A 56,553-nucleotide genomic window follows, 5' to 3' on the forward strand; every position below is an offset into this window, starting at 1 on the left:
ATGCGGTCATCTGCGAGCCCCTGCGAACGCCGGTCGGCGGATTCGGGGGCTCGCTGCGCGACGTCCCCGCCCAGGAGCTGGCCGCCACGGTCATCCGGGCACTGATGGAGCGCACCGGGCTGCCGCCGGAGTCGGTCGACGACGTGCTGCTCGGGCACTGCTACCCGACCATGGACGCCCCGGCCATCGGCCGCGTCGCCGCCCTGGACGCCGGTCTCCCGGTGACGGCCTCCGGTCTGCAGATCGACCGCCGCTGCGGTTCGGGGCTGCAGGCCGTCGTCTACGCCGCGATGCAGGTGCAGTCCGGCGCCTCCGACGTCGTCCTGGCCGGTGGCGCGGAGTCCATGAGCAACGCGCCCTTCTACTCCACGGCCATGCGCTGGGGCGTCAAGGCCGGCCCCGGCGTCCTCCTGCAGGACGGCCTGGCGCGCGGCCGGGTCACCGCGGGCGGCCAGAACCACCCGGTGCCCGGCGGCATGCTCGAGACGGCGGAGAACCTGCGCCGCGAGTACAAGATCTCCCGCGAGGCGCAGGACGAGTACGCGGTCCGCAGCCACCAGCGCGCCGCCGCCGCCACCGAGGCCGGCCGGTTCGCCGACGAGATCGTCCCGGTGACGGTGAAGCAGCGGAAGAGCGAGGTCGTGGTCGACCGCGACGAGCACATCCGCCCCGACTCCAGCGTCGAGACCCTCGCCAAGCTGCGCCCGATCATGGGTCGCGACGACGACCAGGCCACGGTCACCGCCGGCAACGCGTCCGGCCAGAACGACGGCGCGGCGATCGCGATCGTCACCACTCCGGAGAAGGCCGCCGAGCTGGGCCTGCGCCCGCTGGCCCGCCTGGTCTCGTGGGGCGTGGGCGGCGTGCCGCCGAAGACCATGGGCATCGGCCCGGTCCCGGCCACCGCCAAGGCGCTCGACCTCGCCGGCATCACGCTCGCCGACGTCGACCTCATCGAGCTCAACGAGGCCTTCGCCAGCCAGGTCCTCGCCGTCGCCCAGGAGTGGGGCTTCACCGACTCCGACTGGGACCGCACCAACGTCAACGGCTCCGGCATCTCGCTGGGCCACCCGGTCGGCGCCACCGGCGGCCGCATCCTCGCCACGCTGCTGCGCGAGATGGACCGTCGCGAGGCCCGCTACGGCCTGGAGACGATGTGCATCGGTGGCGGTCAGGGCCTGGCGGCTCTCTTCGAGCGGGTGGCCTCCTGATGGCCCGCGTCGCGATCGTGACCGGTGCCGCCCGCGGCATCGGGGCCGCCACCGCGCTGCGGCTGGCCTCCGACGGCTTCGCCGTCGCCGTCGTCGACCTGAAGGAGGACGACGCCCGCGGCACCGTGCAGGCGATCGAGGCCGCCGGCGGCCGGGGTCTCGCCGTCGGTGCCGACGTCGGCGACGCCGACCAGGTGCAGGCCGCCGTCGACCGGATCGCCGCCGAGCTCGGCCCGCCGGTCGTGCTGGTGAACAACGCCGGCGTCACCCGCGACAACATGCTGTTCAAGATGAGCGACGCCGACTGGGACGTGGTCATGCACGTGCACCTGCGCGGCTCGTTCCTCATGACGCGGGCGGCGCAGAAGCACATGATCGAGGCGAAGTTCGGCCGGATCGTGAACCTGTCGTCGACCTCGGCGCTGGGCAACCGCGGCCAGGCCAACTACGCCACGGCGAAGGCCGGCCTGCAGGGGTTCACGAAGACCCTGGCGATCGAGCTGGGCAAGTTCGGGGTGACCGCGAACGCGATCGCGCCGGGCTTCATCCAGACCGAGATGACCAAGGCCACGGCCGAGCGCATCGGCGAGGACTGGGAGTCCTACGTGGCCAAGCGCGCCGCGGCGATCCCCGTCGCGCGCGCCGGTGTCCCCGAGGACATCGCGCACCTGGTCTCGTTCTTCGTGAGCGAGGGCGCCGGCTTCATCTCCGGTCAGGTCGTCTACGCCGCCGGCGGCCCCCGAAACTGAAGAAGACGGATCAACTGCTGGGATCGCGGTCGGGATACCGCGCGCGGGCGAGGGCGTAGACCCCGAACGCGGCGAACCCGACCGCGGTCCCGGCCAGCAGCCAGGGTCCGGCGGAGACCCCGGCGATGGCGGTCATGGCGCCGTCCAGGCCGGTGGCGTCGGTGACGTCGGAGGAACCCGCCGCCCGCCACAGCAGCACGCCGACCAGGCCGAACGCGATGCCCTTGGCGAGGTAGCCGACCCGGCCGATGCCCTCGATCAGCGGCTCCCAGCGGTCGGGGGCGGCGGGCAGGTCGATGTCCTTCATGAAGCCGCCGGTGATCCCGCGGGCCAGCGTGTAGAGCCCGACCGCGACGACGCCGGCCGCGGCGACGTACACCGCCAGGCTGCCTCCGGGGATCTCCAGCACCTCCTCGGTGAGCTCGGGCAGCCGCTCGTCGGCCTCGTACTCCAGACCGAAGGCGAACAGCAGCGCGGTGATCCCGAGGAAGCCGTACACCCCGCCCTTGACCAGGCACTTCGCGCAGACGACGGCGGTGCGGCGCCGGCGGGTGGAGTCGAGCAGCCCGCGCCACCAGAGCAGGATCTCCGCGGCCTGCCAGAGGCCGAGGCAGATCAGGCCGAGCCCGATGGCCCAGAGCAGGGCGCGCCCGCCGGGACCCTGGCCGACGGTCTGCAGCGCACCGGTCTGGTCGGCGTCCGCGCCACGGAGGCCCAGCGCCATCCGGGCGGCCAGGAACGCGATGAGCAGGTGCATCGCCCCGTAGGCGACGAGGCCGACGCGGGCCAGGTGGGTGAGCACCGGGTGGTCGGTGACCTCCCGGGCCCGGTCGACGGCGGAGCGCACCCGTTCCAGCAGGGAGCGGGCGGCGGGCACGCCGCCTAGGTCCGCTCGGGATAGCGGGCGCGGACGAAGCAGAACGCCCCGAACGCGGCGATGCCCAGCGCGACCAGCGTGAGCAGGAACGGGCCGGCCGGCGCCTGCAGCACCGTGTGCAGGGCGCCGTCGAGCCCGGAGGCCTTGGCCGGGTCGAAGGTGACCGCCGCCCAGACGAGCAGGCCGCCGACGAGCGCGAGCGCCACGCCCTTGCCGGGGAAGCCGACCTGCCCGAGACGGGTGACCAGCCGGGTGGCGGCCGGCGGGCAGTCGCTGAGGTCGATCTCCTTGAGGAAGCGCTTCGTGACGCCCTTGTGGACGTGGTAGGCGCCGACCCCGATGAGGACCAGCCCGGCGATCCCGACCAGCCAGCGACCGGCCGGCCAGCCGAAGACGCCGGCGGTGGTCTGCTGCTGCGAGGAGCTGCTGTTCTGACCGCCGCCGGTGGCGAACCGGATCGCGAGCACCGCCAGCGCGAGGTAGATGACCGCCTTGACGACCGCCCTGCCGCTCTTGCGCACGGCCTTCGTCCGGGCCTTGCCGGAGGCCGACCAGCCGGACCGCCAGCGCAGCACCTCGGCGGCCTGCCAGACGGCGAGCGCGAGCAGTCCGAGTGCCAGCACCCACAGCAGCGGCTTGCCCAGCGGCTGCTGCGCGAGGGTGGCCAGCGCGCCGGACTGGTCGGCCTGCTGCCCGCCCCCACCCCAGGCCAGCTGGAGCGCCAGCCAGGCGATGAGGAGGTGCACCAGCCCGTAGGCGATCAACCCGATGCGGGCGAGGTGCTCCAGCGCATCGCTGTTGCCGGCCTGCCCTGCCACACCCCCTGCTGACCGCACGCTCATGGTTCCTCCTGGCTCGGGGGGTGAAGATGATCAGCGTGGCACGGACCACGGTCCGGTGCCTCCCCGGTCACTGCCTCGGGTGAGGGACACTGGGCCCGTGGCGAACGCAACCGGAATCCTGTCGGCGACCACCGCGGGGATGGCGACCCCCGCCGTGGCCCGGCGCACCTGGCCCCGCTGGGCGGCGCTCGGTGTCGCGCTGATCGCGATCGCCGTCCTGGCGGTCGCCTGGGACGCCGCCGGAGCGCGGCTGCTGGTCGGGGCGCTCGGCGTCGTCCTCGCCGTCCGCGGCCTGTCGCTGGTCCGGGGCGCGGGGGTGGGCGAGGGCGAGCTCGCCGGCCGGGCGCGCCCGATGGGCGCCGTCGCCCTCGCCGCGGGGATCGCCGGCCTGGTCGTGGCGCTGAGCTCCGCCGCTCTCAGCGCCACCGTGCTGCTCGTCGGAGTGCCGCTGGCGCTGCTGGGAGCCTCCGCCGGTCTGCTCGCCCGGGGCGGGACCGCGCGCCGCGGTGGGCAGGCGCTGCTCGTCTGGTCCCTGCTGGTGACGGCGCTCCTGGTCGTCACCGGGCTGGCCCAGGACTGGAACCGCGCCGCGGACCTCGCCACCGTCGTCGCCGCGCTCGGCGTCGCGGTGCTCGCACTGCCGCTGCTGATCGGCGCGGCCAACCTGCGCACCCTGGGCGCCCAGCCGGACCCCGCCCCGGTGCGCTCCGGCTGCGGTGGCTGCGCCTGCGGCGCCGGCGGTTGCGGCTCCTGACCCAGGCATAGGCCGCGGGCCCTGGGGAAGGGTTCGCGGGTGAGCGGACACGTCTTCGTCGTCGGCGCGGACCTCACCCGGTTGTCGTGCGACGACGTCCTGGTGCCCACCGACCGGTCGCTGCGGGTGGCGCGCAGCTGGCGGTCCCTGCTGCCGTCGGAGCTGATCACCGAGGAGCGCGAGGAGGGTGACTGCGTCGGCCTGTCGTGGGCCGCGGACGAGCGGGTGCTCGAGGTCCCCACGAGCGGTGCCCGGCGCGCCTGGCTGGTCGACACGGTCGACGATCGCGGCCGCGGGCTGCCCTGGCTGCTCGACGGCGCCCGGCAGGCGCTGGACGCCGTCGCCCGACGCGAGGTGACGAAGCCGGTGCACGGCCGGGCCCGGCGGCTGGTCGGGTTGCCGGCGCTGGGCACCGGGTGGGGCGGCGCGGCGGGGGAGCGGGGTGCGCTGCTGCGGGAACTGCTGCCGGTGCTGCGGACGGCGGCGCGGGAGCACGGCTTCGACGTCGCGCTGGTGCTGCGGGGTCCGAGCGACCTGGCCGCCGCCCAGCGGGTGCGGCGCGGGGAGGACGGCGGCTGGGACCTGCCGGGGCACCTGCGCGAGCTGGCCGAGGAGATGGGGGAGCGGGCGCGCCGGGGGCAGCTAGCGCTGTTCATCGGCGCCGGGGTGAGCGCCGCGGCCGGGCTGCCCACCTGGGAGCAGCTGGTCGACGAGCTGGCCGCCCGCTCCGGGTTGGACGACGGCCTGCGCGAGGGGCTCTCGCGGCTCCCGGCGCAGGACTCGGCGGCGCTGCTGGCGCGGGAGCTGGGCACGGAGAAGCTGGAGGCGTTCGTCGAGGAGCGGTTCGGTCCTGGGCCCTACGCGTTGGCGCACGCACTGATCGCCGACCTGCCGGTGCAGGAGTTCGTGACCACCAACTACGACCCGCTGGTGGAACTCGCGGCGAGCGACATCGGCCGGCAGGTGCGGGTGCTGCCCTTCGACGAGGCGGAGCCCGGGGCGCCGTGGCTGCTCAAGCTGCACGGCGACGCCGCGCATCCGGAGAGCGTCGTGCTGACCCGCGAGGAGTACCTGCAGTTCGGCAACACCGGGGCGGCGCTGGCCGGGGTGCTGCACTCGCTGCTGCTCACCCGGCACGTGCTGTTCGTCGGGACGTCGATGCTGGACGACGACCTGATCCGCATCGCCCACCAGGTGCGCACCGCGCTGCAGATCCAGGGCTCGGGCACGGCGCGGCGCACCGGCACGGTCCTGGCGTTGCGGGAGGACGCCGCCCGCGCGCGGCTGTGGGAGCGCGACGTGGAGACCGTGGCGATGGGCCCCGCCGGCTCCTCCGAGGTCGAGGCGGCCCGGCGGCTGGAGGTGCTGCTGGACCTGATCGGCTGCCTGTCCACGCCCCCGACCGGCTACCTGCTCGACCCGGCCTACCGCGGCATGCTCGACGAGGAGGAGCGCGCGCTCGCCGAGGCGCTGGGACGGGTCGCCGCGAGCCTGCCCGCGGACACGTCGAGCGACGCCGGAGCGGAGGTGGCCGCCCTGCTGCGCCGGCTGGGGCACGGCGGCACCGCGTCCGACGGTGATCCCGCGCCGGTCGACGACGTGCCCGTGGACACCGCCACGCGGGACCGCGACGACCGCCCGCAGGAGCAGCGGCCCGGCTGATCGGGATTGCCCGTTCGGACCGCTGGGCACGGCAGCGTCCATGCCACGTCTGGAGAACGGCCTGAAGCTGCTGGCGAAGGGCTATGCCTGGCTGCCCGACGAGCGCCGCCGCACCGGGCAGCGCTCGGTCGGCGTGCGGCTGGGCGGGCTGCCGGCGGTCGGCATCGAGGGGCCCGACGCCGCGCGGTTCCTCTACGACGAGGACCACGTCCGCCGCTCCAAGGCCATTCCGGAGCCGGTGCAGGCCACGCTGTTCGGCAAGGGGGCGGTGCACACCCTCGACGGCGAGATGCACCGGGTGCGCAAGGCCATGTTCGTCGCGCTGCTGATGCGCGAGGACGGGATCGCCTCGCTGGTGCAGCGAACGACGGCGGCCTGGGACGCGGCGGTGCCGGAGTGGTCGCGTCGTCCCGAGATCGTCCTGTTCGACGAGGCGGCGCGGGTGCTGGCCGGTTCGGTGGCGCGCTGGACCGGCGTCCCGGTGCGCGACGACGAGGTGCCCGACCTCGCCCGTGACCTGGTCTCGATGGTCGACGGCTTCGCGTCCGGCGGGCCGCGGCACATCCGGGCGCGCCTGGCCCGCCGTCGCCGGGAGAAGTGGCTGGGCCAGCTGGTCCAGGACGTGCGCAGCGGTGCCACGAAGGTCGAGGAGGGGACGGCGGTCGACGTCGTCTCCCGGCACCGGGACGCCGACGGCACGCAGCTGCCCTCCCGCGTGGCCGCGGTCGAGCTGCTCAACATCATCCGGCCGACGACGGCGGTCGCCTGGTTCATGGCCTTCTCGGGGCACGCGCTGATCCGCTGGCCGGCGAACCGGGAGAAGCTGGCGAGCGGGGACCCGGCGTTCGCCGAGGCGTGGGCGCACGAGGTGCGGCGGTTCTACCCGTTCGCGCCGTTCATCGGCGGGCGGGCGCCGCAGCGACTGGAGTACGACGGCCAGACGATCCCGAAGAACGCGATGGTGCTGCTGGACCTGTACGGGCAGAACCACGACCCGGCGCTCTGGGACACCCCGTACGTCTTCCGCCCCGAGCGCTTCCTCGACCGGGAGATCGGCGAGTTCGAGCTGGTGCCGCAGGGCGGCGGCGACCCGCGCACGAACCACCGCTGCCCGGGCGAGCAGATCACCGTGGCGCTGCTGTCCGCGCTGGCGGTCCGGCTGGCCCGGCTCCAGATCGAGGTGCCGGAGCAGGACCTGGAGATCGCGCTGCACCGCATTCCGGCCAGGCCGAGGAGCGGCGTCGTGCTCCGGGTCAGCGGCACCGCATGACTGCCATGCTGGGGCGGTGACGAGCCGCCGCCGCTCCCGGTACCGGCACGGCGGGCCCCGCGTGCCCGAGCCGCGCGAGGGACCGCCGACGGTGGTGTCGCTGGAGTGGGACTACATGTACCCGTCGATCATCGCCGACCGCTCACCCGGCGTGCTCGGCACCGACCTGCTCGACCCGGCCGAGCTTCGCCTCTCCGCGGAGCTCGTCGCGCGGCTGGAGGCGTGGACGGACCGGCAGGAGTCGCTGTCCGGCGCCTGGATCCGTGACGACCCACCGGTGACCGAGGCCGAGCAGCACCTCGGGGAGCAGCAGCAGCGGGAGCTGCTGACGCTGGCCTACGACGTGCAGCGAGAGCTGGGCCCCGACGTCGAGGTGCTGCTGGACGGCCACCCGCTGAAGGGGCGGCACCGCGCCTGGTGGCCGACCATCAACGGGGATCCAGACCCTTGAGCTCCGGCGGCAGCTCTCCGGCGTGCACGACCCCGAGTCGCTGGGTGGCGCGGGTGAGCGCGACGTAGAGGTCGTTGTGGCCGCGCACGCCCTCGGCGATGATGCCGACGGGATCCCCGACCAGCACCGAGTCGAACTCCAGCCCCTTGCTGCCCTCGGGTGTGATCACCACGGCGCCGTCGGTGAGGTCGCCGTCGACCGAGGCGCTCGGCACGATCGCCCGCACGACGGCGGTGACCTCGTCCAGCCGGCTGAACGGGACGATGACGGCGAGGGTGCCCTGGGCGGCGTCGAACTCCGCGGCGGCCTCGGCGATCGCCGACGGCAGGTTCGCCGCGGGCACCTGCCACGACCACGGCAGCTCGCCGGTGGAACGCACCGACTCCGAGGGAGCGGTGACGGCGCCACCCGCGATCAGCACCTCGGCGGCGACGGCCATGATCTCGGCCGGCGTCCGGTAGTTGACGGTCAGCTCCTCCAGGCGCCACGAGCTGCCCAGGTGCGGCTCGAGCACCTCCTGCCAGCTGCTCGCGCCGGCGAGGGTGGAGGTCTGGGCGACGTCGCCGACCAGGGTCATCGACCGGGTCGGGATCCGGCGCAGCAGGACCCGCCAGGCCATGGAGGAGAGCTCCTGCGCCTCGTCGACGATCACGTGCCCGTAGGTCCAGGTGCGGTCGTCCGCGGCGCGCTGGGCGGTGGAGCGGGTGTCGCGCTCCTCGTGCCGGCCGGCCAGCCCCTCGGCGTCGAGCAGGTCGCCCGCGGAGAGCTCCTCGGACTCGTCCTCGGTCTCCCAGTCGGTGGAGCGGGACCCGTGCAGCAGGTCGAGGGTCTCCTGGGCGTGCCGGAGACTGCGCTGCCGCTCCCGCTGCTCGCGGTTCCGCTCGGCGGAGTCGTCGACGCCGAGCAGCTCGTCGGCCTCCTCCAGCAGCGGCACGTCGGCCGGCGTCCAGGGGGAGTTGGCCGGGCGCACCAGCAGCTCGCGGTCGGCCTCGGACCAGCCCTTGGTGGCCGATTCCAGCCGCCGCCGGTTCGAGAAGAGCTCGCCGATCAGCCGCTCGGCGGTCAGCCGCGGCCAGAGCCGGTCGGCCAGCGCGTGCACGGCGGGCTCGGCGGCGACCTCCCGGCGAAGCGCCGCGACGTCGTCCTCACCGAGCAGGTTCGCCCCGCCCATGACGTTCTCGCCGAGCTTGTCGGCGTACTTGCGGGCCACGAGATCGATGACCGCGCGCACGGCGGCCGGCCGCGCCTCGTTGTGCATCCGGGACATCCCGCGCGCCCGGCTGCGGACCTTGGCGGCGTCGCCCTTGGCGAAGCGGACGACGACGCCGTCGATGTCGAGGGTCACCGGCCTGTCGAGCACGGCCTGCCGGTCGCGGACAGCGGTGGTGACCACGCGGACCATCGCGGCCCGACCCTTGATCTCGGCGACCTTCGGCGCCTCCTGGGCGTGCGCCTCGAGGCCGGGCCGCAGCCCGCCGAGGTCGGTGAGCACCACGCCGGTCTCGCCGAGGGAGGGCAGCACGTCGGCGATGTAGCTCAGGAACGTGGGGGAGGGCCCGACGATGAGCAGGCCGCTGCGGGCCAGCCGCTCGCGGTGCGTGTAGAGCAGGTAGGCGGCCCGGTGCAGGGCGACGGCGGTCTTGCCGGTGCCGGGCCCACCCTGGACCACCAGGACGCCGCGGTGGTCGGCGCGGATGATCCGGTCCTGCTCGGCCTGGATGGTGCGGACGATGTCGCTCATCCGGCCGGTGCGGGTGGCGTTCAGGGCCGCCAGCAGCACCGACTCGCCGGCCAGGCCCGAGCGCTGGGCAAGGTCGGGGTCGGAGAGGTCGAGGGTCTCGTCGGTGACCTGGACGACGGTGCGGCCGCGGGTCTTCAGGTGCCGGCGACGCCGGACGCCGAGGTCGTGCAGCGGCGTCGCGGTGTAGAACGGCTGGGCCGCCGGGGCGCGCCAGTCGATCAGCAGCGGCTCCTCGCGGCTGTCCTCGGCGTTGAGCCCGATCCGGCCGATGTAGCGGGCGACGTCGCTGTCGTGCCGGTCGAGGCGGCCGAAGCAGAGGCCGTGGTCGGCGGCGTCGAGGGCGACGATCCGCTGGGAGTGCAGCTCGACGGCGGCCTCGCGCTCACCGATCGCCTGCGGGTTGTGCGGAACGAGGGCAAGCGCGTCGGCGAGCCGGCCCACCGTGCGGGCGCGGACCTCGTCCAGCCGGCGGTACAGGTCGCCGACGTAGCGCTGCTCGGCTCCCAGCTCGGGGTCGGTCCCGTCCGGGTCTCGCACTGTCGACAACGGCCATCGCTTTCATGAGTCCCGGGTGGAGCGCGCCGGTTCCGGGGCGTGCTGCGCTCCTGCGGCGCAACCGCCCATCCTGCGCCCATCTTCCCGGTCGTGTCATGCGCGACGCAGGTGGTCCCGGCCACCTCAGCGGGGCACGACCAGCGCCTCGGCGAGCTCGCGGGGCCGGCTGAGCGCCGCGCAGTGACCACCGGGAACCTCCTCGGCCCGCAGCCCGAGCCGCTCGGCGGCCACCCGGCGCTGGAAGTCCAGCGGGAACAGCCGGTCGTCGCGGCCGGCGAGCACCCGGGTGGGCACGTCGGGCCAGGTAGCGAGGGGCCAGGGGTCCTCGAGCGGGCGCCCGGACTGGCCGAACGGTTGCGCCATCTCCTCCGCGACGACGTCGTCGGGCACGTCGTGGAAGTAGACGGCGGAGTCGTCCGCCTCGCCGGCCAGCCCGAGCTGCGCCCAGTAGGCGGCCTGGGCGGCGTCCTGGCCGGTCGCCGTCCACCAGTCCCCGCCGGTCTCGCCCGGACGCGGGATCATCGCGTTGACCAGCACGATCGCCTCCACCGGCCGCCGCCGGCAGACCAGAGGTGCGGTGAGACCTCCCATCGACTGTCCGACCACCGTGACCGGTCCTCGTCCGTCCACCGCTCGGGCCACGGCGTCGGCGTAGGCCTCCAGCCCGGCGGCGTCGTCGTCCGACGGCAGGTCCACGGCCACGGCCGAGTGCCCGTGGCGCTCCAGCTCGGGGACCACGCGGCGCCAGAACCGGGCCTGCCCGCCGGCCCCGGGGATCAGTACGAAGGTCGTCACAGGGGAGAGGACCGCCCGCGGGTACGGAACTCATCGGCCGCCTCGCCGATCGGACCGGCTCCGAAAGGCAACTCCGGCGTCACCGCGTGGACATCTCCGGCTCCTACCGTTCCGGATGTACCGGCCACCGTGGGGAGTCAGCCATGAGCACAGCCACCAAGGAACGGACCACCTGGGTCTGCGACAACTGCACGCAGGAGGTGTCCGCCGCGCGCAAGCGCTGCCGCGGGTGCGGCACGTCGCGCTACTGACGCGTCAGACCGCCGGCGGGGCGCCGCGCAGCCGCACCACGGCGGAGCGGTAGCGGCTCCCGCCGTAGAGCCGCCACGCCAGCCGCGTCGAGCGGCGGAGCCCACCGAGTAGCCGGGCACGGTCACCGGCGCAGCAGTCCTCCAGGGCGAGTCCGAGGACGAGCAGCCGCTGGCGGGCGGAGAGATCGCACCGCACGGTGCGGCCGATCGCCGTCCACTCCTCGTCGCTCAGGTGTGCGTCGAGGAGGGGGAGCACGCCCGCCTCCTCCTCGGCGGTCTGCGCGGCCACGTCCTGGGCGAGTGTCCGGCAGAGGACGGCGAAGGAGTTCCGGGCCGCGGCGCTGCCGGCGACCTCCCACTGGCGTGCGGCGGTGTCGAGGTCCCGGAGCCGGGCGTCGATGCGCGAGCACGACAGCGTCCAGGCGCCGATCGCGTCCTCCGCAGCGGCCCGCGCCTCGTCGGGGACGGCGCGCAGCAGGGCCGGCCACAGAGCTCCTCGCTCGACGGCGTGGTGGTGCAGCAGCACGCGCGCGATCAGCCCGGCGTGGCAGGTGAGCGTGCCGGTGCGCGCGCACTCGCCGTCCGGTGCCCACGTGGCGACGTCGGCCAGGGTCGCCAGCTCCCGGCGGACCAGGCGGTGGACCACCCGCTCCCACCCGGCGGCGCGCCCTTCCGCGGCGGTGGCGAGCTCGTCGTCGACCGGGCGGCGGGGCCGCGGGACGGTGTCCGTGCTGAGCGTGGCGGCGGTCATGAGGCACCTCGTTCGGCGTCCGGTGCGAGCTGCTCGGGGAGCGGGATGCGGCGCAGGCTAGGCCCGGCGCCGGTCGGCGGTCAGCCCGTTCGAGGACGGATCCGGCCCGGTTTCCGGCGCGTGCGGCGGTCCGCGGCACGCCGTCGCACGGGCGTGACCGTCGGTGATCCGACGGCGCGAGCGACGCGGGTACCGAATCGTGTCCGGGGTCGTTCCGGAGAGCGGCGACAGGCGCGGGCCGGTCCACTACGGTCGGCCGCGTGGCTGGCGTCGGGACGCGGAACAAGGTGTGCGTCACCGGTGTGCCCGGTGGGCGGCCCATGGTCTTCGCGCACGGCTTCGGCTGCGACCAGACCATGTGGCGGCTGGTGGCTCCCGAGTTCGAGCGCGACCACACGGTGGTGCTGTTCGACCACGTGGGCTCGGGCAGATCGGACCTGTCGGCCTACGACCCGGAGAAGTACGGCTCTCTCGAGGGCTATGCCGGCGACATCGTGGAGATCTGCCGGGAGCTGGAGCTCTGCGACGTCGTCCTGGTCGCGCACTCGGTGGCCTCGATGATGGCGGTGCTCGCCTTCGCCCAGGCGCCGGAGCTGTTCGGGGCGCTGGTCCTGATCGGGCCCAGCCCGCGCTACGTCGACGACGGCGACTACGTGGGCGGGTTCAGCCGCACCGACATCGCCGGCCTCCTCGACGCCCTCGACAGCAACCACCTGGGCTGGTCGGCGGACATGGCCCCGGTGATCATGGGCAACCGCGACCGGCCCGAACTGGCCGAGGAGCTGACCAACAGCTTCTGCCGCACCGCGCCCGACATCGCCCGCCAGTTCGCCCGGGTGACCTTCCTGTCGGACAACCGGGCGGACCTGCCCGGCGTCGCCGTCCCGACGCTGATCCTCCAGTGCAGCGCGGACGCGATCGCGCCGGACGCGGTGGGGGAGTACGTGCACCGGAACATCCCCGGCAGCGAACTGGTGCGGCTGTCCGCGACCGGGCACGTGCCGCAGCTCTCCGCACCGGAGGAGACGACCGCCGCGATCCGGGCCTTCCTCGACCGGTGAGGAGGGGCCGATGAGCGACGGCGACGCGGTGGACCCCTCGGCTCAGCTGGACCGGTTGCTGGAGGACGACCCGGCCGACCTCTACGAGAACGCGCCGATGGGCTATCTCTCGACCCTTCCCGACGGCCGGATCGTGAAGGTGAACAAGACGTTCTGCGCCTGGACCGGGCGGCTTCCCGAGGACCTGCTCGACCAGCGCTTCCAGGACCTGCTCAGCGTCGGGGGCAGGGTCTTCCACGAGACGCACCTGGTGCCGCTGCTGCGCATGCAGGGGGCGGTGCGGGAGATCGCGATCGACGTCCAGCGCCTGGACGGATCGTTGCTGCCCTGCCTGCTGAACGCCGTGGAGCTGCGCGGACCCGACGGCAGGCCGCAGCTGGTGCGGGCGACGTTGTTCGAGGCGACGGCGCGGCGGCGCTACGAGCGGGAGCTGCTGGCCGCGCAGCGTCTGGCCGAGGAGTCCGAGGCGAGGTCGCGGACCGTGCAGAAGGTCGTGTTCGACCTGGCCGCGGCGGGCACCGAGGAGGACGTCGCCACGGTGATCGTGGCGCGCGGCCGGGACGCGCTCAAGGCGCGGGGCGCGGCGCTGGTCCTGGTCCAGGGCGAGCCGGCCGGCCCGGTGCTGCCGGCGCTGCGGCCCATCCACTGGGAAGGGGTGTCGCGAGAGCTGCTGCGCCGGTTGCGGGAGGCAGCGGGCAGCCGGCTGGCGCTGGAGCTCGCGCAGGGAGTGCGCTCGATCGTGCTCGACGAGCGGCTGGGGGAGGACCAGCCGGGGCTGGCCGTGGCGATGGCGGAGACCGGGCTGACCGAGCTGGTGATCGTGCCGGTCTCGGCGGACAGCAAGCGGCTGGGCGTCCTGGTGCTGGCGCTCGGCGACGCGGCGCCCGGCCAGCTGATCAGCCTCGTGGAGCCGGGTCAGCGGCGCGAGTTGCCCGCCACGGAGATCGACCTGCTCTACACGCTGGGCCGGCAGGCCGGGCAGGCGCTCGAGCGGGTGCGCCTGCACGAGGAGACGGTGCGCCAGGCGGAGCGGCTGTCGTTCCTGCTCGACGCCGCGCGGCTCATGGCCGACTCCGTCGACGTCGACGACATGGTGACGCGGTTGGCCGACCTCTCCGTCGCGCGGCTGGCCGACATCTGCGTGATCGACCTGGTGACCGAGCACGGGACGTCCCGCATGGCCGCCCGGCACCGGGATCCGGAGCGGCAGCCGCTGCTGGAGGGGTTGCGCGACCAGTTGGCGGCACAGGCTCCGAACCATCCCGGGCGACGGGCACTGGCAGAGGGGCGGACGCAGTGGGTGCGCGACGTCGACGAGTCCGGGCTGGCGTCGATGACGCTCGACGGCGCCCAGCGGTCGGCGGTGCACCGGCTCGAGCTGAGCAGCGTGGTGAGCGTGCCCATGGCGATCGACGGGCGGCGGCTCGGCGTCCTCACGTTCGCCGCCGACCGGAACCGCACCCCGTTCACGCCCGCCGACGTGGAGGTGGTCGAGCAGCTGGCGCTGCAGATGTCGCAGGTCGTGGACAAGGCGCAGCGGTTCGAGCTCGAGTCCCGGACGTCGCACACGCTGCAGGAGAGCCTGCTGCCCACGGATCCGCCGCCCATCCCTGGCCTGCGGACGGCGGTGCGGTACGTCGCGGCGACCCAGGGTGTCTCCGTGGGCGGTGACTTCTACGACGTCGTCCTGCTGCCCGGGGGTCTGGTGGGCCTGTCGGTGGGCGACGTCGTGGGGCACGACATCACCGCGGCGGCGACGATGGGTCAGCTGCGCAGCGTCTCGCGGGCGATGGCTGCTGACGGGCCCACGGCCAGCGAGCTCATCGAGCGGCTGCAGGACAGCTGGTCGCTGCTGGGGGTGCAGCGAATGGCGACGGCGCTGTTCGGCACGCTGGACCCGGTGTCCGGTGCGCTGCGGGTGGCGTCGGCCGGCCATCTGCCGCCGCTGGTGTGCGCGAACGGGACGGCGTCCTTCCTGCCGGTGCGGCCGACGCGGATGCTCGGTGCGCCGCGGGCCGACCAGCCGGCGGAGGAGTGGGTGGGTGAGCTGCCGGTCGGCGCGACGCTGCTGCTCTACACCGACGGGCTGGTGGAGAGCCGGGACGTCGACATCGACGCCGGGATGGACCGGCTGCTCGAGGTGGCGGCGCGGGCGTGCTCGGCCGACTCGGACCCCGACGCGCTGTGCGACCGGCTGCTGGCGGAGATGGCGGGGGAGCACCGGCCCGATGACATCGCGCTGCTCGCCCTGACCCGCCTCTGAGCGTTTCCGCCTTCCCGGCGGGGCCGTTCGGGGGCACCATGGAGGCGACCCCGGCAGGAGGCCGCCATGGATTCCTCTGCGCGCGCGAACCCCGTTGCGGACGCGATCGACGGTGCGACGGGTGACTGGTCGATGTCGGGCGACGCGATGCGCTGGTCGCCCGAGCTGGTGGACCGGACGCCGGCCTCCGGTGAGCTGGGCGGTCTGGATTCCGGCGCGGGCGTCGGGGCGGCGCTCGGGCTCGACGTCCTCGGGGTGCGCCGGCTGGTGACCGATGCGCTGACGTCGCTCGGCTCGGTCGCCACCGACGTCGTCACCGAGCTGCGGGCGCTCACCCGCGGCCCGTCGTCGGAGGAGGATGACCCCGAGCGCTGCGTTCCCGGGGGAGAGGCGTGACATATGCCCAAGGCCTTTGCGGCCTCGATGTGCGCGCTGTGCGGTCATCGCCCTTCGAGCAGGCTCGGCGAGCATGTCTGGCCGAGGTGGTACTTGGAGAAGTACCCCGGAGGTCCCGGGCCGTACGGCTGGTTCCTCAATGGCGAACCGCTGCTCCGGCGCGACGGGGCGACACCCGTGCGCGAGCAAGAGCTGACGCGTGTTCGTCTGCCCGCCTGCGAGGAGTGCAACTCGGAGCTCAATCGACGCTTCGAGGAGCCGGCGAAGGAAACGCTTCGAGGTCTCTTCGGCACACCGACGCCGCCTGCGCTGACCGCGGCCGAGACGACAGCCGTCGCGCTGTGGTTCCTCAAGACGTGGTTACTGCTGCCGCACCCGCGCGTGTACTACGCCAACACGATCATCGATCGGATCCACCGCGACATGCGCTGGCCCGAGCCGGCTCCGCCTGACTTCTACCGCTGGACGGTGACCGGTGGCTCCCCGCCGGAGGGCCTGTCCTTGTGGATCTACCGGGCCCGCTCCGAGACAGAGGACCTGAGCTGGCGGAACGGACGCCGCTTGGTGCTTCCGACGGTCCGTCAGGACGGCCGCACCATGCGGTTCGCATCGCACGAGGTGACCCTCCACGGGCTGACGGTGACCCTCGCCGTGCATCCCGGGTGGCCGATCGACCATCCCCTCGAGGCCGACGGCAGGGCAGTCCGTCTCTGGCCCCGGCTCGTCACGGATGCTCTCGACCTGTCGGGATTCCCGTTGGTTCCCCGCGAGGACTCGATCGCCTGGTCGCGCGGCCTCAGGGTGGACCTGGCACCGGGAGCGCTGGGAAGCGGACGGCTGCCGCCGCTCTCGCTCGATCCGATGCCGGCGCTCTCGCTCATGTCAAGCGGCCTGGTCCTCGGTGCAGCTGCGACCTCGGGTCGCTAGCTGAGACGGGGCCGCTGCGCGGCGGTGACTGCTGGGCGGGTAGAACCGACACAGCAGGCCACATCGATGTGGGGAGACGCATGAGCAACTCGTTGACGCTGGCGCCCGCGCCGCGGTCCGACGCCGCCGAGCAGGTGCGGGCGGAGGTGCGCGAGTTCCTCGCCGCCGAGCTGGCCGCGGGCACGTTCCGGACGCACGTGGACACCTGGCTGTCCGGCGTCGACCCGGAGTTCTCGCGGAAGCTGGGGGAGCGCGGCTGGCTCGGCATGACGTGGCCCAAAAAGTACGGGGGCCACGAGCGGACGGCGATGGAGCGCTACGCCGTCACCGAGGAGCTGCTCGCCGCCGGGGCGCCGGTCGCCGCGCACTGGATCGCCGACCGGCAGTCCGGGCCGAACCTGCTGCGCTACGGCACCGAGAAGCAGCGCGAGGAGATCCTGCCGCGCATCGCCCGGGGCGAGTGCTACTTCGTCATCGGGATGAGCGAGCCCGACTCGGGCTCCGACCTCGCCTCGATCCGCACGAAGGCAACCCGCAACGAGTCCGGCGACTGGGTGGTCAACGGCGCCAAGGTGTGGACGTCGAACGCGCACGAGTCGCACTACGGGATCGTGCTGGTGCGCACCTCGCCTGCCGACCCCGCCAGCCGGCACGCGGGACTGTCGCAGCTGCTGATCGACCTGTCGCTGCCGGGCATCACGGTGAACCCGATCCGGATCCTCGACGGCGGGCACCACTTCAACGAGGTCGTGTTCGAGGACGTCGTCGTCCCCGGCGACATGCTGCTCGGCACCGAGGGCGACGGCTGGCACCAGGTGACCGCGGAGCTCGCCTTCGAGCGGTCCGGGCCGGAGCGGTTCCTGTCGACCTATCCGCTGCTCGCCGAGTTCGGACGTCGAGTCGCCGACACCGGCGACTCCGCGCAGCTGGTTGCGCTGGGCCGGCTCTCGGCGCGGGCGCTGGCGCTGCGGCAGATGTCGCTGCGGATCGCGGCGGCACTGGACCGGGGCGAGCTGCCGAACATCCCGGCGGCGCTGGTCAAGGACGTGGGGACGACGTTCGAGGCGGACGTCATCGACGAGGTGCGGCGGGTGGTCGACGTGACGCCGTCGCTGGACTCTCCGGACCCGCTGGCGCGTGCGCTGGCGGAGGCGCAGCTGCACCAGCCGGGCTTCACGCTGCGGGGCGGGACGAACGAGATCCTTCGCGGGATCGTGGCGCGTGGATTGGGGCTCCGCTGATGGCGTCGGACCAGGACCTGGTGGTCGAGACCGTCCGGGACATCCTCACCGGCTTCGAGCCGTTCGTGCTGACGGCCGAGCGGCGCTGGGACTCCGGACTGTGGTCGGCGCTGGCCGACGCCGGACTCACCGGTGTCGGTCTGCCCGAGTCGGCGGGCGGCTCCGGTGGCGAGCTGGCCGACGCGGTGGCGATCGTGCGCACGCTCGCGGCGGGGTCGGCTGCCGTGCCGGTGGCGGAGCAGCTGCTGGTGGCCGGTCCTGCGGTGATCGCTGCCGGTCTGCCGCTGCCGCCGGTCGAGGAGCCGCTGACCTTCGCCGTCGCCGACGCGGTGACGGCGTCGCCCGCGGGGGAGGCGTTCACCCTCAGCGGGACGGCGTCGGACGTGCCGTGGGCAGGCGCTGCGCGGCACGCGGCGCTGCTGCTGCCGGGGCCGGCGTTGGCGCTGGTTGACCTGTCCGGTGTCGCGGCCGGTGCCGCGTTCAACCTCGCGGGGGAGCCGCGGGGCTCGCTTGCGCTGGACGGCGTCCCCGCGCTGGTGCAGCCGCTCACCGAGGGACAGGCCTCCGAGCTGCGGGCGGGTTATGCGCTCGCGCGGTCGGTGCAGCTGGCCGCGGCGCTGGAGCGGGTGCTCGACTGGACCGTGCAGTACGCCGGTGAGCGGCACCAGTTCGGCCGGCCGCTGGGCAAGTTCCAGGCGATCCAGATGGAGCTGGCCGAGATGGCCGGCGAGGTCGTGGCGGTGACGGCGGTGGTCGACGCCGCCGTGCAGGCGCTGGCGCATGACTCGGCCGACGTGGTGCTGGCCGCCGCTGCGGCGAAGGTGCGCGCCGGTGCGGCCGTCGAGGTCGTTGCGCGGCTGGCGCACCAGGTGCACGGCGCCATCGGGTTCACCCAGGAGCACAAGTTGCACCACCTGACGCGGCGGCTCTGGTCGTGGCGCGACGAGGCCGGCAGCGAGCTCGTGTGGTCGAAGGTGCTGGCGAAGGGGCTGCTGGCCGACGGGGGCGACGGGCTGTGGCCGGCGCTGACCCGGGTGGTCTGATCCGGGTCAGCTGGTGAGGGCGGCCCGCAGCACCTCGTGCACGTGGGTGTTCGGGTAGGAGCCGGCCAGCTGCTCGCTGCCCGGGCCCTCCGCGGTGACCGGCGTCGGAACGCCGGTGTGCGACGTCGTCGTCCAGTCGAGCACGAACGTCTTGTCGGAGCCGGCGACGGCGAACGGGCCGTCCTCGCCGGATTCGGTCGCCCCGGAGCCGGGTCCGTCGGGGGAGGTGCCGCCGGGGCCGCTCTCGTCCTCGGCGTCGACGTCCTCGATGGTGAGGCCGCCGCACTCGTGGTCACCGGTGACGACGAGCAGGGTGTCGGGGTGCTCGGCGACGTAGTCGCGGGCGACGGCCACCGCGGCGTCGAGCGAGCGCATCGCCTCGAGCATGCGGACGCCGTTGTTGGCGTGGCTCATCTCGTCGACAGCTTCCTCCTCGATGACGAGCAGAAAGCCGTCCTCGTCGCGGGAGAGCACGTCGAGCGCCTTGGCGGTCATGTCGGCGAGCGGGACGGCGGGGTCGAACTCGTCGCCCTGGCCCTCGGCGCGCTGCTGGAACATCTCCTGGTTGGCGAAGAGGCCGAGGAGCTTGTCGCCGTCGGCGGTCTCGAGCTCGGCGCCGTTCCGGACATACTCGTAGCCCTGCTGCTGGGCCTGGGTGATCAGGTCGCCGGAAGTGCCGCGGCTGCCCTCGTCCGGGTCGTCCGCCGGGGCGTCGGGGTAGGCGCCGGGGGAGCCGGCGGGCAGCCACCAGTCCTCACCGCCGCCGAGGATCACGCTCGGCTTCGTGTCCGCGAGGTACTGGCCGGCGATGTCGGCCTGCTCGGAGCGGGTGGGGCTGCTGCTGAAGAAGGCGGCCGGGGTGGCGTCGGTGACCTGGGCGGTGGTGACGAGTCCGGTGGCCCGGCCTGCGGCGGCTGCCTCGGCCCCGAGCGTGGGCAGCGGGTTGCCCTCGGTGTCGACGCTGATGGCGCCGTTGTAGGTCTTCTCGCCGATGGTCCAGGCGCTCGCGCCCGCCGCCGAGTCGGTGACCGTCTCCTCAGGGTCGTGCGGGTCGGTGGACTGCAGGCCGGTGACCGGCAGCGAGTCCATCGCCAGCCGGCCGTCGAACCCCTCCTGGTCGAGGCGGGCGGCCTCGCGGTGTGTGGCGGCCATGCCGTCGCCGTTGATGAAGATGACGCTGCGGGCGGTAGGGGGCGTCCCTTCGGCGGTTCGGTTCGGGGTCGTCTCCTCGCCGCCGTCCAGGGCTCGGCCGGCGAGTGCGCCACTGCCGGCTGCGAGGAGGACGACGGCGCCGACGGCGCCGACGGCGAGCAGCCTGCCGCGCCGGGGTGGGGGCGTGGTGGACATCGGTCCTCCTGCGTGCTCGGACATCGGGGGCGGATCGACTGAACCAGAGGCGGGCCGCGCTGCCGTCGACCCGCGGCTGCGGTGTGTCGTCGTGCACGGAACGCATGACCGGTCGGAGGACCGGGCAGCGGCGGAACGAGGGCCGACCGCCGGCCCGGAGGAGGGACGTCGTGCGACGACACCGCAGGAAGCTGGCCGCACTCGGGCTCGCGATCGGAATCGGCCTGACCGGTTGTGCCGGCGAGGGCGGGGACAGCGATTCCGGTGAGGACAACCCCGGCGTCTCGGAGAACGAGAACGAGCCCGACGAGAACGAGGGCGGCTCGAACGACGACGACGGCTCGGGGAACTCCGGCGAGAACGAGAACGAGCAGGACGAGAACGAGAACGAGCCGGACGAGGACGAGCCCGATGAGAACGAGAACGAGAACGAGCAGGACGAGGACGACGACGGCAGCTGAGCCGCCGCCGTCGTCCCTGTCTCAGACGGTCTCGGGTACGCGGAGCTGCGCCAGGACGAGCTCGAAGGTGGCGACCTCCACGAGCTCGGCCCCCATGGCGCGGGTGAAGCCCTGCCGGAGTTCGGTGGCCTGGTCGAGCGCGGCGTGCATGGCGTCGCGGCTGTCGTAGGTGACGGCGGTGGTGCTTCGTCCGTCGTCGTGGTTGGTCATCATGCTGACCGCGCAGAAGCCGGGCAGGTCCTCGAGGCGCGGAACGATGCTCATGCCGAAGGCGTCGACCATGCCGTCGAGGTGCTGGGGGCGGTTCCGCAGCCAGGTGACGCGGCTGCAGGCGCCGGGGTGGGTGGGGTGCAGCCGGTGCAGGACGTCGATGGTCCATGCATCGACGGTGGCCGGGCCGCCGAGGATGTCGGCTGCGCGGGCACGCATCGCCTTCACTTCGGCGGCGCTCCGCTGGAGGGCGGCGGTGTCCTCCCAGGCGCTGGTGATGATGCACCGGCCGGATTGCCGGTCAGCGAGCATCGACAGGCCGATGAAGCCGTCCATGCCCATGACGGCGGGCAGCACCCTGTCGCTGACGTAGTGGATGCCCTTGTCCAGGTTCTGCGGATTGCCCTGGACGGTCGTGGAGCGCGCGCGCATACCGAGTCCCCCTCGCGAACGGGCGAGCCACGGGCGACGTCGCCGCTGACATGACTGTCCTCGCCCGCCGACGATTTGGGAACTCGATCGGTCGCAGGAGTCAGCTCAGCAGCGCATCGGATCCGGCGGGGCCTGCTCGTGGAGCCACGGTGGGTCAGGCTCGGCGTCGTAGCACCAGCCCGGCGGAGAAGTGGTGCGCTCGACGCCGGTGGGCGTGCGGACAATCAGGCGGCCGTCGTCGAGGAGTTCGAAGTGCCAGCCTCGGGCGAACGTCTTGAGGCGGTGGTGCCTGCGGCACAAGCAGCAGAGGTTCTCGCAGGACGTCGCGCCGCCGTCGGCGTGTGCGATGACGTGGTCGATGTCGAGTCGGCCGGGGCGGCGTCGGCAGCCGGGCATGCGGCAGTGGCGGTCGCGGACCTCCAGGTACCGCTGCTGTTCGGCGGTGGGCCGATAGGCGGAGGTGGCGCGCGGGGAGCGGAGGCCTGGCCCGCTGCACGCACAGCGACCGGCGCCGCGGGCGAGTTCGCGAGGGCTGGCTACCGCGATCAGGCGCCCGGTCGCGGGGTCGCCGATGGCCACGTGCACGGATCCGCCGGCCGGACCCTCCCCGACGCCGAGGAAGTCCAGCTGCTCGAGGAGCTGGCGGCATTCGGCGGCGGTGACGACCTCGCCGGCGATCTCGGCCGCTGGCTGGGGAGCGCCGGTCGCGGTCGCATCGCGGAGCGAGGACAGCGGGGCGTGGATGACGAGTCTTGCGGTCACCGACGGCCGGGAGGTGTCCCACGGCCGCAGGATGAGGTCGCGCGCGACGGCGGCGCGGATGACGCCCATGGGGCGGGTGTCGCCGTCGGCGCGCAGCATCTGGGCGTACTGGTCGATCGTGTCGACGCAGGCGGCAGAGTCGGCCAGAGGGAGGTCGATGACCACTTGTCCGAGTCCGTCACCGGTGGGGCGATGGGTGACGTTGGCGTGCCGGGCGGCTTCTTCCCGTCGCTTGTCCAGTGCCTCTGCGTCGAGCTTGGCGATGAGTCGGCGCACGCGCTGGCGCAGCAGGGGCACGGTGAGCTTCTCGGCGGATGGGAGCACCTGCTGCTCGATCTCGTCGATGACGGCCTGTTTCACCGGGGCGAGCAGTTCGACGAGCGCGCGCATCTTCCGGACGTCGATCAGGCCGTCGTACAGCGCGTTCCAGGTACCGCGGAGCTTCGTCGTCAGCACGATCGATTCGGCGGCGAGGTTCTCGGCTTCGATCTCGGTGCAGTTGCGGAGCATCGCCAGCTCGGGCACGAAGGTCTCGGAGACCGCCGCGAGAGCTGGGCGCTTGCGCAGTCGTGAGTCGTGGCCCGGGCCGCCCCTCGTGCCGAACTCGGCGTCCCGCTGGATGTGCCGGCGGCGGGCGAGGGCGGCGACCGAGGCGGCCAGCTCGGCTGCGTAGCGGGCGGCGCGGGCATCGGCGGCCCAGATGTCGGCGACGAGTTCGATGTCGCCGGCGGAGGGCTCCAGATCCTCGAGCGTGACGAGCAGCGGCTCGCCCTCGCTCGGGAGCTGGTCGAAGTCCATATCCGCAGGCTAGAGGCGGGGTACGACAGTTTCCGACATCAGTCGAACGGGTCGGTGAGCTCTGTTCGGGCCTGGAGGACGTCGAAGGTGACCGGTGGGCCGTCGGTGGTTGTGGTGCCGGGGACGTCGGCGGGTGCGCTGCCGTTGACGGTGAAGGTCGCGCCCCAGGTGACCGTCAGGTAGGCGGTGTAGCTGCCGGAGCGGTAGTCGTGCTCGATCGTCTGGTCGGGATAGGGCTGGCCGGGGTCGGTGGTGACGATCTGGCCGGTGGTGTCGCCGGTGTGCCAGGTGAATTGCTGGGCGGTGGCTTCGATGGTGACGGTGAAGCCGCGGATGTCGACGGTGAACGTCTGGGCCGTCGGCGAGTCGGTGTAGAAGATGACCGGCAGTCCTGCGAGGCCGTCGCCGGGTGGCTGGTGCTGGGTGGTCAGTGTCGGCAGCGGAAGGCGCTGGAAGAAGCTGAAGACCTCGGCTCCGGACGGCGGTGGGTTGAGGTCGGTGACGTCGAGGCAGGCCCCGGGTTCGTTGATGCTGACCCAGTTCCCTGCGAGGTCGCCGGGTCGAGCCCCTTGGGGGACATCGACGCCCACTGCACTGCCATCGAGCTGGACGAGCGGTCGGCGCTGGACGATGTAGAACGCGATTACGCGGCCTGGAACTTGAGGGCACTCGCGAAAGTCGACCGCTGAACATGCGCCGGTGGCCTCATCCGACAGCATGCATGGGGTTCGTAGGCGCCAGGCGAATGTCGCTTGCTCTTCTGCCGGCGCGCCAACGAGGGCGCCTACTCGGGCGTCCCTGCCGTGGATGCCAACCTCTCCGTCGCTCAACTCGGTGTCTGGACAGAACGCGTACTCACAGGCGGCGTGGGCCGGCGGCGCCGCTACGACGATCAGCCCCGCGAGGCCGAGGAGAACGCTGAGGACCGCGTAGACCTGCCTCATCCCAGATCGAGCGCCTCGACTAGCCAGGAATCGACCTCGGCGGAGTACGCGAGCGTGATTCCGGAAATGATGTTGGCGATTTCAGGTAAACCGTCATCGATGGGCTGCCCCTCGGCGTCGACGCGCTTCACCGCCGCCTGTCGAAGTCCAAAGCCCACCGTCGCCTCGTCTCCGTCCAAGCGTGGCTCGGTGACATCGTTCAGGGACAACTCGCCGCCGACATATCGGGCTGCTGCTGCGGCCGTCTCGTCGTACGTCCGCGCGATGCGAAGGCATCCCTGACAGTCGGGTCCGAGGGCCCTGATCGGTTGACCGTCCAACAGCTCGCGCTGCCGATTAAGCAGCTCTACGTAGTACCGCAGGAACGCCTCTGCACCCGCCGCGTCCTTGGTGCGGGCCTCGTCGGGGACCGGGAAGTCCTTCGGCCCGAGCGGCGGGAGCGAGTCGGTGGTCTCGGCGGCGGCCGTCGGCACGGTGTCGCTGGCTTCCTGCTTCTCCGAGCACCCGCTCAGGACCACCCCCGCCACGACGGCGACGAGCACGGTGCGACGCAGTCCCCGAAGATCACGCACCGCGGCAGACTACGCAGGACCGGGCAGCATCCGTTCCGGATCTGTGGACGGGGGCGGCGTCACCGCCGGAACGGGTGAACCCATCGAGTCGCTCGAGAGCACTACTGCGAATCAGTCGAAGGGGTTGGTGAGCTCTGTTCGGGCTTGGAGGACGTCGAAGGTGACCGGTGGGCCGTCGGTGGTTGTGGTGCCGGGGACATCGGCGGGTGCACTGCCGTCGACGGTGAAGGTCGCGCCCCAGGTGACCGTCAGGTAGGCGGTGTAGCTGCCGGAGCGGTAGTCGTGCTCGATGGTGTGGTCGGGGTAGGGCTGGCCGGGGTCGGTGGTGACGATCTGGCCGGTGGCGTCGCCGGTGTGCCAGGTGAATTGCTGGGCGGTGGCTTCGATGGTGACGGTGAAGCCGCGGATGTCGACGGTGAAGGTCTGGGTGGTGGGGGAGTCGGTGTAGAAGATGACCGGCAGTCCTGCGAGGCCGTCGCCGGGTGGCTGGTGCTGGGTGACCAGCGTGGGCAGCGGGAGCTGCTGGAAATAGCTGAACACCTCCTCAGGCGACGGCGCAGGGTTGAGCTCGGTGATGTCGAAGCACCCTTGATCCGCGCGTCCCCAGAACCCGACGGGGTCCCCAGGTCGGAGCCCGGGACCCACCAGTGTTTCTTGGCCGTCCGCCGAAGGAGCCGCCGTGAGGTCTGCGCGAACCAACGGTTGCTGCTCCAGAACCAAGTACCGGATCACCCGGCCGGGCTCCTCGGGGCACTGGCGAAAGTCGCTGGGGGAGCACGCGCCTGCGGCTTCGTCGTGAATCACGCACAGATGACGGAATCGCCACTGGTAGTCGGGAATCTGGGGACGACCGACCAGAACCCGGCCCGCCTGGTCAAGCGTCATCGAGATGGAAGCGGCCCCACCGCCGAGCCCCGTCTCGAGGCAGTTCGGCCTAAAAATCGGACAGTCGGCGGACGCGGAGCCAGCCGGCACTAGCACCCACGCCGTCGCGACCATGGCAACCAGGCAGGTGCGCAGAAGCCGCAACGGCGTCATCCGAAACTCAGCCCGACTACCAGCCAGCACTTCTTATCCGTCGACCAATCGAGCCCGATGGCCGACGGAAGTCGATCAACCGCAGCTGCATCGGTGCCGTCGACGGGCTCGCCGCTGGGTTCGACCAGCGCGCCTGCCTCGATCCGGGCAATGAACGACAGGTTGGCGCGGTCGTCGGAGAGCGCTGTCCCGAATTCGCCAGCGATTGACAGCTCGCCACCCTCGAAGCGGCGATTTGCGGCAGCAGCTTCGTCCAGATCCCGCGCGATGCGGAGACACTCCTGGCAGTCCGGCCCGAGTGTTCGCAGCGGCTCACCGGCCGGTACATCCTGCTGTCGGCGCAAGAGATCGATGTAATACCGGGTGAACGCTTCGGCGCCGGCGGCGTCCTTGGTGCGGGCTTCGTCGGGGACCGGGAAGTCCTCCGGCCCGAGCGGCGGGAGCGACTCGGTGGTCTCGGCTGCCGCCGTCGGCACGGTGTCGCTGGCTTCCTGCTTCTCCGAGCACCCGCTCAGGACGACCGCCGCCACGGCGGCAGCGAGCACGGTGCGACGGAGCCCACGAAGATCACGCACCGTCGCAGAGTACGCACGCAGGTGCACCGCCGGTTTCGTATCTGTGGACAGACGCGTCTGGTCCGCCGGAACGGGTGAACGGCGCAGGCGCAGAATGCGGAGAGCCGGCCGAACACGGTCGGCAGGACGGGGGAGCACACGTGCACGCGGCAGACCACAGTCCCTTCGACACCAGCGGCATCGAGGTCGGCGCGGACGGCATCAAGCGCTACGCGGGGCTGCCCGAGAACGTCGTCACCCTGCTCCAGAAGACCGTCGAACGACACGGGGGCCGGACGGCGATCGTCGAGCTCGGCGGCGCGTCCATCACCTACGCCGAGCTGTGGGACTGCGCCAGAAGGGTCGCGGGTGGCCTGCGGAACAACGGCGTGAACCCCGGCGACCGGGTCGCCATCAACCTGCCGAACGGTCTCGACTGGGTGCTGGCGTTCTGGGGTGGCCACCTCGTCGGCGCCGTCGTCGTCCCGATGAACACCCGCCTCTCGGAGGCCGAGGCCGACTACATCCTGGCCGACTGCGCAGCCGCCTACGTGGTGAAGCCGGGGGCGCCGCTGCCCGACGGCGAGCCGGTCGAGCTCCCGGCACCGGGCCGCACCGACGTCGCCGCGCTCTTCTACACATCGGGCACGACCGGCCGGCCCAAGGGCGCGATGGTCACCCAGGAGAACTTCGTGACCACGGTCGAGAGCGTCGTCCGCTGCCGCGAACTGCCGCGCCATCCCGACCAGGCGACGCTGATCTCGGTGCCGCTGTTCCACGTCACCGGCTGCTGCTCGCAGTTCATGACGCAGGTCGCCCTCGGCGGGACCTCGGTGATCATGCCGCGGTTCGAGCCGGCCGCCTTCCTCGCCGCCATCCCCGAGCACCGCATCACGCTCGTCACCAGCGTGCCGACGATCTACGAGCTGGCGCTGCGCCACCCGTCCTTCGCCACCACCGACGTGTCGAGCGTCCGCACCCTCAGCTACGGCGGCGCCCCGATGGCACCCGAGCTGGTGCACCGGCTGCTGACGGCCTTCCCGAACGCCCGGCTCGGCAACGGGTTCGGGCTGTCGGAGACGACGGCGATGGCCACCTTCCTCCCGCACGAGTACGCCGCCACCCACGCCGACGCCGTCGGGTTCGCGACGCCGGTCAACGACCTCCGGCTGCACGCCCCGGACCCGGTCACCGGGGTGGGGGAGTTGCTCGTGCGCGGGTCCAACGTCGTCGCCGGGTACTGGGGCGCTCCGGAGAAGACGGCGGAGACGATCGTCGACGGCTGGCTGCGCACCGGCGACCTCGCGACCATCACCGACGGCATCGTGCGGATCGTCGACCGCGCCAAGGACATGATCAACCGCGGCGGCGAGAACGTGTACTCGGTCGAGGTCGAGAACGCACTGGCCGAGCACCCGGACGTCGTCGAGGTCGCGGTGGTCGGCGTCCCGGACCCGGTGATGGGGGAGAAGGTCGGCGCCGTCGTCCTGCCCCGGCCGGGTGCCGACGTCGAGAACCTCGTCCCGTCGCTGGTGGCGTTCGCCTGCGACCGGCTCGCCGACTTCAAGACGCCGCAGTTCGTGCGCGTGATCGACGGGCCGCTGCCGCGCAACGCCGGCGGCAAGGTCCTGAAGACGGCGCTGCGCGACGCCGGGGGCTGGACCGAGGTGGTGCGCCTCCGATAGCCGGCCGACTTCGCTACGTTGCCGAAGACCCGACCTCGGCGACAGGAGCACCCGTGCGCATCGGCATGCCCATCTCCTACAGCAGCGGCTTCGCGGAGACCGCCGCCGTCATCGCCGAGTACGAGAGCGTCGGGCTCGACACCGTGTTCGTCGCGGAGGCCTACTCATTCGACGCCGTCAGCCAGCTGGGCTACCTGGCCGCGCGGACGACGACGGTGGAGATCGCCTCCGGGATCCTCAACATCTACTCCCGCACCCCGGCGCTGCTGGCGATGACCGCCGCCGGCCTGGACTTCGTCTCCGGTGGCCGCTTCACCCTCGGCATCGGGGCCTCCGGCCCGCAGGTGGTCGAGGGCTTCCACGGCGTCCCCTACACCGCGCCGCTGGCCCGGACTCGCGAGGTCGTCGACGTCTGCCGCACGGTGTGGCGACGCGAGCGCCTGGACCACCACGGCACGTACATCGACGTGCCGCTCACCCCCGAGCGCGGGGGCAGCGGGCTCGGCAAGCCGCTGAAGCTGATCAACTCCCCGGTCCGCGAGCGGATCCCCATGGTGCTGGCGGCGATCGGCCCGAAGAACGTCGCGCTCGCCGCGGAGCTGTTCGAGGGCTGGCAGCCGACGTTCTTCCTGCCCGAGGGCAGCGCGGCGGTGTTCGGGGAGTCGATCGCGGAGGGGACGGCGAAGCGCGACGCCGAGCTGGGGCCGCTGCAGATCGTCGTCGACACCCAACTGCTGATCAGCGACGACGCCGACCTCCAGGCCGCCGCGCTGGACCGTGTGCGGGCGCAGCTGGCGCTCTACGTCGGCGGCATGGGCGCGCGGGGGAAGAACTTCTACAACGACCTCGCCGTCCGCTACGGCTACGACGACGCCGCCGCGACGGTGCAGGACCTCTACCTTGCCGGCCGCAAGGACGAGGCCGCGGCGGCGCTTCCCGAGGAGTTCGTCCGCGGGGTGTCGCTGATCGGGCCGCAGGCGTACGTGAACGAGCGGGTCGCCGCCTTCCGCGAGGCGGGAGTGACCACGCTCAACGTCACCCCGCTGGCAGCCGAGCACGCCGACCGGCTCCGCTCGGTGGAGATCCTCAAGACGCTCAGCTGACCGCCACCAGCGGGACGACGTCGCCGTCGGCCGCCAGGTGCAGGCTCCACGACCCGTCGTCCAGCAGCTCGCGCAGCGCCTCGACCCACTCCTCGTCGTCCGCCCGGGGAGTGCTCGAACCCGGCCGGCACAGGGCCAGCGCGAAGTGACCGCGGCCGCCGAGCTGGTCGTAGAACACCGACTCGTGGATCTGCCGCAGGCCCACGAGCAGCTCGATGTCGGGGACGAGCGGCAGGTCGTCGACCGGGATCACGATGGGCTGCTGGCGGCCGTCGGCGGCGAACCAGGTCAGCCACAGGCTGCGGGTCGCGAACTCCGGCGGGTCGAGCAGGAGGCGCCAGCGGGCGGCGAACTCCGCGGCGGAGCGGACAGGGGCTTCGGCGAGCTCGGGTGTCGTCATGCCGGTCACCGTGTCAGCTCCGGACGACGCCCGTGAGCGTTGTCCACAGGCCTCAGAGGCGGCTGACGGTCGCCTCGTCCTCGGCGCCGGCGAAGTAGTGGTCGAGCACCTCGCGGAAGACCGGTTCCTCGGATGCCCGGGCGAACAGCGTCATCGACGAGCGCAGCTTCACCGCGTCGATCGAGCCCAGAACCGCGACCGGGTCGTCGACGTCCAACGCCGTGAGCGCCCGCGCGCACTCGACCAGCCGCTTGCCGAGCACCGGGTGCGCTACGTACTCGCGGGCCTCGTCGAGGTCGGCGAGAGCGAACCGCTGTGCCATTCCGCTGCGGCCCAGGCCGGCGATCTGGGGGAACACGAACCACATCCAGTGCGTGCGCTTCTCCCCGCCGCGCAGCTCGGCGAGGGCCTGGTCGTAGGTGTCGCGCTGGGCGTCGACGAACCGCTGGAGGGAATCGCTCACGCCGCCCAGCCTGCCCGCTCCCTGACGACGCCGCCCGCACCGGGGGTGAGGGGGACTACCGGCGGCCCAGCGCCACGGCGGAGGGCAGTCGCAGGGTGGCGGTGAGCCACAGCAGGACGTCGTGCAGCCGCAGGCGGGTGAGGGGAACGTCCTCGCTCGCGAGCTCGGCCTCCAGCCGGGTGAACGCGGCGGCGTTCGCGCGCAGCTCGCGGAAGATCACCGCCGGTGGGCCGCTGTCGCCCTCGCGCACGTGGGGGAGCAGCTGCCAGCGGGTGGCGCGCGCCAGCAGCGGGACGAGTTCCGGACGGCGGTGGTGCAGCGCGGCCGCGACGTGCGGGTCCTCGACCTGCCGGAGGAAGGCGCCGACGGTGCCGGGTTCGGCGAGCACGGAGAACTCGTCGTCCGGCAGCTCCCAGAGGGCGCGGCCGGCGGCGCGCTCGGCGGCGCCGTCCAGGATCGGACCGGCGTCCTGGAGTGCCTGCTTCACCTGCGCCCAGGCGCCGGGGTCCAGCCGACCGTGCAGCCCCTCGGCGGTGAGGACGTCGGGCTCGCCGAGCGGGCCCTGGCCTCGTGGCCGGGCGTCGAACCGGGCGTAGCCGAACGCCGGGATCTCCACCCAGCGGCCGGTGCGCACGTTGGGCGCCCGGAAGAACAGCGGACGGCGGCCACGCGCGTAACCGAGGACGGCAGCGAGGGCGACGTCCAGCGAAATGGGGTCGGGGCCGGCGCTCGGCAGGACCAGCTCGCCGTCGTCCACCGGACTCCTTTCCGTCTTCTGCGCCACATCGTCGCAGGACGGTCGGCCTGCGGCATCGGACTGCCGATAGCTCCACGTGAGGCGGCGGACCCTTCGCTACTCCCGTCGCCGGGGGGATCGGAACGGCATGGCTCGACAACAGCGGATCGGCAACGCACTGGCGGTGCTCGGCGGCGCCCGGCCTGACCTCTTGGCGGCCTCGCCCGGAGCTCGGCCGAAGTTCGTGGCACTAGGCGGTGTGCTGCTGAGCACCGGTGGCCTCGCCGTGCTGTCCGCGGCGTTCGCGGTGCACATGGCGATCGGCGTGTGGTGGCCGTTCGCGCTGCTGCTGGGCATCGGCTGGGGCGCGGTCATCGTGAACCTGGACCGGATGCTGCTCGTCGGCATGGCGCACGACGCCTCGCTGAAGCGGAACATCGCGCTCGCCGTCCCGCGGGTCGGGCTGGCGCTGATCCTCGGCGTCGTCGTCGCGACGCCGTTGACGCTGCAGATCTTCCACAAGGAGATCGACACCGAGATCGTGACGATGCAGGCCGAGGCGGCCGACTCCTACCGCCAGGGCCTGTCGTCGGACGCGCGCTTCGCCGGGCTCACGGAGCTCGAGGAGAAGATCGCCACCGAGCGGTCGATCGTGGCCAGCGGTGGCCGCACCGATCCGCAACTCGCCGTCGTCCAGGGCACGGTGGCGGCCAAGCAGGCCGCTTACGAGCAGGCGACGTCGACCTCGCGAGAGCTCGAGAGCAGGGCGCAGTGCGAGCTGGACGGCACCTGCGGCACCGGCGACGCCGGCACCGGGACGGCGTACCAGATGGCGCGGGCCAACGCCGACGCGCAGTCGGCGGCGGTCGCGGCGGCCGAGCGGGAGCTGGACTCGGCGCTGGAGGCAGCGGCGGACGCAGAGGAGCGCAGCGCCGCCCAGGCGACCGCCGCGCTGGTCAAGGACGAGGCCGACTTCGAGCGGCTGACCGCCGAGCAGGACCGGCTGCAGGCCACCTTCGACTCGGCCAACGAGGGCTCCGGTGGCATCCTGCTGCGCCTGGAGGCCCTGGACCGGCTGAGCGACAAGAACAGCACGCTGTGGGCGGCGAAGACGATGCTCTCGCTGCTGTTCATGAGCATCGAGCTGCTGCCGGTTCTCATGAAGCTGCTGCTGAACTTCGGCCCGCCGACGGCCTACGACAAGCTCGCCGTCATCCGTGACGACAGCGACGTCGTGGTGGAGGAGCTGCAGCAGGAGTCGCGGCGGATCGTCGCCGAGGCGCAGGAGGAGCTGCTGGTGCTCGCCGAGAAGGAGCGGGTCGACCGGCAGAAGGAGGCGATCCTGGCCCGCCGCCGCGCCGCCCTGGCAGCAGCCGCCGCGCAGACCCTGGCCCCTGCGGCCGAGGTGCCGGCCGCCGAGCCGCTCGAGAAGCGCCCGGGCTGGGACACCGGTCCGATCATCGGGCTGGCCCGCGAGGCCGCCGCGCGGACCGTCCGCACGCTGCGCCGTCCCACGGACCGGATGCCGACGTCGGTGTGAGTCGGGAGTCACAACGGCCCGGACGCGCGGTAGCGCTCGGACAACCGATAGACAGTCCCCATGACCGAGGTGACGACGGCGACCGGTGGGGGCTGGCTGGCCCGCGAGGAGATGGACGCGGCTCGCGAGCGGCTGCCCATCCTGTACGTGGACGTGGTGCCCGTGCGGGTGGACTTCCAGGGCACCGTGACCGCCGTCGGGCTGCTGCTGCGCGCCGGGGAGGACGGGCAGATCAAGCGGGCCCTCGTCTCGGGCCGGGTGCTGTACCACGAGCGGATCCGCACGGCGCTGCTCCGGCACATGGAGAAGGACCTCGGTCCGCTGGCGCTGCCGCGGATCCCGCCGGCGCCGCAGCCGTTCACCGTCGCCGAGTACTTCCCGACGCCGGGGGTGACGCCGTTCCACGACCCGCGGCAGCACGCGGTGTCGCTGGCCTACGTCGTGCCGGTCGAGGGTGACTGCGCTCCGCAGCAGGACGCCCTCGAGCTGACCTGGTTCTCGCCCGACGAGGCGCGCGAGCCCGGCGTCCTGGCGGAGCTGATGAACGGTCAGAGCACGCTGCTGCTGCAGGCGCTGGCGCACCTCGGCGTCTGACTCCCCCCACGGGAGGGGGACATCGGCCGCGGAGGCCTCCAGTTCCGGGCGGTTCCGTCCGATTCCGCGGCATGGGCATGAGTCGGATGGCACCCGAGGTGGCAACGCCGCGGGTCGTCGCCCGGACGACCGGCCTCCTCACCGCGATGGGTGGTCTGGCCGCGATCGGGCTCGTCCTGGGCACCCCCGGCGAGCTGGCGCGGATCCATCCGGCCATCGCCGCCCTCGGCCCGATCACGGCGGTCGTCGGCCTGGGCGTGATGCGCTGGGGGAATCGCGTGCCCCAGCTCTTCTACCGGGTGCTGCTGGCCGTCGGCGCTGTGGGCATCGGGCTGTTCGCCTACGTCTCGCCCACGGAGAGCGGTGCGGTGGCGATCCTCGCGCTGATGGTCTTCGCCTCGATGGCGGCCTTCCTCTTCTTCTCGCTGGTGTGGTCCTACAGCTTCCTGGTGGAGCTGCTCGTCATCGGAACGGTCGTCGTCGTGGCGCGCGGCGACGTCACCGCGGGCTCGGCGCTGGTGCTCGGGGTGCTCGTCGTCGGCTCGGCCGGTGCCGTCGGCGTGCTGGCGCGCCGCGCGGCCAGCGCCGGCGAGGACGCGCTCACCGGACTGGTGAACCGCCGCGGCTTCGACGAGGCGCTCGACGCGGCGGTGCGGACGTCGGTCCGGACCGGGGAGCCGCTGTCGGCGGCGCTGTTCGACCTCGACCACTTCAAGGCCGTCAACGACGCGCGGGGGCACGCCGCCGGCGACGAACTCCTGCGCACGGTGGCCGACACCTGGAGCTCGCTGCTGCCCCCGGGCGCGATCCTCGCCCGGCACGGGGGTGACGAGTTCTCGCTGCTGCTGCCCGGTCACGACGGCGCCGCCGCGCTGGCGTGCGCGGAGGCCCTGCGCGCGACGCTGCCCGACGTCGGCACCTCGGTCGGGGTGGCCCAGTTCGCCCTCGGCGACTCACCGGCGGACCTCATGCGCCGGGCCGACGCCGCCCTGTACCGGGTGAAGTCCGTCGGTCGCGGCCGCAGCGAACTGGACGCCGAAGGCATGAGCCCGCTGGCCCGCGACCTCGCGGCGGCGCTCTCCGCCGGCCGCGCCGGAGGACTCGCGGTGCACCTGCAGCCGATCGTCACGCCGGCCGACGGCGAGACCGTCGGGATCGAGGCGCTGGTGCGCTGGACCCACCCTGACCGTGGCTTCGTGCCGCCGGTGGAGTTCGTGCCGGTCGCCGAGCGCGAGGGTCTGATCGGGGCGCTGGGCGCTTTCGTCTGGACGGCGGCGTGCGAGGACGCGCGGACCCTGTCGGAGGCGACCGGCCGCCCGCTGTTCCTCACCGTCAACGTGTCGGGTCTCGAGCTGGACGACCCCGGGTTCGTCGACCGGGTGCTGGCGACGCTGGAGGCGACGGGCTGGCCGGCGCAGCGCACCGTGGTCGAGGTGACCGAGAGCCTGGTCGAGGCGGAGTCGACCCGGTCGGTGCGGGCGCTCGAGGTGCTGCGCGAGCACGGGCTCCGGGTGGCGATCGACGACTTCGGCACCGGCTACTCGGCGCTGGCGCGGCTGGACACCCTGCCGACGGACTTCCTGAAGCTCGACAACTCGTTCGTCTCGGCGATCACGACGTCGTCGCGGCGCGCGCGGTTGCTGCGCAGCGTCATGGCGCTCGCCGACGCGCTCGACCTGATCCTCGTCGCGGAGGGGGTCGAGACGCCGGAGCAGGCGCGGACCCTGGCCGCGCTGGGTTGCCCGCTCGCGCAGGGCTACCTCTACAGCCGGCCGCGGCCGGTGGCGGAGCTGGTCGCCGAGCTCGCTCCCGCCGACGTCCCGGTGGTCTGACCTCGCCGGTGTGGAACTGTGGGGAAGCCGACCGGTGAGGCGCTGAACGCGCTCCCGGCCCCGGGCCCCGCATCGTCGCCGGGCCGAGCGGCTTCCCGAGACTGAGCGAAGGACTGTTGTGATGAGCCCCGAGAACCCTGCCCTGACGTCGCCGGCTGTCGAGGCGGTGCCCGCGGCGGGCCCCAGCTGGGCCAAGCGGAACTCCGCGAAGCTCGTCGCGGGGCTGCTGGCGTTCGCCGTCGTGGCGGGCGCGATCGCCGGGCTCCTCCTCTGGCGCAGCTCCGTCGACGAGCGCAACGCCGACACCGAGGCCGCGTTCGAGAAGATGGTCGCCGAGCAGGGCGCGAGCGTGACCACCGTCGAGTGCGACGGCGACACCTGCTCCGCGATCATCGGCGGCCAGGCGCTGTCCGTGCTCGTGCAGGAGGACGACAAGGGCGAGCAGCAGTTCGGCGTCGTCGCCTTCACCGGCTGAGCGGAGTCGCTACGAATCGGGCCCCGCACCTAGTGGTGCGGGGCCCGCGTCGTCTCAGCCGGCGATCGTCGGCTTCCAGTTCTGGAGTTCTTCGTTTCCGGCGGGGTGCCAGAGGATTTCGTAGGCGGCGTCGGCGGTGCTCGCCTGCAGGTTGTCGCGGTCGAAGCCCCCGGTGTAGGACGCCACGTAGTGCGTCTTCTCCTTCTGCGGGATGGTGTTGAGGAAGTAGTCGGCGCCGTACTTCTCCACGAAGGCCTCGTAGGTCGAGAAGGCCTCGGCTTCGGCGATCTCCCGATCCGTGACGACGTCCACCATCACGTCGGTGGTGCCGGCCCGGCGCGCGATGTCCTCGATGATCGCCCCGATCTGGCTCTTGTAGGCATCCGTCGAGTAGTCGAACGGGGCCGTCAGCACCCAGTACCGGGTCAGCTTGGCTGCGCTCACGTCCTCGTCGATCACGACGATCTCGTAGGGCACGCCCTGGTAGGCGTACGCGGGCGCTGCCGACTCTGCCGGCGCGGGCGCCTGGCTCGGTGCTTCCGCGGGTTGCTCGCTCGGAGCGGTCGCGTCGGTCGAGGCGGCCGGCGTCGCGGGGCTGCTCCCGGCGCCGCCCGCCAGCACGATGCCGAGGACGACGGCGATCACGGCCACGGCGCCCGCCGCCGCGAGGGCGACCTGCTGCGTCGTCGACGTCAGGCGGCCGAAAGCGGGCACGTGTGCGGCGAGGAATGCCACGCACTGCTGCCAGGCATTCTTCGCCCTCCTCCGGCGGAAGGTGATCTCCGTCCGGAGCGTTCCCGTCTCCTGGCTGTCGAACTCCCAGCCGTCCCGCTCCCACTTCGCGATCGTGCGCGCCTCGGTGCCGCGGAGGACGCGAGCGGACGTGAACTCGTACTCCACGTCGTCGCCGAACGTCGAAGATGCGGAGTTCGGATCGATCTCGGCGGTGAGCACGATGCGACGGTAGGACGGCGAGCCCCCGGGCCGCCGTGTCCGCGGGACAGCGGTGAACCGGTGGGACTCAGGGGGAAGAACGCGGTGCCCGGGGCGGTCAGACCAGCTCGGGGACCCGTAGGTGATGCAGGACGAGGTCGAACTCGGCAACCTCGGTCGCCGACATGTGCAGCCGGCGGCGGAACTCGTCGCGGATGTAGGTGGCCCGCTGGCGGGAGGCCTCCAGAGCGCGGCGGTCGGTGTAGACGGCGGTGAGCGAGTTGTCGCCGGTCTGCCGGTCGAGCATCAGGCTGAGGCTGCAGAAGCCGGGCATCTCGTCCATGCGCGGGATGAGGTCGGTGCGGAATACGTCGAGGACGCGGTCCATGGCGGCCGGGTCGACGCAGGACCAGGTGACCCGGGCGCAGGCGTCGTCGCCGGCGGCCTGCATCCGGTGCATGGCCGCGATCTCCCACTCCCGGACCTCGGCGTCGGCGGCGCCGAACTGCCGCGCCGTGCGCTCGCGCAGGGCCCGTACACGCTCGCGGGAGCCGGCGATCGCCTCCTCGGACGCCCAGGCGGTGGTGACGATGACCCGTCCGGAGTCGGGGTCGCACAGCATCGACAGCCCGATGCAGCCGTCCATGTCGTCCACGGCGGGCAGAACGCTGTCCTGGACGTCGGCGATGCCGTCGTCCAGGCGCGTCGGGTCGGCCGTGATCGTGGTGGCGCGGGCGTACATGACGCCCTCCCTTCGTCAGGCCTCGCGCGGCGCCCCTGCGGCGGCTCGGCGAGACCCATGGTTCTCGCTCCCCGGGCGCTGTCAACGGGTGCGTGCGCGGCGCCGGCTCAGGCGGGGACGAGCTCCTTCGTGCGCCGGGTCGAGGCGATGTGCGCGAGAGCGGCGGCGACGACGATCGCGGCGCAGACGGCCGGGGCCGCGAGCGCCGTCGTCGTCCCGAGCCGGTCGACGACGAGACCGGTCACCGCGGAGGTGATCGACTGACCGACGACGACCGCGGAGCCGAGCATCGTCATGGTGGTCGCGGAACGGCCGGTGGGGCTGAGCTGTGCGGCGAGGCTATAGAGGGTGACCAGCGTCGGGCCGATGCCGAGTCCGAGGATCGCCAGGGCGATGACCAGGCCGGTCACGCTGCGCGCGCAGGCGAAGGCGATGGCGGCGGCGAGCATGAGTGAGCCGAAGGTCAGCCAGCGGGCCTTCAGCGTGAACCGTGGCGGAAGGGCGGCGGAGCCCAGGGCGAGGGCGGCCGAGCCGATGCCCATGACGCCGTAGAGCAGGCCCGCGCTGTCGCCGTCGCCGTCGGCGGCGAGGAAGCCGGTGAGGCTGGTCAGGGTGGCGCCGAAGAAGAGGCCGACGCCGAGCGTGCCGACGACGACCGTGAGGAGCGGGAACCTGGCCAGCTCGCGGGCCGGTGCCGGCTCGGTGGGCGTCGAGTCGGTGCCGGGGTCGACCTGGCCGGTGTGGTGCAGGGCGAACGCGGTGACGAAGACGAAGGTCAGGGCCGAGGCGCCGGCGATGGCGACCCAGGGGGCGATGGCGCTCGCGAGCAGGCCGACGAGGAACGGGCCGACGATGAAGACCGTCTCGTCGGCGGCCGACTCGTAGGCCATGGTGCCGCTGAGGGTCTTCTCGCGGCGGTCCCCGGCGACGTGCTGCTTGATGATGGCGACCAGCCGGGTGCGCGACAGCGGGGCGACCTGCGGGGCGCTGGCGCCGATCAGGACCGAGAGCGCGAGGACGACGACGTCGGCGGCGGAGCTGGAGACGACGACGATGAACGCGGCCAGCAGGGTGGCGTTGAGGAGCCCCACCGGCACGAGGACCTTGCGCTGACCCCAGCGGTCGACGGCGGCACCGAGCAGCGGGCCGGCGAGCGCGGTGCCGAGGCCGGCGGCGGCGGAGTTCAGCCCGCCGAGGGTGACCGAGCCGCGCTCGGCGACGACCAGCGTCAGGACGCCGACGACCATCATCGCGAACGGCAGCCGCGCGATGAAGGCGAGCGGGAAGTAGGAGAGCCCGGCGTGACGGAGCACGGGGGAGTGCGTGGAGCGCGTGTGGAACATGACCTCGGAACTTCAGCGGATCGGGCGTGCCGCCTTGATCCGCCGGCCAGGCCGACAGCAGGTAGTTACACACGAGCGTTCGGAACGGCGTCGACTCTATCGGAGTGAGACGACTCAGACGGGGAGCCGCTCGGTCCCGGTCGACACCTGCAGCCTCCACACGCCGGCGGAATGCTTGCTCGAACGTGCAGGCTGGTCGCTGCAACACACCACTGGTCAGGCTGACGTCAATCGTCGTCGTCGGCGACGGCTTGCTCGTCGGACATGTCGATGTCGCGCTGCTCGCGATAGTCCCGGAACACGTGCAGCAGGCTGCGGCGGGATGAGGGGTCGACCAACCAGAAAGCCCAGCCGTTCTCGGCAGTGCCAGAGACGGCGCGCGCCGCTCCGGAAGGCGTGGCGTGGCGCACACCGTCGACGTCCAGGGCACCGTCGTGCAGCACAGTGGCCGTACGACCTTCGACGCGCTTGCGCTTGGCGTACAGGAGCGTGCCCTCAGTGAGCAGTCCGGCAGTGATCAGATCCGCAACGTTCGCTTGACGCATCGGTCGCTTGGCAGGTCGCTCGACTACTGGCCTGTGGCCTTCGGGGACGGGCCACACCTCCAGCAGGTCGTCGACCAGCGATTCGCCACGAGCCTCGATGGTCGCCTCGTCCCAACCGTCGCGTCCGGTGTCACGAAGGTGCCTGTTCAACATGAGGACGTCGTGAGCTTCCAGTGCCGCTCGCTTGCCGCCGTCGCCGAGCCATGGCCCGTTGGACACCTTGCTGTTGAGCTTCCCGGTGAGCAACGTGAGGTTGCCGAGGGTGTCGACCAGCGCCTCCCTTTCCGCGGCCGAGATGCCCGAGGTCAGCGGCCAATGCTGCTGCCACTTGCGCGGCAGGATGTGCTCGATGGCGTACGAGCCGCGCGCTACCCGTTCGCCGCCCAGGCCCGATGTGTTGTCACGCCACCCACGCCGGTGGTCCTCGACCCCTTCCAGCACCATGCGCACGCGGGCCCGCGACAGCCGGCGATAGGCGGCGAGCGTGGCGAGCTCATCCCGCACCTCGCTGTCGGCCGGCCAGTATCGATTCGCTCCCGCCTGCCCGGCGAGATACTTCTGGACCAGATCCCCGGCCTGCTCCCGGCCCTGCGCCCGCACGTGGGTGATCAGCTCACCGACGAGCTGGGTGTAGGACTTCGACGTAGCGCGTACCAGCATCCGACGGACCATCCAGCTTTCGACGACGCCGAGCGCCTTCTGCACCTGATCGGCTGGAACGGGTGATTCATCGGGGTCGAGAAGGAAGAGGACGAAGGGCTTGATGACTTCGCTCTCCAGGACGCCAGATCGATAGGCGAAGAGGCCCAGTCGGTCGATGGGACCCGTGAGCTGTCCTGCTCGGTCGACGAACTCGCGGTACACGAGAGAGGCCCTGTGCACCTGAGCGAGCAGTTCTGGCATGGACAGGCCGGATTCGAAGTCGGCGTATCGCTTGAACCGTTGGAAGACCTCTCGCGCGAGGATCTCCTGCCCCGTCCGCGAGATGAGCCACTGATTCAAGAACATCGATGAGCGCTGATGCTTCACGCGCCCCGCGCTGATCTCGGCCTCCCAGAACCCCGTCTCGAAGTCCTTCCAATGTTTCTCATAGGCGGCTTGCACATCCGCGCCAGACTCGCTGAGGCGCTGGAAGATGAAGTTCTTGATGAGATCGGCCGCCGTGAGAACGGCACCGCGGGCGTTCAGCGTCTCGAAGATCTCCTGCGCGTTCTCTTCGGCCGTGAGGTCTATGACGACGAGCTGCATGAGTTCGCGCACGGCGCGCTCGAGGGCGGCGGCACGGACGGCTGGCTCTTCGGCGCCCGCCATGAGCCAGTCGCGGGCGCTGGTTCCGAAGAACTTGTGTGCTTGAACCAGTCGGCTGTCGCGGTGCTGGAGCTGCTCGTACGCAACCGGAGGTCGGGCCGCCATGACCTCGTGGAACGACGGCAAATCCTTGGTGGTCGGACGGACCTTCAGTCCGTCGTCCTGCTGCTCCCAGTAAGCCTCGTCGTTGACGACGAGGCTCTCGATCCGCTTCGCGGGCTGAAGCGCGCCCACTCCCACCAGTTCGGCGTGCAGGGCGTCGAGCAGCAACTGGAGCGTGGTCAAGCGTTGCTGACCGTCGATGACGGTGCGCTCCTGCATGGTGCCCATCTGGTTCTGGATCTGCTGCACCACGATCGCGCCGAGGAAGTGCGGCTGCTGCTTGTCGTGCGGGTTCGCCAGGACGCGCTCGGCCACCCGGACCACATCGCCCCACAGCGGCTCCCACTGATCGTCCTCGTTCCAAACGTACGGACGCTGGAACAGTGGAACGACGAGACGCTGAGGCTGCATGAAGATCGACTGCGGGGTTCGGACCTGCGTCTCCATGGCGCCACGTTGTCACAGCCCGTAAGAGCCCGCACGCACGGAATCTCGGGGTCGAGATGGCGGTGTTGCTGCGGTGGAGTCCTCGCTCGAGACGTCGAGTCGACCGCGGCCTGAGCGCCAGCGGCTAGCTGCGCGACGCGATCGAGGTCGAAGACCAGGCTCGCGAGTTCCTTCCTCGCGTCGGTGGCGGCCGGGTACCTGAGCACCGGCAGCCACCGGTCGGGCTCTACGACGCACGGCACCTTGGTCAGCCGCGGCTCCTCGTTGGACAACGGGAGACCGATGCCCTTCTTCCTCTCGATCAGCCGGGTGAGCCGGTCCTCCAGGCGGTCGAACTGGAGCGTGCCGTCGATGCGTTCGCACGAGCAGTGCGGGCAGGCGATCAGCGTGTGGGTCGTCGTCCTTCAGTCTTCCCGCTCCGGAGTACGACCTGTGGGTGCGCCGTGGTGGAGGACATGAGCTTCCCGGTCGTCGTCCTTCTGGGCAGGGACGGACGCGCGATGTGTCGTTGCGGGACCGGGCGCTGACCGCCGCCTCGGCCGTGGTCTGATGCCTGTCAGGTGGTGGTGACCGACGACGGCGTCGGTCCGCTCGGTGGAGAGGTGGACTCGTGGCCGGAACTGGCGAGGTGCTGCTCGAGGTGGATGGCGGCGTGGCGATCGTGACGTTGAACGCCCCGGACCGGCGCAACGCGCTGACGCCCGGGATGGCCGACGAGCTGATCGCGACGTTCGACGAGGTGGACGCCAAGCCGGAGGTCGGCGCGTTGGTCATCCGCGGCGTCGGCAAGTCGTTCTGCGCCGGCGGCGACGTCGCGACGCTGACCTCGGCGGGCAAGGACCCTGCGGCCCCGGACGCCTACGAGGGCATGGGCAAGATCTACGACTCCTTCTACCGGCTGGGGCAGGTCCGCGTGCCCACGGTTGCCGCGGTGCGTGGCTCCGCGGTCGGCGCCGGCATGAACATGCTGCTGGCGACCGACCTGCGGATCGTGGCGAAGGACGTCCGGCTGCTGGCCGGCTTCCTCAAGCGCGGCATGCACCCGGGGGGCGGCCACTTCGTGATTCTGTCGCGCCTGATCGGCCGCGAGGCAGCGGCTGCGATGGCGCTGTTTGGTGAGGAGATCAACGGCGACAAGGCGGTCGAGCTCGGCCTAGCCTGGGAGGCGCTGGACGACGCCGCGGTCGAGAACCGTGCGATCGAACTGGCTCAGCGCGTCTCTGCCGACCCCGAGCTGGGCCGGATCGCGGTGAGCAACTTCCGCAAGGAGGTCGTCAACGGGGCGATCCCGTGGGACGTCGCCATGCAGTCCGAGCGCCCTGCCCAGATGTGGTCGATGCGCCGATCGGCAGGCTGAGCTTCGTGGCAGGTGATCTGTCGTTATTCGGTGACGAGCCAGGGGAGGAGCCGGATCAACCGGTTCGCAGCGAGACCTCAATCGCGGACTGGCTGGTCAGCGACATCAGGGCGGCACTCAACGCCCGCGGCCTGACGACCATGGCCACGCGGCAGCACGCGATCGAGGCGGCCGTTGGAAGGCCAGTTGCGTCTTTACGCTCGTTGACGCGCGCCGAGGCCATGCGAGTCCTGTCCCTGCTCGTTTCACCGGAGACGCCGCAGCGTAGCCAATCCTCGGCGTGGGATGACCGCGACGAAGACACATGGATCGACCGACTCTGAGGATTCGCCCGGACGGTCGCCTGAGCATTTGAGCCCGAGAGTCCGGTTGGGGAAAGCCTGCTAAATGCCGCTGCTCGCGGCCGCCGATTCGACACCTCCGCCATTTTGGTGAGGGCGACCGGCGCGACATGCCCTTCAGGTTGCTCCGCGGTAAGTAGGGCAGCGCATTCGGTCCTCGAAAGGCGAAGTCTCCGCACATCCGACCGACGAATTGCACGGACCGACCAGCCCCAGGTGGCAATTGGTTGCGGCTTAAGTCCAGCACGCTCGGCCTCGGCGCAGAATCGGCGCAACTTTTGTTGCGACTCGGCTAGCGTCCACCACTCCTTCGCCATGCCAAAAGTATGGTAGTCGATGGCGACGGCCAGCCGTGACTGGCCCTAACCTCGGGCGGCGCAGTGCCAACAGGCGGGCGAGCGGATCGACCGTCCCCCGTTTCGGTGATATGAAGGCGTTGTGGCGTTCAGTAAAGCCTATAAGCAGCCCTAGCCCAAGTGCTGGGAAACGTCGGCGACTGCTACCGGGGTTCAAATTCCCGTGCGAACGCCCGACCGGTGCGTCACAGGCCGCCCAGGTCTCCTACGGCGAGGAGCTAGGCGACACCGAGCGCCAGCAGTTGCCAGCGGACAGTGATCCCGAGTCACTGACGCCTACTCAGGCTTGCCGGTCCGACCGCATACGACGAAACTGGACCGGCCGGCGGGTGCCCGAGAGCGTCACCGTGACCGGATGCGGGGACTCCTGGGGCGAGTGGTGCGTGCGGCGCCTGCGGATCCTGTGACCTTCGCCCGACGCGCCGTCGGAGGGGTCGATGAGCAACCAGTTTCGGGCATACTTGGGCGCACTAGCCCGCTGAACTGGGGAAACGTGGTTCTGTCGGCTCCAATCACTAGCGTCGACCTCGCCGACATCGAAGCCGTCCGACGAAGGAGCCCCCCACTGTGAGCAGTTCCGTCCGCAACGCCGCCGAAGCCGGGCGCGCAGATTCGGAGCCTGTCGCAGATCGAGCCAAGCTCGGCTCAGCGTCGATCAGTCAGCTCGATGACTGGGGCAAGCAGCTCCTCGAGCCGAGCCTCACGTTCACACCGGGTGATGCGCGCAGGACGGGACTTCCGGACGACTCCGTCGATCTCATCGTTACCTCGCCGCCCTACTGGAACAAGCGCGACTACGGCCACTCGAACCAGATCGGTCTCGAACCAACCGCCGACGCCTATGTTAACTCGATCATGGCGTGCCTAGAGGAGTGGCGGCGGGTGCTACGGCCGCATGGCTCCGTGTTTCTGAACGTCGGCGACACCTACTTCAATAAGTCCCTTCTTGGTATTCCGGGACAGATCGAGTGGCAGGCCGCTAAGGGCAAGTGGCTGATCCGCAACCGCATCATCTGGGCCAAGGAGTCCGGAATGCCGGAACCGGCCAAGAATCGACTCGCCAACCGACATGAGTACATCATTCATCTGACTCTCAAGCCGACCTACTATTACGACCTTGTTGGTTACGCCGATGAGTTCGGTAACGGTGCCAACCCGGGCGACGTTTGGACAATCAAGCCTGAGCGCAACATGGGCCTGCACCTCGCGCCGTATCCGCGCGAACTGGTGCGTCGGGCCATCAAACTTGCGGCACCAACGCAGGTCTGCTCGACGTGCAGCATCCCGCGCAGACGGGTGATCGAGCGCACGGCGGAACTCGACCCGTCCCGTCCGCAAGCCCGACGCGCGATGGAACTGGCCAAGGAAAAGGGCCTGACCCCCGAGCACATTCGCGCCATCCAAGCCTTCGGAGTCTCGGATGTGGGGAAGGCCACCAAGTTCCAGAATGGCACCGGTCGCAACAGCGCTGAGGTCCAGCGGCTTGCCGCTGAGGCCAAGATCGCCCTCGGCGGCTACTTTCGCGAGTTCACTTTCGCCAAGAAGCACACGGTCGGCTGGACCGACTGCGGTCACGGGACACCGGGCCGCGGGGTTGTCCTGGATCCGTTTGCGGGGACGGGAACGACGCTGAGGACGGCCATCGAGGAAGGCCGCGATGCAATTGGCGTCGACCTGGTGAACTGGATGGATCAGCCGGAAGTCGGTGCCTGATCGATGGTGAGCCGCGCCAGGCCGGCCACCACCCGCGCCATGTCAGCTAGCGCTGCGTCCGTTCGTGTGTCGGATGAAAGGTCGAGCCGGTAGTCGTAGACGTCGATCGACCGCACGCGGCCGACGTAGAGCAAGCCTTTGCTGCCCCTGATCCATGGGTGGATCAACAGGGTGAAGCTGAGGCCGTATCGCAGCGCGTAGGTGACGGCTTGCTCGACTTCGTCACGGTCGGGCAACGTGTCGGTGTCGACGGCCGCCCCGTGGATCGTGTTCTTGACTTCAGCGATCAGTGGGAACCTGCCGTCCAGCGTCTTGAGCACCACATCCGGTTGCGCTTTGCCGGCATCGCGGCTGGCTACCGCCCGCATCGGCGTGCCGAATGGGGCCGGCAACGGAACCGGTACGTCGTACAGGTCGACCTTGCCGTCCGTGTTGCCGTCCAGCACTGCTACCGGCCAGCCTTGGGCGGCAGCGTGCTTTGCCAGGCTGACGCGGACGAAGTTCTCGAACAGCTTGTTGGTGTCGATCAGCAGCGAGCCGAGCTGGACATCACTGCCGCCGAGATCCAGGGCCAGGCCAACGCCGCGCAGGATCGCCACGGATAGGTCGAGCACCGGGCGGTAATAGGCACGCGGATCGGGTAGCGGGGCCAGCCCGAGCACCTGGGCGTCCTCCAAGAAGCGATAGCCAGGATCATCACTGACTTCCTCGAAGGCGTGGAACTGGCCGGCCAGTCGCGCGGCCTTGGATCGGTCCCCTCTGCGTGGCTGTGACCGTGTCTTCGTCAGGTGCTGGTGCACAACGTTCATTGCCGCCCGCACGCAGCGGTTGACGGGCGTATCGACAGTGCGCTCGAACCAGGAGTAGGCCGCCTTGTTCGACACGCTTCGGGCGGCGAACCGCTGAACGGTTCTCGTGAAGTCGACACGGCCATGTGGAAGATGCCCCTCGCCTTCGCGCCGTTCGTAGGCGCGCAGCAGGCCTGCGTCCAGCAAGTCATCGACGTAGCTCAGCAAAGCGTCCGTGTAGACATCCATCGCCCAGTCGTCCGCCGTGCCGCGAGTGGAATAGTCGCGGAAGGCAGTCAATGGAAGCACGCTGTGGCCGGTCTCGATGACCATTCGCGTCAGGTTGGCGATCGGCACCCGGGGCTTGACGCGGACGACGACGTGATCGTTAAGCGAAATGACGCCGACATACGACGTGGCCTGCAGTCGCAGCACGCCCTTCTTGAAGGTGGCGCGCAGAATATCGCGGCCGTCGATCTCCGAGCTGAATTTGGTCTGGTGGCCTTCGGTCACCCACAAGCTCGTGTCGATATCGACGTAGCCGTACTCGACGCAGTCGATCACGCTGACGCCGTTGCCCGGCACCGTCATGCAATGCCTTCCGGTGGTTCCGTTGGCGTTCGCACCGCAGGGGTCTCCGTGGCCACTCCCGGCGCGTCTAAAACGTGCTGCCACGCCGTTTCTAGACTCGCCCGCATGTTCTCATCGCGCCGGAAGGCCCGCAGTACAAGATGCTTGAGCTGGTACTCCCAGATATCAGTTAGCGTCGCTTCGTCACTGGCCGAGGAGAAATAGGCGTGCCCGACCGCCGCGGCAGCATTCTTATTCGCATGGCCGTTGATCCGATTGAACCAGCCGATGACGCGCCGCTTGAGGGTCTCGTCCATGCCGTTGTTCGTTAGGATCTCATTCAGCAACTCCGCGTCAGGGTCCATTGTGATTTTCGCAAATCGGCGTTCGAAGGCGGCATCAACCTCATCGACGCCGCGGTCAAAGGGATTCATCGTAGCAATGATGACAAGGTTGGCCGGCACCTTGATCTCGTCACCATTCGCGATGTTGAATGGCAGCTGACGTTTCGTCCGCTCTACATAAGTGAGCGCTTCGCCGAAGACGCGACCCACGTCCGCGCGCGATAACTCGTCGATTACCAGAACATACTTGTTGTCTGGGTCCTTATCGGCGGCATCTACCAGCTGAAGAAACGGCCCTTCCTTGTATGTAAACCCGTGTACCGCAGGCTGGAATCCCAACATAAAATCCTCATACTGGTAGCTCGCGTGGAATTGAACGAAGCGGTAGCGGCGCTTGTCGTGGTCTGTCATGACCTGGGCGGTCGTCGCGGCGAAGAAGGACTTGGAGGTGCCGGGCGGTCCGGAAAGAATCACGCCGCCATAGACGTCGGCCAGGCGGATGATCTCTCGAATCAGCGGGTGGTCGGCCGGAATCTCGGGGGCATCGGGCGCCGATGACGCATGACTGGCTGCCGCCGTCGCCATTACACCAATGCCGAGGTGGTCGGCCGTCAGGATCCTTACGCTGGGTACGAGTTGCTCAAACATCAGCTGGCTCCTCGATGAGGACCGCGTTCAGATCCGCCGGCTCAAACCAGGTGGGCGGCTCTTCAGGTTCCGTAGTAGTAAACAGCCGGGTGAACTCGTTGTTGGTTTCTGGCGGGTAGTCGAACTTAATGCGAAACCCAGCTATCAGGTCCGCAGCGCTCGCTTCCCCGGACAAAACGAAACCGTCGTTGCGGAGGAAGTAGGCGCCCATCGCTAGGGCCGAGACTGACCGGTTGTAGAGCATCTGCTGGTGTGCCAGATCCACGTGGTTGTCCGGCATGGCGTACGCGCTCTCGTTCGCACTGAGCCAGCTGCCGCTAGCCAGGCGTCGGATCGAACCCGGCGACCAACTGCCCGGGATATTGGAAGCGCGCCAGAAGGTGGACAGTGGCGTTCCAGTCCGCTTCCCACGGTCGATCAGCGGAAAGTAGTAGGGCTTGGTCGGGTTACCTGGCATCTCAATGAGCGCCAACAGCTCATCGGACGAGGCCGACGCCTCCGTCAGTCTTCCGACTCGGGACTGCTTGCGCAGGTAGAGGTACATCACGAAGGTTGGGTGGAGCGGTTGTGCTCCGAGGGTGTCGATGGCCCAGCGCACAGCCCCCTTGCTCAGAACATGGGTCGGCGTGGCACTGTCGTCAGGCATAGCCGCAGCGTAGTGGTGCGACTGCCGCGGCGGCGTTAGCGAAGAAGCAATCGCTACGGCATCGGACTACAGCAGCCAGCCGCTCGGTCGAGGCTAGCTACCGATGATGAACCGAGCGAGTTCGTACAGCTCATCGAAGGTCAGACCTTCACGTTGAGCAAGGAGCGGCGGTACGGCTGGAACGATCCACTTCTCGCCGTCGAGGCCGCCGTGGTCCGTCTGGAGCTGGTCGAGATGGCCCGTCAAGGAAACTTGATGGGGGAGGGTGGCCAACAGCCCCACGCCGGTCAGTGAGTCCTCGTCTTCATTGAACCCTGCGGGCTGCCGGGCGTCTGATCTATGGCAAGGCGCAGTAGGCTGGCGCTGGCGGTATGTCGCGTAGGTTCGACCCACTGCGGTAGAAGGACTCCATGGAACTCGACAGCAAGGGGTTGGGTCGGCTGCGCCGCGTGGCCAACGCTCGCGACGTATGGACCTCCGAATCTGGAGACTTCACTCCCTGGCTGGCCGAGAACTTGGACGTCCTGGCCGACGAGCTGGGCATGTCACTGACGTTGGTAGCGCAGGAGGTGCCGGTCGGCGAGTTCCGGTTGGACGTCCAGGCTCGGACATCCGACGGCCGAGTCGTCATCATCGAAAACCAGCTCGAGCGAACTGATCACGGGCATTTAGGACAGCTATTGGTGTACGCGTCGGGGCTCGAGGCCGCCGCAGTCGTGTGGGTCGCCCCGCGGTTTCGCGACGATCACCGGCGCACACTGGACTGGCTGAATGAGCGCACCGATACCGGAGTCCACTTCTTCGGGGTCGAGGTTGCCGTCGTCCAGATCGGCGAGGCCGGACCTCGCGCGCCCGTTTTCGAGGTCGTCGCCCGCCCGAACAATTGGCAGAAGGGTGTCAAGGAGGCTGGGACGGTTGGTGGCAGGGGGGCCGGAAGTGAGGCCGGGGGCATCAATGCCCTTCGGCAGGACTTCTTTGTCGAAGTTCTTGCCGACGTAGTTACACAGCGGCCCGGCATCAGAATGCCGTCGCGAGGCACGCTCAATTGGCTGTCGTTCGCCGCTGGGCCCTGGGGCAACTGGGCGCTAGTTCTGGCTAACGAGCTGCGTGTCGAGGCCTACATCGACAGCGGCCACCAAGGCGTGAACAAGGCTCTCTTCGACGATCTCCATGTTGAGGCGAGTGCATGGCAGGCCAAGATCGGCCATGCCTTGCGCTGGGAGCGACTCGACGAAAAGCGAGCAAGTCGAATCGCTGCGTATCAGCCGATCGGTGATCTGAGCGACGACGGTGAACGCGAGCAGCTACATGCCTGGGCGGTTATGACGGTTCTTGCCATGTATGACGGCATGAATCAGGTGCTTCGAACACGGGCGCGTGAGCTCCGCGAGACCGTCAAGCTGCAGGAGTCGGAGTGATCGAACGTGCGCCTCAGTCGCTCAGGGGCGTCGCGCAGGCTGAGTCCGACGTGCAAAGCAACAATGCCGAGGCCGACGCGCTGGCTGATGACGCCGGAATCGCAGGGCTTCCCAGGTCGCCGGGGCAGACTCCGTGCTGGACCGGACGGGGTGCGCATGACCCTCGACGTCCAGCTCGTCGCCACCACCAAGATGGCGATCGTCAGCCTGCGGCCCGGGCAGGTCGTCTACAGCGAGGCGGGGAAGTTCCTCTTCTCGTCGGGCGATGTCGTGATGGAGACCAAGCTGTCAGCGCCCTCCGCGCCGGGTGGGCAGGCACCGCAGAACGGCGGCCCCGGCGCGCTGGGCGGGTTGCTGCGCGGGGCCATGGACGCCGGGAAGCGGATGCTCGCGGGGGAGTCGTTCGCCTTCACCCACTTCTCCACGCGCGGCGGCGACGGGCTGCTGGCCCTGGCCGGGGTGCTGCCCGGTGAGATGCGGGTACTCGAACTGGACGGCCGCACCACCTGGTTCGCCGAGAAGGACGCCTTCGTCGCCGCCGAAGCAGGCGTGAACTTCGACATCGCCTTCTCCGGGCTCCAGGCCGGGTTCGCCGGCGGGGAGGGCTTCGTGCTGGAGAAGTTCCCGGCGTCGGCAGCCTGCTGATCGGCGGCGCCGGGGACTTCATCGACATCAACCCGGCCGACTACGGCGGCAAGCTCCGCGTGGACACCGGCTGCATCGTCGCCTGGGACCAGAACATCCGGTACGGCGTCGGCGGGCTGAACCGGCAGGGCGTCATGAACGCGATGTTCGGCGGCGAGGGCATGTCCCTCGCGACGGTCGAGGGGGACGGCCGGGTGATCCTGCAGTCGGTCACCATCGACGGGCTCGCCAAGGCTCTGCAGAAGAACGCCGGCCCCAGCGCGAGGTGACCGGCGCCGGTCTCGGCGGCAGCGTCGGCGGCGGGCGGGCGGACCTGGCCGTCCTAGAAGCTGCGACTGCGGGCCGGAACCGCGAGGCTCGTGGGACTGGAGCGTCACCCGGGGGCGGGGTGAAGCAGGTTGCGGACCTGTGGGGTGTCGGTGGCCCACGAGTTGCGTGACGGACCGTTACGTTCCCCCGAGCTCATCCCCGCGTCTCGGAGGTCCATCGGTGGTTCTGCCCCTCATCCCTCTCGCCCTCATGGGGCTCGGCGCGACCACGGGCATCGGTGGCATCGTCACCGGCGTCATGGGCGGCCTGAAGCTGAAGGACGCCTCGTCGGTCGCGGACGCCGCCACGAAGGACTACGAGACGGCGCTGTCCCTGACCGAGAAGCGCGTCGGCGAGAGCAACGAGCGCATCCAGGAGTACGGGCGCCAGCAGGAGCAGGCGCGAGAGCTCGTGATCAAGCGGATGGCGGCCTTCATCGCCCGCCAGCGCAAGCAGGTGAAGACCGGCACGGCGCAGCTGCTCGACGGCGTAGAAGCCGAGCAGCGCGACATCGAGGCCTTCGCCGGAGCCCTGACGGCGGACGTCAACTGGCTCACCGGCGCCGGCATGGCCGCCCTGACCAGCGCGGGCGTCTCCGTTGGCATCCCGGGCGCGGTCACCGCCCTGGGCGCCGCGAGCACCGGCACCGCCATCAGCTCGCTCGGCGGCGCCGCCGCGTCGAACGCCACCATGGCGTGGCTCGGCGGAGGAGCGCTCAGCGCCGGCGGCGGAGGCATCGCGCTCGGCACCGCCGCGCTCGGCGTCGTCACCATCGGCCCGACCATGCTCATCGGCGGCCTGACCCTCGGCTCGCAGGCCGAGAAGGCGATGACCCGGGCCAAGGAGCACGCCGCGAAGGTGGCCGTCGCCGTCGCCGACCAGGCGGCCTTCCGGACCTTCCTCGACACCCTCGACGCGCGCGTCGCCGAGGTCAGCGACGTCCTGGCCGGCCTGGTGACCCGAGCCGAGGACGCCCTCACCGAGCTCGAGTCGGTCGACTTCGACTCGGCCACGCACGCCGCCGAGTTCGACCGGGCGATGCACCTGACCGTCGCCGTCCGCGACATCTGCGCCCTGCCCCTCCTCGACGACGACGGGCAGGTCAACTCCGACATGCTCCGCCTCATCCCCACCTACAAGGAGCTGGCGTGACAGCCGCCAAGAAGCAGCCGGTCACGGGCGAGGTCCTGCCCGCGAGCCCCGCGTTGCCCTCGATCGACGTACTCGGTGCCCTCAACCACGTCGTCGACGGAACGCTCGACTACCTCAAGGTGCGCGGGGAGGAACAGACGAAGCAGCAGCGGATCGACGCCTACGCGACGGTCGAAGTCGCCCGCATCCAGGAGGCCAGCGCGCTGCTGAAGGGCTACTTCGAGCAGGTCTTCGCGGAGCGGTCGACGACGATCGATGGGCTCTTCAAGCACCTGGACGACGCCATGGCCAGCGGCAACGACGAGTCGGCCGGCATGGCGCTGCAGGGCATCGTTGACCTGGCGAAGTCCTCACCGCTGGCCGCGATGGGTGACCTGACGCAGGTCCGCAAGGCGCTCGACGACCCCGATCACGTCTGGGAGCTCTGAGCTCGGGCCGTCAGCTCGGCAGGGGGCGGGTGGGGGCCTGGCCCCGGTACCGCTCGACGTCGAACGGGCGCACGTTCACCCGGCCGACGTCGTCCCGGATCAGCTGCAACGCCTCGGCCTGGGTGACCGGCCGGGAACCGGGCTCGCCGCCGAGGACGTAGTCCGCGAGCCCGGGCCAGTGCACCAGCCCCTCGCCCGCGACGTACCGGTACAGCAACCCAGTCGAGGGCTCCTCCGCCATCACGCCGTACGGAGCCGGGTCGCCCCGGTCCTGCAGCACCCGCCACGACAGCTCCGGCGCGCCGCACGCCGAGCAGTCCGCCGGCGGGAACGAGAAGTGGTGCAGGACGGTCAGCTCACCGCTTGGTCCGGTGACCTCGACGTGCGCGACGTCGAAGCTGCCGGCGAACCAGTGCGCCGCCACCTCGCCGAAGTAGCCGAACCAGCCCGGCCCCTCGCGCTCCGCTTGCGAGCGCGATCCGTCCCGGTGCACGAGGGTGACCGACCAGCCCTCAGGATCGGTGCCGGCGCGCAGGACGACGTGCAGGTCGCCGTCCTCGTCCGACCGCAGCTCGAACGGCCTGGTCACCGGCCGTCCTCGGCGGCTGCCTCCAGCTGGGCCACTGTCCGATACAAGGCGTCGGCGATCGAGCTGCCGGGCAGCCGCTGCGCCACCACGTCGCGCACGCTCCGGTAGTACCAGAGCAGCTCGTCGCGGCTCGCGTTGAACGTCGACCAGAAGTCGGGCCCGAAGCGCCGGACGTCGGCGGCGATGCACAGCCCGTTGTGCGTCTTGTCGGCCGCGGTGACCAGCAGCGCGTCGAGCGACTTGTTCGGCAGTCCGTCGACGTACGCCTGCTTACGCTCCTGCCAGCTGCCCTTGCGCTCGCCCGACTCGTTCAGCCCGTCGGAGCAGGCCGCGACCATGTCGGCGACGGCGTCCCCGAACCGTTCGCGGATCTCGCCGAGCACCGCACCACCCTGACCGGGCTGCGCGTCCTCGACCGCGTCGTGCAGGAGCGCGGCGATCGCCTGGTCCTCGGTGCCGCCGTGCTCCATCGCCAGCGCGCTGACGCTCATCAGGTGCGTCATGTACGGCACCCGCGAGCCCTTGCGCAGCTGGTCGCGGTGGTGTCGTGCGGCGTACAGCAGCGCCTCGTCGAACCGCTCGCTCAGCGGCCCCGCACCCATTCCGGCGCGCGCCTCCAGCGTCGTCGTCATCGCGTCTCCTTCCGCTCGCTCCGCTGCAGTCGTTCGAGTGCGGCGGTGAAGCTGTGGTTCCACAGGCCCAGGTGCGGCCAGCGCTCGGCGACGTGCGCCGTGGCCTCGTCGACCGTCATGCCCTGCTCGCGGACGAGGTAGCCGCGCAGCACCAGCCCGGTGCGGGACGCCCCGCCGTGACAGTGCACGAGCAGCCGGTGCCCCTCGTCGGCCAGCGCCTTCATGTCGTCCAGGACGTCGGCGAGCATGACGTCGAGGTCGGCGTTGTGCTCGTTGTCGGCGATGTAGGCCATCCGCTGCAGCGCGTGCGGGAACGGCTCGCCCAGCCGGCACAGCGAGATCACGGCGAAGTCGTCGGCGCTGTGCCGAGCGCCGTCGAGGTTGGCGGCCCAGATGCCGGGGAGCACCTCCTTCGGGCCGATCCGCGGGATGACGCCGGGGTCGTAGTTCTGCTGCACGCCGCCGTCGAGTGCTGCGGCGAGCTGCTGCAGGTCGGCCACCCGCCAGACCTTGTCGGCGAAGCCGGGCACCTGGCCGTGCACGACCGAGGCCCACCGGCTCGGGATCGCGCCCATGCCGAACACCGCACCCGCCAGGCCTCCGGCGACGCACGCCACCGTGTCGGTGTCGCCACCGAGGTCGATCACCAGCCGCATCGCCTCGGCGAAGTCGCGGCCGTTCCGCAGCGCCCACACCGCCTGACCCAGCGTCGGCCACACGGCGCCGTTCGACTCGGTTGCCTGATCAGGCGCCCAGTCCTCGGCGAGCACCGTCGCCCAGCGCTCGCGGTGCTCCGGAGCCACCGCCTCCAGCGCAGCGGGAATCGCCGCCAGCGGGTCGCCGCCGTCCAGCGCCACCCGCATGAGCTCGGCGAAGATCGCGCATCCCTCGCCGGCCGACGGGTCCCCGTGGGTCAGCGCCGAGATCCGCCGGGCGGCGCCCATGGTGGCCTCGCGACCGTTCTTGGCGAACCGGATCGCGGCGGGCGTGGCGCGCATCAGCGAGCCGTTGCCGGCCGCGTGCCCGGACCGGGCGAAGTGCTCGGCGGCGGCGACGTCCCACGGTCGGCCGGAACCGAGGACGGCGCGGGTCTGGTTGCCGATGTCCGGCGGCCCGGCCGCCGCCCACGCCGAGAAGCGCGCGAAGACGTCGGCCTCGTCGAGCCCGCTGCGTGCCGCCAGGGACTCGGCGAGCAGCAGCGCCATCTGGGTGTCGTCGGTGAACTCGCCCGGCTCCCAGCCCAGCGACCCGCCGCCGCACATCTCGGTTCTCGCCCCGCGGGCGGGGGAGGGGAAGCGGGCGGTGAACTGCCCGGGCGGGCCGAACTCGAACGGGGCGCCGAGCGCATCGCCCACGGCCGAGCCGACGAGCGCGCCCGCGACGCGGTGCGAGCGGTGCATGCGCGTGGAGCGCTCGGGCATGAGGTCCTCCTGGCTGCCGGACGGCGTGGGGTGCGCCCCGGACGAGTTAGCGCACTACCGCGCAAATCCACATTAGACGGCGAGCGCGCTAATGTCCACGACGTGTACCGCGACTCCTCGGGGAAGACGCTGGCGGACTACCCGCGCCCCTCCGTCGCCGTCGACACCGCCGTCCTGACGGTCGGCCCTGGTCAGACCTTGGACGTGCTGCTCGTCCGCCGCGACAGCGCGCGCCGCCGCGACGCGTGGGCGATGCCCGGGACCTTCCTGCACGAGGGGGAGACCCTGGCCGCCGCGGTGCTCCGGTCGCTGGAGCAGAAAGCTGGGCTGCGCGGCACCACGCCCCGGCAGCTGCACGTCTTCGACGACCCGGCGCGCGACGACCGCGGCTGGGTGCTCTCCGTGGCGCACGTCGTCGTCCTGCCCTGGGCGGCGGTCGAGCACGTCCTGCGCACCCGTCCGGACGATGTCGACGTGCGTCCGGTCGCCGAGGCGACCGGCCTGCCGTTCGACCACGACGCCATCATCGAGCTGGCCGTGGCGACCGTGCGGGCCGGCCACCGCGAGCGGCCCGACCCCGAGGGCCTGCTGGCCGAGCCCTTCACCTTGCGCGAGCTGCGGCGCCTGCACGAGGCGGTGGCCGGCGCCCGGCTCGGTCCGGACTCGTTCCGCCGGCGCATGCTCCCGCATCTGCAGGACACCGGGCGCATCGCCGAGGGCGTCGTCGGCCGGCCCGCCGCGCTCTTCACCCGCCGCACCGGCGTCGGCTAGCTCCGTCGCCTGGTCGATCCGGCGGTGACCCCACGGTGTGCGCTGATGTGCCGTTTCCGGCCAGGTAGCGGCACATCGGTGCACACGGTGCGCGGCAGCGGCGGCGCTCGAGCCGGTGCTGGAGCGCGCGGCTAGGGTCCGGATCGGCGTCCGCACCGCTCCGACCTGGAGGTTCCGTGTCCCGGCTCGACCGCACGTCCGCGCAGCCGCTCTCCCGGGCGGCCCGCGCGACCGCCGCCGCGCTCGGCCGGCGGTGGAAGCTGCCCGCGCCGCTGAGCGCGGTCCAGGTCCTGCGCGACCAGGACGCCCCCATGCGCGACGGCGCCACCCTGCGGGCCGATGTCTACCTGCCCTCGACCGACGGGCCGCACCCGACGGTGCTGCTGCGGTCGCCGTACGGCCGGGGAGCTGCGTTCGCCGTCTCGATGGCCGTCCCGTTCGCCGAACGCGGCTACGCGGTGGTGATGCAGAGCGTGCGCGGCACGTTCGGCTCCGGCGGTGAGTTCAGCCCCGTCGTCAACGAGGAACACGATGGCCAGGACACGGTCGTCTGGCTGCGCGAGCAGCCCTGGTTCGACGGCCGGCTCGCCACGCTCGGCCCCAGCTACCTCGGCTACACGCAGTGGGCGCTGGCCCTCGACCCGCCGCCCGAGCTCAAGGCGATGATCCTGCACATCGGCCCGCACGACCTCGCTCAGGCCGGGATGATCGACGGCGCCTTCCAGCTCACCAACCTCTCGATCTGGACCGACCTCATCGTCCACCAGGAGCAGGTCGGATTCCTCCGCGGCCTGATCCGACTCGGCACCGCGGAGCGGCGGCTGACCCCGTTCCTCGGCGACCTCCCGCTGCAGGGGCTGGCTGAGCGGTTCGGCGGCAACCCCGCACCCTGGTTCGACGAGTGGCTGTCCCACCCCGACCTCACCGACCCCTACTGGGACCGGTACCGCGCCACCCCCGCCGTGCACTCGAGCACCGTGCCCACGCTGCTCATCGGCGGCTGGCAGGACTGGTTCGTCGAGCAGACGCTGTACCAGTACGCCGCCCTGCGCGACCGCGGCGTCGACGTCGGCATGACGATCGGCCCCTGGGCGCACCTGGGCATCGACCCTGCGGTCACGACGCCGGAGAGCCTCGCCTGGCTGAACACCCACCTGCCCGTGGCCGGCGCGGCGGAGACCGAGCCGCGCAAGGCCCGGGTGCAGGTCTTCGTCACCGGCGCCCGCACCTGGCGGAAGCTGCCCGACTGGCCGCCGGCGCCCACCGACCGCACCTGGTATCTGGCGCCGGACGGCCGACTGGCCGACGACGTCCCGGTCGAGGCGGGGGAGACCTCCTTCCGCTACGACCCGATGGACCCGACGCCGTCGGTCGGCGGCCGGGTGCTCGCCGGAAGCGCCGGCCAGCGCGATAACCGCGAGCTCGAGGCGCGCGACGACGTCTGCACCTTCACCACCTCCGCGCTCCGCACGCCGGTCGAGGTGCAGGGCGGCGTGCGCGTGCGGCTGCACGTCGAGTCCGACAACCCCTACGCCGACCTCTTCCTCCGGCTCTGCGACGTCGAGCCCAGCGGGAAGTCGATCAACGTCACCGACCGTCTCGTGCGTCTCGACCCGGCGCCCGGGGAGCAGCCGGCACCGGGCCCGCGAGTGGTCGAGACGACGCTGCCCGACGTCGCGCACCGGTTCCGGGCCGGCCACCAGATCCGGCTGCAGGTCTCCGGCGGCGCCCATCCGCGCTACGCCCGCAACATGGGCACCGGCGAGCCGCTCGGGCAGGCCGCGCTCGGAGTGCCGGTCACCCACCGGATCTGCTCCGGGGGCGCGGCGCCGTCGTCGGTCACGCTGCCCACGGCCTGAGCGGCTTGTCGACAGGTCGACTCGGCGACATCTCGACCACATTCGCACCGTTCGCACCACCTGTCCGTGGTGCCCCGAAATTGCCAGCGAAGGGCGGCATCGCTTCGTACCGTGATGCCGTGGCCAAGCACTTCACTGACGAGACCGCCGAGTTCGTGATGCCCCGGATCGCGCGGCACGCTGCTCCTGAGACCCCGGAGATGGAGCAGACGCAGCGCTTCGTCCCCGACTTCACGCCGTCGCGCCCCAGCCGGCCGGCCGTTCCGCTGCGGGAGACCCGCACCCGCTGAGCCGCCGCGGCGGTCCTCGCCTCCGCTCTGCGAGGCTGCTGCGGTGCCTCCCGTCCGCAGCTCCGGCGTC

54 protein-coding genes and 1 pseudogene (2 of these 55 running past the window's edge) are annotated in these 56,553 nt (G+C 71.3%); 30 read left to right on the plus strand and 25 right to left on the minus strand.

Going from position 1 to position 56,553, the window contains the following annotated elements:
* Positions 1-1,211, plus strand: the 3' portion of a protein-coding gene (locus LBW97_RS17410) for an acetyl-CoA C-acetyltransferase (RefSeq protein WP_224500622.1). Its footprint begins 7 nt before the window's first position; only the last 1,211 of its 1,218 coding nucleotides appear in the window; the start codon falls outside the window, past its left edge; its stop codon occupies positions 1,209-1,211.
* The gene (gene fabG / locus LBW97_RS17415) at positions 1,211-1,960 is read left to right on the plus strand and encodes a 3-oxoacyl-ACP reductase FabG (RefSeq protein WP_224500623.1); all 750 of its coding nucleotides are present in this window, start codon (positions 1,211-1,213) and stop codon (positions 1,958-1,960) included. Before LBW97_RS17410 ends, fabG begins: the two co-directional genes overlap by 1 nt.
* A 10-nt stretch (positions 1,961-1,970) precedes the next feature.
* Here fabG and LBW97_RS17420 read toward each other — a convergent pair whose 3' ends face one another.
* Positions 1,971-2,837, minus strand: coding sequence for a DUF1206 domain-containing protein (locus LBW97_RS17420; RefSeq protein ID WP_224500624.1), 867 nt, complete (start codon positions 2,835-2,837; stop codon positions 1,971-1,973).
* Positions 2,838-2,842: 5 nt separating this feature from the next.
* Positions 2,843-3,679: a DUF1206 domain-containing protein gene (locus LBW97_RS17425; RefSeq protein ID WP_224500625.1), complete on the minus strand. Its 837-nt coding sequence runs from the start codon at positions 3,677-3,679 to the stop codon at positions 2,843-2,845.
* A gap of 97 nt (positions 3,680-3,776) precedes the next feature.
* On the opposite strand from LBW97_RS17425, the gene LBW97_RS17430 reads away from it, so the two are divergent.
* From LBW97_RS17430 to LBW97_RS17445, 4 genes are read left to right on the plus strand one after another with little or no spacing between them, the layout of a single operon-like run.
* On the plus strand, positions 3,777-4,433 hold the full coding sequence (locus tag LBW97_RS17430) for a hypothetical protein (protein WP_224500626.1): 657 nt from the start codon (positions 3,777-3,779) through the stop codon (positions 4,431-4,433).
* 39 nt (positions 4,434-4,472) lie between these two features.
* Positions 4,473-6,095, plus strand: coding sequence for an SIR2 family protein (locus tag LBW97_RS17435; protein ID WP_224500627.1), 1,623 nt, complete (start codon positions 4,473-4,475; stop codon positions 6,093-6,095).
* Positions 6,096-6,135: 40 nt separating this feature from the next.
* On the plus strand, positions 6,136-7,365 hold the full coding sequence (locus LBW97_RS17440; protein WP_224500628.1) for a cytochrome P450: 1,230 nt from the start codon (positions 6,136-6,138) through the stop codon (positions 7,363-7,365).
* Positions 7,366-7,381: 16 nt separating this feature from the next.
* Positions 7,382-7,816, plus strand: a complete 435-nt coding sequence (locus LBW97_RS17445) for a hypothetical protein (RefSeq protein WP_224500629.1) — start codon at positions 7,382-7,384, stop codon at positions 7,814-7,816.
* Here the strand turns inward: LBW97_RS17445 and LBW97_RS17450 are convergent.
* The 3 genes from LBW97_RS17450 to LBW97_RS17460 form a co-directional block, all read right to left on the minus strand.
* Positions 7,794-10,094, minus strand: coding sequence for a helicase (locus LBW97_RS17450; RefSeq protein WP_224500847.1), 2,301 nt, complete (start codon positions 10,092-10,094; stop codon positions 7,794-7,796). The genes LBW97_RS17445 and LBW97_RS17450 overlap by 23 nt on opposite strands.
* Positions 10,095-10,235: 141 nt before the next feature.
* Positions 10,236-10,907, minus strand: a complete 672-nt coding sequence (locus tag LBW97_RS17455; protein WP_224500630.1) for an alpha/beta fold hydrolase — start codon at positions 10,905-10,907, stop codon at positions 10,236-10,238.
* 255 nt (positions 10,908-11,162) lie between these two features.
* Positions 11,163-11,909 carry a hemerythrin domain-containing protein gene (locus LBW97_RS17460; RefSeq protein WP_224500631.1) on the minus strand — a complete coding sequence of 249 codons (747 nt, stop codon included), beginning with the start codon at positions 11,907-11,909 and terminating at the stop codon, positions 11,163-11,165.
* A 260-nt stretch (positions 11,910-12,169) separates the two neighbouring features.
* Here LBW97_RS17460 and LBW97_RS17465 point away from each other — a divergent pair, with 260 nt between their 5' ends.
* The 6 genes from LBW97_RS17465 to LBW97_RS17490 all read left to right on the plus strand — a co-directional run bounded on the left by LBW97_RS17465 (position 12,170) and on the right by LBW97_RS17490 (position 18,840).
* Positions 12,170-12,970 (plus strand): alpha/beta fold hydrolase, encoded by an 801-nt coding sequence (locus LBW97_RS17465; RefSeq protein WP_224500632.1) that lies wholly within the window; start codon positions 12,170-12,172, stop codon positions 12,968-12,970.
* A gap of 10 nt (positions 12,971-12,980) precedes the next feature.
* Positions 12,981-15,233, plus strand: a complete 2,253-nt coding sequence (locus LBW97_RS17470; protein WP_224500633.1) for a SpoIIE family protein phosphatase — start codon at positions 12,981-12,983, stop codon at positions 15,231-15,233.
* 66 nt (positions 15,234-15,299) lie between these two features.
* On the plus strand, positions 15,300-15,629 hold the full coding sequence (locus LBW97_RS17475; RefSeq protein ID WP_224500634.1) for a hypothetical protein: 330 nt from the start codon (positions 15,300-15,302) through the stop codon (positions 15,627-15,629).
* Positions 15,630-15,722: 93 nt separating this feature from the next.
* A complete protein-coding gene (locus LBW97_RS17480; RefSeq protein ID WP_224500635.1) occupies positions 15,723-16,556 on the plus strand; it encodes a hypothetical protein in 834 nt (277 codons plus the stop codon).
* Positions 16,557-16,636: 80 nt separating this feature from the next.
* Positions 16,637-17,797 carry an acyl-CoA dehydrogenase family protein gene (locus LBW97_RS17485; RefSeq protein ID WP_224500636.1) on the plus strand — a complete coding sequence of 387 codons (1,161 nt, stop codon included), beginning with the start codon at positions 16,637-16,639 and terminating at the stop codon, positions 17,795-17,797.
* Positions 17,797-18,840: an acyl-CoA dehydrogenase family protein gene (locus LBW97_RS17490; RefSeq protein WP_224500637.1), complete on the plus strand. Its 1,044-nt coding sequence runs from the start codon at positions 17,797-17,799 to the stop codon at positions 18,838-18,840. The genes LBW97_RS17485 and LBW97_RS17490 overlap by 1 nt, the downstream gene beginning before the upstream one ends.
* A 6-nt stretch (positions 18,841-18,846) precedes the next feature.
* Here LBW97_RS17490 and LBW97_RS17495 read toward each other — a convergent pair whose 3' ends face one another.
* On the minus strand, positions 18,847-20,187 hold the full coding sequence (locus LBW97_RS17495; protein ID WP_224500638.1) for an alkaline phosphatase: 1,341 nt from the start codon (positions 20,185-20,187) through the stop codon (positions 18,847-18,849).
* Between the two features lie 170 nt (positions 20,188-20,357).
* Between LBW97_RS17495 and LBW97_RS17500 the strand changes: the two genes are divergently transcribed.
* Positions 20,358-20,648: a hypothetical protein gene (locus LBW97_RS17500; RefSeq protein WP_224500639.1), complete on the plus strand. Its 291-nt coding sequence runs from the start codon at positions 20,358-20,360 to the stop codon at positions 20,646-20,648.
* 21 nt (positions 20,649-20,669) lie between these two features.
* On the opposite strand, the gene LBW97_RS17505 is transcribed toward LBW97_RS17500, so the two are convergent.
* From LBW97_RS17505 to LBW97_RS17530, 6 genes are all read right to left on the minus strand, one after another.
* A complete protein-coding gene (locus LBW97_RS17505) occupies positions 20,670-21,290 on the minus strand; it encodes a hypothetical protein (protein WP_224500640.1) in 621 nt (206 codons plus the stop codon).
* 105 nt (positions 21,291-21,395) lie between these two features.
* The gene (locus tag LBW97_RS17510) at positions 21,396-22,850 is read right to left on the minus strand and encodes an HNH endonuclease signature motif containing protein (RefSeq protein ID WP_224500641.1); all 1,455 of its coding nucleotides are present in this window, start codon (positions 22,848-22,850) and stop codon (positions 21,396-21,398) included.
* A gap of 38 nt (positions 22,851-22,888) precedes the next feature.
* On the minus strand, positions 22,889-23,794 hold the full coding sequence (locus LBW97_RS17515) for a hypothetical protein (protein ID WP_224500642.1): 906 nt from the start codon (positions 23,792-23,794) through the stop codon (positions 22,889-22,891).
* The gene (locus LBW97_RS17520; protein ID WP_224500643.1) at positions 23,791-24,336 is read right to left on the minus strand and encodes a hypothetical protein; all 546 of its coding nucleotides are present in this window, start codon (positions 24,334-24,336) and stop codon (positions 23,791-23,793) included. Before LBW97_RS17520 ends, LBW97_RS17515 begins: the two co-directional genes overlap by 4 nt.
* Positions 24,337-24,477: 141 nt before the next feature.
* Entirely contained in the window at positions 24,478-24,906 is a 429-nt protein-coding gene (locus tag LBW97_RS17525; protein WP_224500644.1) for a hypothetical protein, read from the minus strand.
* Positions 24,907-25,400: 494 nt separating this feature from the next.
* Positions 25,401-25,949, minus strand: a complete 549-nt coding sequence (locus LBW97_RS17530; RefSeq protein ID WP_224500645.1) for a hypothetical protein — start codon at positions 25,947-25,949, stop codon at positions 25,401-25,403.
* 170 nt (positions 25,950-26,119) lie between these two features.
* On the opposite strand from LBW97_RS17530, the gene LBW97_RS17535 reads away from it, so the two are divergent.
* Both LBW97_RS17535 and LBW97_RS17540 read left to right on the plus strand, forming a co-directional pair.
* A complete protein-coding gene (locus tag LBW97_RS17535; protein WP_224500646.1) occupies positions 26,120-27,643 on the plus strand; it encodes a class I adenylate-forming enzyme family protein in 1,524 nt (507 codons plus the stop codon).
* A 53-nt stretch (positions 27,644-27,696) separates the two neighbouring features.
* Positions 27,697-28,746 carry an LLM class F420-dependent oxidoreductase gene (locus LBW97_RS17540; protein WP_224500647.1) on the plus strand — a complete coding sequence of 350 codons (1,050 nt, stop codon included), beginning with the start codon at positions 27,697-27,699 and terminating at the stop codon, positions 28,744-28,746.
* Here LBW97_RS17540 and LBW97_RS17545 read toward each other — a convergent pair.
* From LBW97_RS17545 to LBW97_RS17555, 3 genes are read right to left on the minus strand one after another with little or no spacing between them, the layout of a single operon-like run.
* Complete coding sequence (locus LBW97_RS17545; RefSeq protein ID WP_224500648.1) at positions 28,739-29,146, minus strand: hypothetical protein; 408 nt, start codon at positions 29,144-29,146, stop codon at positions 28,739-28,741. The two genes, LBW97_RS17540 and LBW97_RS17545, sit on opposite strands and share 8 nt — an antisense overlap.
* Before the next feature lie 52 nt (positions 29,147-29,198).
* On the minus strand, positions 29,199-29,609 hold the full coding sequence (locus LBW97_RS17550) for a DUF1810 domain-containing protein (protein WP_224500649.1): 411 nt from the start codon (positions 29,607-29,609) through the stop codon (positions 29,199-29,201).
* A 55-nt stretch (positions 29,610-29,664) separates the two neighbouring features.
* Complete coding sequence (locus LBW97_RS17555) at positions 29,665-30,366, minus strand: hypothetical protein (RefSeq protein WP_224500650.1); 702 nt, start codon at positions 30,364-30,366, stop codon at positions 29,665-29,667.
* Positions 30,367-30,493: 127 nt separating this feature from the next.
* Between LBW97_RS17555 and LBW97_RS17560 the strand changes: the two genes are divergently transcribed.
* The 4 genes from LBW97_RS17560 to LBW97_RS17575 all read left to right on the plus strand — a co-directional run bounded on the left by LBW97_RS17560 (position 30,494) and on the right by LBW97_RS17575 (position 34,786).
* Positions 30,494-31,885 carry a DUF4407 domain-containing protein gene (locus LBW97_RS17560; RefSeq protein ID WP_224500651.1) on the plus strand — a complete coding sequence of 464 codons (1,392 nt, stop codon included), beginning with the start codon at positions 30,494-30,496 and terminating at the stop codon, positions 31,883-31,885.
* A 60-nt stretch (positions 31,886-31,945) separates the two neighbouring features.
* Complete coding sequence (locus LBW97_RS17565) at positions 31,946-32,479, plus strand: NUDIX hydrolase family protein (protein WP_224500652.1); 534 nt, start codon at positions 31,946-31,948, stop codon at positions 32,477-32,479.
* A gap of 86 nt (positions 32,480-32,565) precedes the next feature.
* Positions 32,566-34,311, plus strand: coding sequence for a bifunctional diguanylate cyclase/phosphodiesterase (locus LBW97_RS17570; protein ID WP_224500653.1), 1,746 nt, complete (start codon positions 32,566-32,568; stop codon positions 34,309-34,311).
* 121 nt (positions 34,312-34,432) lie between these two features.
* Entirely contained in the window at positions 34,433-34,786 is a 354-nt protein-coding gene (locus LBW97_RS17575) for a hypothetical protein (protein WP_224500654.1), read from the plus strand.
* 54 nt (positions 34,787-34,840) lie between these two features.
* Here the strand turns inward: LBW97_RS17575 and LBW97_RS17580 are convergent, their stop codons facing one another.
* The 4 genes from LBW97_RS17580 to LBW97_RS17595 all read right to left on the minus strand — a co-directional run bounded on the left by LBW97_RS17580 (position 34,841) and on the right by LBW97_RS17595 (position 40,206).
* On the minus strand, positions 34,841-35,740 hold the full coding sequence (locus LBW97_RS17580; protein WP_224500655.1) for a hypothetical protein: 900 nt from the start codon (positions 35,738-35,740) through the stop codon (positions 34,841-34,843).
* Between the two features lie 97 nt (positions 35,741-35,837).
* On the minus strand, positions 35,838-36,461 hold the full coding sequence (locus LBW97_RS17585; RefSeq protein WP_224500656.1) for an antibiotic biosynthesis monooxygenase: 624 nt from the start codon (positions 36,459-36,461) through the stop codon (positions 35,838-35,840).
* A gap of 107 nt (positions 36,462-36,568) precedes the next feature.
* A complete protein-coding gene (locus LBW97_RS17590; RefSeq protein ID WP_224500657.1) occupies positions 36,569-37,804 on the minus strand; it encodes an MFS transporter in 1,236 nt (411 codons plus the stop codon).
* Positions 37,805-38,031: 227 nt separating this feature from the next.
* The gene (locus tag LBW97_RS17595) at positions 38,032-40,206 is read right to left on the minus strand and encodes a DUF262 domain-containing protein (RefSeq protein WP_224500658.1); all 2,175 of its coding nucleotides are present in this window, start codon (positions 40,204-40,206) and stop codon (positions 38,032-38,034) included.
* Positions 40,207-40,816: 610 nt separating this feature from the next.
* Here LBW97_RS17595 and LBW97_RS17600 point away from each other — a divergent pair.
* The 3 genes from LBW97_RS17600 to LBW97_RS20510 all read left to right on the plus strand — a co-directional run bounded on the left by LBW97_RS17600 (position 40,817) and on the right by LBW97_RS20510 (position 43,973).
* Complete coding sequence (locus LBW97_RS17600; protein WP_224500659.1) at positions 40,817-41,563, plus strand: enoyl-CoA hydratase/isomerase family protein; 747 nt, start codon at positions 40,817-40,819, stop codon at positions 41,561-41,563.
* Positions 41,564-41,568: 5 nt separating this feature from the next.
* Entirely contained in the window at positions 41,569-41,886 is a 318-nt protein-coding gene (locus LBW97_RS17605; protein ID WP_224500660.1) for a hypothetical protein, read from the plus strand.
* Between the two features lie 941 nt (positions 41,887-42,827).
* Entirely contained in the window at positions 42,828-43,973 is a 1,146-nt protein-coding gene (locus tag LBW97_RS20510) for a site-specific DNA-methyltransferase (protein WP_224500661.1), read from the plus strand.
* Here the strand turns inward: LBW97_RS20510 and LBW97_RS17615 are convergent.
* From LBW97_RS17615 to LBW97_RS17625, 3 genes are read right to left on the minus strand one after another with little or no spacing between them, the layout of a single operon-like run.
* Complete coding sequence (locus tag LBW97_RS17615; protein ID WP_224500662.1) at positions 43,952-45,352, minus strand: McrC family protein; 1,401 nt, start codon at positions 45,350-45,352, stop codon at positions 43,952-43,954. The genes LBW97_RS20510 and LBW97_RS17615 overlap by 22 nt on opposite strands.
* Complete coding sequence (locus LBW97_RS17620) at positions 45,349-46,323, minus strand: McrB family protein (RefSeq protein ID WP_224500663.1); 975 nt, start codon at positions 46,321-46,323, stop codon at positions 45,349-45,351. Before LBW97_RS17620 ends, LBW97_RS17615 begins: the two co-directional genes overlap by 4 nt.
* Positions 46,316-46,969 carry a hypothetical protein gene (locus LBW97_RS17625; RefSeq protein ID WP_224500664.1) on the minus strand — a complete coding sequence of 218 codons (654 nt, stop codon included), beginning with the start codon at positions 46,967-46,969 and terminating at the stop codon, positions 46,316-46,318. The genes LBW97_RS17620 and LBW97_RS17625 overlap by 8 nt, the downstream gene beginning before the upstream one ends.
* A 410-nt stretch (positions 46,970-47,379) precedes the next feature.
* Here LBW97_RS17625 and LBW97_RS17630 point away from each other — a divergent pair, with 410 nt between their 5' ends.
* The 4 genes and pseudogenes from LBW97_RS17630 to LBW97_RS17645 all read left to right on the plus strand — a co-directional run bounded on the left by LBW97_RS17630 (position 47,380) and on the right by LBW97_RS17645 (position 50,921).
* Positions 47,380-48,387 (plus strand): DUF4268 domain-containing protein, encoded by a 1,008-nt coding sequence (locus LBW97_RS17630; protein ID WP_224500665.1) that lies wholly within the window; start codon positions 47,380-47,382, stop codon positions 48,385-48,387.
* A 192-nt stretch (positions 48,388-48,579) separates the two neighbouring features.
* Positions 48,580-49,301, plus strand: a pseudogene (locus tag LBW97_RS17635) (AIM24 family protein).
* Between the two features lie 220 nt (positions 49,302-49,521).
* Positions 49,522-50,493, plus strand: coding sequence for a hypothetical protein (locus LBW97_RS17640; RefSeq protein ID WP_224500666.1), 972 nt, complete (start codon positions 49,522-49,524; stop codon positions 50,491-50,493).
* Positions 50,490-50,921, plus strand: coding sequence for a hypothetical protein (locus tag LBW97_RS17645; RefSeq protein ID WP_224500667.1), 432 nt, complete (start codon positions 50,490-50,492; stop codon positions 50,919-50,921). Before LBW97_RS17640 ends, LBW97_RS17645 begins: the two co-directional genes overlap by 4 nt.
* 10 nt (positions 50,922-50,931) lie before the next feature.
* On the opposite strand, the gene LBW97_RS17650 is transcribed toward LBW97_RS17645, so the two are convergent.
* From LBW97_RS17650 to LBW97_RS17660, 3 genes are read right to left on the minus strand one after another with little or no spacing between them, the layout of a single operon-like run.
* On the minus strand, positions 50,932-51,510 hold the full coding sequence (locus LBW97_RS17650; protein WP_224500668.1) for a hypothetical protein: 579 nt from the start codon (positions 51,508-51,510) through the stop codon (positions 50,932-50,934).
* Positions 51,507-52,142, minus strand: coding sequence for an HD domain-containing protein (locus LBW97_RS17655; protein ID WP_224500669.1), 636 nt, complete (start codon positions 52,140-52,142; stop codon positions 51,507-51,509). The genes LBW97_RS17650 and LBW97_RS17655 overlap by 4 nt, the downstream gene beginning before the upstream one ends.
* Positions 52,139-53,563 carry an ADP-ribosylglycohydrolase family protein gene (locus tag LBW97_RS17660; RefSeq protein WP_224500670.1) on the minus strand — a complete coding sequence of 475 codons (1,425 nt, stop codon included), beginning with the start codon at positions 53,561-53,563 and terminating at the stop codon, positions 52,139-52,141. Before LBW97_RS17660 ends, LBW97_RS17655 begins: the two co-directional genes overlap by 4 nt.
* Before the next feature lie 102 nt (positions 53,564-53,665).
* Between LBW97_RS17660 and LBW97_RS17665 the strand changes: the two genes are divergently transcribed.
* The 4 genes from LBW97_RS17665 to LBW97_RS17680 all read left to right on the plus strand — a co-directional run.
* Positions 53,666-54,334 (plus strand): NUDIX domain-containing protein, encoded by a 669-nt coding sequence (locus LBW97_RS17665; RefSeq protein WP_224500671.1) that lies wholly within the window; start codon positions 53,666-53,668, stop codon positions 54,332-54,334.
* 176 nt (positions 54,335-54,510) lie between these two features.
* Positions 54,511-56,193 (plus strand): CocE/NonD family hydrolase, encoded by a 1,683-nt coding sequence (locus LBW97_RS17670; RefSeq protein ID WP_224500672.1) that lies wholly within the window; start codon positions 54,511-54,513, stop codon positions 56,191-56,193.
* 119 nt (positions 56,194-56,312) lie between these two features.
* Positions 56,313-56,483, plus strand: coding sequence for a hypothetical protein (locus LBW97_RS20515; RefSeq protein WP_224500673.1), 171 nt, complete (start codon positions 56,313-56,315; stop codon positions 56,481-56,483).
* A 43-nt stretch (positions 56,484-56,526) separates the two neighbouring features.
* A protein-coding gene (locus LBW97_RS17680) for an NUDIX domain-containing protein (protein ID WP_224500674.1) crosses the window boundary here: on the plus strand, positions 56,527-56,553 show its 5' portion. Its footprint extends 435 nt past the window's final position; only the first 27 of its 462 coding nucleotides appear in the window; it begins with the start codon at positions 56,527-56,529; the stop codon falls past the right edge of the window.

Source organism: Blastococcus sp. LR1, assembly GCF_020166105.1.
In the GTDB taxonomy this organism is placed as follows: domain Bacteria; phylum Actinomycetota; class Actinomycetes; order Mycobacteriales; family Geodermatophilaceae; genus Blastococcus.

What these genes read in the sequence shown, in the direction of transcription:
- fabG (WP_224500623.1), top strand. Translation starts at nt 1,211, where the DNA reads ATGGCCCGCGTCGCGATCGTGACCGGTGCCGCCCGCGGCATCGGGGCC.
- LBW97_RS17425 (WP_224500625.1), bottom strand. Translation starts at nt 3,679, where the DNA reads ATGAGCGTGCGGTCAGCAGGGGGTGTGGCAGGGCAGGCCGGCAACAGC.
- LBW97_RS17440 (WP_224500628.1), top strand. Translation starts at nt 6,136, where the DNA reads ATGCCACGTCTGGAGAACGGCCTGAAGCTGCTGGCGAAGGGCTATGCC.
- LBW97_RS17460 (WP_224500631.1), bottom strand. Translation starts at nt 11,909, where the DNA reads ATGACCGCCGCCACGCTCAGCACGGACACCGTCCCGCGGCCCCGCCGC.
- LBW97_RS17470 (WP_224500633.1), top strand. Translation starts at nt 12,981, where the DNA reads ATGAGCGACGGCGACGCGGTGGACCCCTCGGCTCAGCTGGACCGGTTG.
- LBW97_RS17475 (WP_224500634.1), top strand. Translation starts at nt 15,300, where the DNA reads ATGGATTCCTCTGCGCGCGCGAACCCCGTTGCGGACGCGATCGACGGT.
- LBW97_RS17485 (WP_224500636.1), top strand. Translation starts at nt 16,637, where the DNA reads ATGAGCAACTCGTTGACGCTGGCGCCCGCGCCGCGGTCCGACGCCGCC.
- LBW97_RS17490 (WP_224500637.1), top strand. Translation starts at nt 17,797, where the DNA reads ATGGCGTCGGACCAGGACCTGGTGGTCGAGACCGTCCGGGACATCCTC.
- LBW97_RS17495 (WP_224500638.1), bottom strand. Translation starts at nt 20,187, where the DNA reads ATGTCCACCACGCCCCCACCCCGGCGCGGCAGGCTGCTCGCCGTCGGC.
- LBW97_RS17505 (WP_224500640.1), bottom strand. Translation starts at nt 21,290, where the DNA reads ATGCGCGCGCGCTCCACGACCGTCCAGGGCAATCCGCAGAACCTGGAC.
- LBW97_RS17510 (WP_224500641.1), bottom strand. Translation starts at nt 22,850, where the DNA reads ATGGACTTCGACCAGCTCCCGAGCGAGGGCGAGCCGCTGCTCGTCACG.
- LBW97_RS17515 (WP_224500642.1), bottom strand. Translation starts at nt 23,794, where the DNA reads ATGAGGCAGGTCTACGCGGTCCTCAGCGTTCTCCTCGGCCTCGCGGGG.
- LBW97_RS17545 (WP_224500648.1), bottom strand. Translation starts at nt 29,146, where the DNA reads ATGACGACACCCGAGCTCGCCGAAGCCCCTGTCCGCTCCGCCGCGGAG.
- LBW97_RS17560 (WP_224500651.1), top strand. Translation starts at nt 30,494, where the DNA reads ATGGCTCGACAACAGCGGATCGGCAACGCACTGGCGGTGCTCGGCGGC.
- LBW97_RS17565 (WP_224500652.1), top strand. Translation starts at nt 31,946, where the DNA reads ATGACCGAGGTGACGACGGCGACCGGTGGGGGCTGGCTGGCCCGCGAG.
- LBW97_RS17570 (WP_224500653.1), top strand. Translation starts at nt 32,566, where the DNA reads ATGGCACCCGAGGTGGCAACGCCGCGGGTCGTCGCCCGGACGACCGGC.
- LBW97_RS17575 (WP_224500654.1), top strand. Translation starts at nt 34,433, where the DNA reads ATGAGCCCCGAGAACCCTGCCCTGACGTCGCCGGCTGTCGAGGCGGTG.
- LBW97_RS17585 (WP_224500656.1), bottom strand. Translation starts at nt 36,461, where the DNA reads ATGTACGCCCGCGCCACCACGATCACGGCCGACCCGACGCGCCTGGAC.
- LBW97_RS17590 (WP_224500657.1), bottom strand. Translation starts at nt 37,804, where the DNA reads ATGTTCCACACGCGCTCCACGCACTCCCCCGTGCTCCGTCACGCCGGG.
- LBW97_RS17595 (WP_224500658.1), bottom strand. Translation starts at nt 40,206, where the DNA reads ATGGAGACGCAGGTCCGAACCCCGCAGTCGATCTTCATGCAGCCTCAG.
- LBW97_RS17615 (WP_224500662.1), bottom strand. Translation starts at nt 45,352, where the DNA reads ATGACGGTGCCGGGCAACGGCGTCAGCGTGATCGACTGCGTCGAGTAC.
- LBW97_RS17620 (WP_224500663.1), bottom strand. Translation starts at nt 46,323, where the DNA reads ATGTTTGAGCAACTCGTACCCAGCGTAAGGATCCTGACGGCCGACCAC.
- LBW97_RS17625 (WP_224500664.1), bottom strand. Translation starts at nt 46,969, where the DNA reads ATGCCTGACGACAGTGCCACGCCGACCCATGTTCTGAGCAAGGGGGCT.
- LBW97_RS17630 (WP_224500665.1), top strand. Translation starts at nt 47,380, where the DNA reads ATGGAACTCGACAGCAAGGGGTTGGGTCGGCTGCGCCGCGTGGCCAAC.
- LBW97_RS17655 (WP_224500669.1), bottom strand. Translation starts at nt 52,142, where the DNA reads ATGACGACGACGCTGGAGGCGCGCGCCGGAATGGGTGCGGGGCCGCTG.
- LBW97_RS17660 (WP_224500670.1), bottom strand. Translation starts at nt 53,563, where the DNA reads ATGCCCGAGCGCTCCACGCGCATGCACCGCTCGCACCGCGTCGCGGGC.